Source organism: Pseudomonadota bacterium (assembly GCA_013285465.1).
GTDB lineage: Bacteria > Pseudomonadota > Alphaproteobacteria > Micavibrionales > CSBR16-224 > CSBR16-224.
On record CP053449.1, the window covers coordinates 1346088 to 1402289 of the forward strand.

At 51.9% G+C, this 56202-nt stretch carries 67 protein-coding genes, 2 tRNA genes and 1 pseudogene (2 of these 70 running past the window's edge); 13 read left to right on the forward strand and 57 right to left on the reverse strand.

Annotated features, from left to right (window positions below):
* Together secD and yajC are read right to left on the reverse strand one after the other, a co-directional pair.
* On the reverse strand, positions 1-1204 hold the 5' portion of the coding sequence (gene secD / locus HND56_06575) for a protein translocase subunit SecD (protein ID QKK05365.1). It extends 365 nt beyond the left edge of the window; the window shows 1204 of its 1569 coding nt (coding positions 1-1204); its start codon is at positions 1202-1204; its stop codon lies beyond the left edge, outside the window.
* 46 nt (positions 1205-1250) lie between these two features.
* Entirely contained in the window at positions 1251-1700 is a 450-nt protein-coding gene (gene yajC, locus HND56_06580; protein QKK05366.1) for a preprotein translocase subunit YajC, read from the reverse strand.
* Positions 1701-1796: 96 nt separating this feature from the next.
* Between yajC and HND56_06585 the strand changes: the two genes are divergently transcribed.
* From HND56_06585 to polA, 6 genes are read left to right on the forward strand one after another with little or no spacing between them, the layout of a single operon-like run.
* The gene (locus HND56_06585) at positions 1797-4463 is read left to right on the forward strand and encodes a hypothetical protein (protein ID QKK05367.1); all 2667 of its coding nucleotides are present in this window, start codon (positions 1797-1799) and stop codon (positions 4461-4463) included.
* Positions 4447-4668 carry a YnbE family lipoprotein gene (locus tag HND56_06590; GenBank protein ID QKK05368.1) on the forward strand — a complete coding sequence of 74 codons (222 nt, stop codon included), beginning with the start codon at positions 4447-4449 and terminating at the stop codon, positions 4666-4668. The genes HND56_06585 and HND56_06590 overlap by 17 nt, the downstream gene beginning before the upstream one ends.
* Before the next feature lie 18 nt (positions 4669-4686).
* Positions 4687-5019 (forward strand): YdbL family protein, encoded by a 333-nt coding sequence (locus HND56_06595; protein QKK05369.1) that lies wholly within the window; start codon positions 4687-4689, stop codon positions 5017-5019.
* 30 nt (positions 5020-5049) lie between these two features.
* On the forward strand, positions 5050-6108 hold the full coding sequence (hemB, locus tag HND56_06600) for a porphobilinogen synthase (GenBank protein QKK05370.1): 1059 nt from the start codon (positions 5050-5052) through the stop codon (positions 6106-6108).
* Between the two features lie 10 nt (positions 6109-6118).
* A complete protein-coding gene (locus HND56_06605) occupies positions 6119-6574 on the forward strand; it encodes a hypothetical protein (GenBank protein QKK05371.1) in 456 nt (151 codons plus the stop codon).
* A 14-nt stretch (positions 6575-6588) separates the two neighbouring features.
* Complete coding sequence (gene polA / locus HND56_06610) at positions 6589-9405, forward strand: DNA polymerase I (GenBank protein QKK06587.1); 2817 nt, start codon at positions 6589-6591, stop codon at positions 9403-9405.
* A 1-nt stretch (position 9406) separates the two neighbouring features.
* Here the strand turns inward: polA and HND56_06615 are convergent, their stop codons facing one another.
* Positions 9407-10159 carry a hypothetical protein gene (locus HND56_06615; protein QKK05372.1) on the reverse strand — a complete coding sequence of 251 codons (753 nt, stop codon included), beginning with the start codon at positions 10157-10159 and terminating at the stop codon, positions 9407-9409.
* Between the two features lie 17 nt (positions 10160-10176).
* Positions 10177-10941, reverse strand: a complete 765-nt coding sequence (locus tag HND56_06620; protein QKK05373.1) for a hypothetical protein — start codon at positions 10939-10941, stop codon at positions 10177-10179.
* A gap of 127 nt (positions 10942-11068) precedes the next feature.
* On the opposite strand from HND56_06620, the gene HND56_06625 reads away from it, so the two are divergent.
* Complete coding sequence (locus tag HND56_06625) at positions 11069-12043, forward strand: hypothetical protein (GenBank protein ID QKK05374.1); 975 nt, start codon at positions 11069-11071, stop codon at positions 12041-12043.
* A 77-nt stretch (positions 12044-12120) separates the two neighbouring features.
* Here the strand turns inward: HND56_06625 and rplQ are convergent, their stop codons facing one another.
* The 37 genes from rplQ to HND56_06810 all read right to left on the reverse strand — a co-directional run bounded on the left by rplQ (position 12121) and on the right by HND56_06810 (position 37953).
* The gene (gene rplQ, locus HND56_06630) at positions 12121-12576 is read right to left on the reverse strand and encodes a 50S ribosomal protein L17 (GenBank protein ID QKK05375.1); all 456 of its coding nucleotides are present in this window, start codon (positions 12574-12576) and stop codon (positions 12121-12123) included.
* A gap of 131 nt (positions 12577-12707) precedes the next feature.
* Positions 12708-13727, reverse strand: a complete 1020-nt coding sequence (locus HND56_06635) for a DNA-directed RNA polymerase subunit alpha (GenBank protein QKK06588.1) — start codon at positions 13725-13727, stop codon at positions 12708-12710.
* Positions 13728-13789: 62 nt separating this feature from the next.
* A complete protein-coding gene (gene rpsK / locus HND56_06640; GenBank protein QKK05376.1) occupies positions 13790-14185 on the reverse strand; it encodes a 30S ribosomal protein S11 in 396 nt (131 codons plus the stop codon).
* Positions 14186-14218: 33 nt separating this feature from the next.
* Positions 14219-14596 carry a 30S ribosomal protein S13 gene (gene rpsM / locus HND56_06645; protein QKK05377.1) on the reverse strand — a complete coding sequence of 126 codons (378 nt, stop codon included), beginning with the start codon at positions 14594-14596 and terminating at the stop codon, positions 14219-14221.
* A 247-nt stretch (positions 14597-14843) separates the two neighbouring features.
* The gene (locus tag HND56_06650) at positions 14844-15545 is read right to left on the reverse strand and encodes an adenylate kinase (GenBank protein QKK05378.1); all 702 of its coding nucleotides are present in this window, start codon (positions 15543-15545) and stop codon (positions 14844-14846) included.
* Positions 15542-16882, reverse strand: coding sequence for a preprotein translocase subunit SecY (gene secY, locus HND56_06655; GenBank protein QKK05379.1), 1341 nt, complete (start codon positions 16880-16882; stop codon positions 15542-15544). The genes HND56_06650 and secY overlap by 4 nt, the downstream gene beginning before the upstream one ends.
* 113 nt (positions 16883-16995) lie before the next feature.
* A complete protein-coding gene (locus HND56_06660; protein QKK05380.1) occupies positions 16996-17487 on the reverse strand; it encodes a 50S ribosomal protein L15 in 492 nt (163 codons plus the stop codon).
* A gap of 21 nt (positions 17488-17508) precedes the next feature.
* Positions 17509-17820 (reverse strand): 50S ribosomal protein L30, encoded by a 312-nt coding sequence (rpmD, locus tag HND56_06665; protein QKK05381.1) that lies wholly within the window; start codon positions 17818-17820, stop codon positions 17509-17511.
* Positions 17821-17884: 64 nt separating this feature from the next.
* Positions 17885-18427, reverse strand: coding sequence for a 30S ribosomal protein S5 (gene rpsE / locus HND56_06670; GenBank protein ID QKK05382.1), 543 nt, complete (start codon positions 18425-18427; stop codon positions 17885-17887).
* A gap of 47 nt (positions 18428-18474) precedes the next feature.
* Positions 18475-18837 carry a 50S ribosomal protein L18 gene (gene rplR, locus HND56_06675; GenBank protein ID QKK05383.1) on the reverse strand — a complete coding sequence of 121 codons (363 nt, stop codon included), beginning with the start codon at positions 18835-18837 and terminating at the stop codon, positions 18475-18477.
* Between the two features lie 30 nt (positions 18838-18867).
* Entirely contained in the window at positions 18868-19401 is a 534-nt protein-coding gene (gene rplF, locus HND56_06680) for a 50S ribosomal protein L6 (GenBank protein ID QKK05384.1), read from the reverse strand.
* A 49-nt stretch (positions 19402-19450) separates the two neighbouring features.
* Complete coding sequence (gene rpsH / locus HND56_06685; GenBank protein QKK05385.1) at positions 19451-19849, reverse strand: 30S ribosomal protein S8; 399 nt, start codon at positions 19847-19849, stop codon at positions 19451-19453.
* 122 nt (positions 19850-19971) lie between these two features.
* Entirely contained in the window at positions 19972-20277 is a 306-nt protein-coding gene (gene rpsN, locus HND56_06690; GenBank protein ID QKK05386.1) for a 30S ribosomal protein S14, read from the reverse strand.
* Between the two features lie 21 nt (positions 20278-20298).
* A complete protein-coding gene (gene rplE / locus HND56_06695; GenBank protein QKK05387.1) occupies positions 20299-20844 on the reverse strand; it encodes a 50S ribosomal protein L5 in 546 nt (181 codons plus the stop codon).
* Positions 20845-20869: 25 nt separating this feature from the next.
* On the reverse strand, positions 20870-21202 hold the full coding sequence (gene rplX / locus HND56_06700; GenBank protein ID QKK05388.1) for a 50S ribosomal protein L24: 333 nt from the start codon (positions 21200-21202) through the stop codon (positions 20870-20872).
* A 4-nt stretch (positions 21203-21206) separates the two neighbouring features.
* Positions 21207-21575, reverse strand: coding sequence for a 50S ribosomal protein L14 (rplN, locus tag HND56_06705; GenBank protein QKK05389.1), 369 nt, complete (start codon positions 21573-21575; stop codon positions 21207-21209).
* A gap of 46 nt (positions 21576-21621) precedes the next feature.
* On the reverse strand, positions 21622-21993 hold the full coding sequence (gene rpsQ, locus HND56_06710; protein QKK05390.1) for a 30S ribosomal protein S17: 372 nt from the start codon (positions 21991-21993) through the stop codon (positions 21622-21624).
* A 27-nt stretch (positions 21994-22020) separates the two neighbouring features.
* A complete protein-coding gene (gene rpmC / locus HND56_06715; GenBank protein QKK05391.1) occupies positions 22021-22383 on the reverse strand; it encodes a 50S ribosomal protein L29 in 363 nt (120 codons plus the stop codon).
* Between the two features lie 28 nt (positions 22384-22411).
* Entirely contained in the window at positions 22412-22825 is a 414-nt protein-coding gene (gene rplP, locus HND56_06720) for a 50S ribosomal protein L16 (protein ID QKK05392.1), read from the reverse strand.
* Between the two features lie 71 nt (positions 22826-22896).
* Positions 22897-23577, reverse strand: coding sequence for a 30S ribosomal protein S3 (rpsC, locus tag HND56_06725; GenBank protein QKK05393.1), 681 nt, complete (start codon positions 23575-23577; stop codon positions 22897-22899).
* The gene (gene rplV / locus HND56_06730; GenBank protein ID QKK05394.1) at positions 23577-23966 is read right to left on the reverse strand and encodes a 50S ribosomal protein L22; all 390 of its coding nucleotides are present in this window, start codon (positions 23964-23966) and stop codon (positions 23577-23579) included. The genes rpsC and rplV overlap by 1 nt, the downstream gene beginning before the upstream one ends.
* Before the next feature lie 5 nt (positions 23967-23971).
* Complete coding sequence (gene rpsS / locus HND56_06735; GenBank protein QKK05395.1) at positions 23972-24250, reverse strand: 30S ribosomal protein S19; 279 nt, start codon at positions 24248-24250, stop codon at positions 23972-23974.
* Positions 24251-24270: 20 nt separating this feature from the next.
* Positions 24271-25110, reverse strand: coding sequence for a 50S ribosomal protein L2 (gene rplB / locus HND56_06740; protein QKK05396.1), 840 nt, complete (start codon positions 25108-25110; stop codon positions 24271-24273).
* 55 nt (positions 25111-25165) lie between these two features.
* A complete protein-coding gene (locus HND56_06745) occupies positions 25166-25483 on the reverse strand; it encodes a 50S ribosomal protein L23 (GenBank protein ID QKK05397.1) in 318 nt (105 codons plus the stop codon).
* Positions 25480-26100 carry a 50S ribosomal protein L4 gene (gene rplD / locus HND56_06750; protein QKK05398.1) on the reverse strand — a complete coding sequence of 207 codons (621 nt, stop codon included), beginning with the start codon at positions 26098-26100 and terminating at the stop codon, positions 25480-25482. The genes HND56_06745 and rplD overlap by 4 nt, the downstream gene beginning before the upstream one ends.
* A 36-nt stretch (positions 26101-26136) precedes the next feature.
* On the reverse strand, positions 26137-26988 hold the full coding sequence (gene rplC / locus HND56_06755; protein ID QKK05399.1) for a 50S ribosomal protein L3: 852 nt from the start codon (positions 26986-26988) through the stop codon (positions 26137-26139).
* Between the two features lie 53 nt (positions 26989-27041).
* A complete protein-coding gene (rpsJ, locus tag HND56_06760; GenBank protein QKK05400.1) occupies positions 27042-27368 on the reverse strand; it encodes a 30S ribosomal protein S10 in 327 nt (108 codons plus the stop codon).
* Between the two features lie 74 nt (positions 27369-27442).
* Positions 27443-28633 (reverse strand): elongation factor Tu, encoded by a 1191-nt coding sequence (tuf, locus tag HND56_06765; protein QKK05401.1) that lies wholly within the window; start codon positions 28631-28633, stop codon positions 27443-27445.
* A 51-nt stretch (positions 28634-28684) separates the two neighbouring features.
* The gene (fusA, locus tag HND56_06770) at positions 28685-30763 is read right to left on the reverse strand and encodes an elongation factor G (protein ID QKK05402.1); all 2079 of its coding nucleotides are present in this window, start codon (positions 30761-30763) and stop codon (positions 28685-28687) included.
* A gap of 24 nt (positions 30764-30787) precedes the next feature.
* A complete protein-coding gene (gene rpsG / locus HND56_06775) occupies positions 30788-31258 on the reverse strand; it encodes a 30S ribosomal protein S7 (GenBank protein ID QKK05403.1) in 471 nt (156 codons plus the stop codon).
* 31 nt (positions 31259-31289) lie between these two features.
* Positions 31290-31661: a 30S ribosomal protein S12 gene (locus tag HND56_06780; GenBank protein ID QKK05404.1), complete on the reverse strand. Its 372-nt coding sequence runs from the start codon at positions 31659-31661 to the stop codon at positions 31290-31292.
* 321 nt (positions 31662-31982) lie between these two features.
* Positions 31983-33437 (reverse strand): TrkH family potassium uptake protein, encoded by a 1455-nt coding sequence (locus tag HND56_06785; protein QKK05405.1) that lies wholly within the window; start codon positions 33435-33437, stop codon positions 31983-31985.
* 112 nt (positions 33438-33549) lie between these two features.
* Positions 33550-34464, reverse strand: coding sequence for a DUF3137 domain-containing protein (locus tag HND56_06790; protein ID QKK05406.1), 915 nt, complete (start codon positions 34462-34464; stop codon positions 33550-33552).
* Positions 34465-34488: 24 nt separating this feature from the next.
* Positions 34489-35472, reverse strand: coding sequence for an agmatinase (speB, locus tag HND56_06795; protein QKK05407.1), 984 nt, complete (start codon positions 35470-35472; stop codon positions 34489-34491).
* Complete coding sequence (locus tag HND56_06800) at positions 35456-36514, reverse strand: deoxyhypusine synthase (GenBank protein ID QKK05408.1); 1059 nt, start codon at positions 36512-36514, stop codon at positions 35456-35458. The genes speB and HND56_06800 overlap by 17 nt, the downstream gene beginning before the upstream one ends.
* A gap of 23 nt (positions 36515-36537) precedes the next feature.
* Complete coding sequence (locus tag HND56_06805; GenBank protein ID QKK05409.1) at positions 36538-37776, reverse strand: type III PLP-dependent enzyme; 1239 nt, start codon at positions 37774-37776, stop codon at positions 36538-36540.
* A gap of 9 nt (positions 37777-37785) precedes the next feature.
* Positions 37786-37953: a hypothetical protein gene (locus HND56_06810; protein QKK05410.1), complete on the reverse strand. Its 168-nt coding sequence runs from the start codon at positions 37951-37953 to the stop codon at positions 37786-37788.
* A 269-nt stretch (positions 37954-38222) separates the two neighbouring features.
* Here HND56_06810 and HND56_06815 point away from each other — a divergent pair, with 269 nt between their 5' ends.
* Complete coding sequence (locus HND56_06815) at positions 38223-38582, forward strand: response regulator (GenBank protein QKK05411.1); 360 nt, start codon at positions 38223-38225, stop codon at positions 38580-38582.
* 3 nt (positions 38583-38585) lie between these two features.
* Here HND56_06815 and HND56_06820 read toward each other — a convergent pair whose 3' ends face one another.
* Positions 38586-39392, reverse strand: coding sequence for a sulfite exporter TauE/SafE family protein (locus HND56_06820; GenBank protein QKK05412.1), 807 nt, complete (start codon positions 39390-39392; stop codon positions 38586-38588).
* 127 nt (positions 39393-39519) lie between these two features.
* Between HND56_06820 and HND56_06825 the strand changes: the two are divergent.
* Together HND56_06825 and HND56_06830 are read left to right on the forward strand one after the other, a co-directional pair.
* A pseudogene (locus tag HND56_06825) lies at positions 39520-40083 on the forward strand (hypothetical protein).
* Positions 40084-40158: 75 nt separating this feature from the next.
* A complete protein-coding gene (locus HND56_06830) occupies positions 40159-41010 on the forward strand; it encodes a hypothetical protein (GenBank protein QKK05413.1) in 852 nt (283 codons plus the stop codon).
* A 50-nt stretch (positions 41011-41060) separates the two neighbouring features.
* Here HND56_06830 and HND56_06835 read toward each other — a convergent pair.
* Positions 41061-41135, reverse strand: a tRNA-Thr gene (locus HND56_06835).
* 91 nt (positions 41136-41226) lie between these two features.
* Here HND56_06835 and HND56_06840 point away from each other — a divergent pair.
* From HND56_06840 to HND56_06850, 3 genes are all read left to right on the forward strand, one after another.
* Positions 41227-41376, forward strand: coding sequence for a hypothetical protein (locus HND56_06840; protein ID QKK05414.1), 150 nt, complete (start codon positions 41227-41229; stop codon positions 41374-41376).
* A gap of 1 nt (position 41377) precedes the next feature.
* Complete coding sequence (locus tag HND56_06845; protein QKK05415.1) at positions 41378-41932, forward strand: dCTP deaminase; 555 nt, start codon at positions 41378-41380, stop codon at positions 41930-41932.
* 81 nt (positions 41933-42013) lie between these two features.
* Positions 42014-43105, forward strand: coding sequence for a hypothetical protein (locus HND56_06850; protein QKK05416.1), 1092 nt, complete (start codon positions 42014-42016; stop codon positions 43103-43105).
* On the opposite strand, the gene glmS is transcribed toward HND56_06850, so the two are convergent.
* The 14 genes from glmS to HND56_06920 all read right to left on the reverse strand — a co-directional run.
* The gene (glmS, locus tag HND56_06855; GenBank protein QKK05417.1) at positions 43106-44935 is read right to left on the reverse strand and encodes a glutamine--fructose-6-phosphate transaminase (isomerizing); all 1830 of its coding nucleotides are present in this window, start codon (positions 44933-44935) and stop codon (positions 43106-43108) included.
* Between the two features lie 3 nt (positions 44936-44938).
* Positions 44939-46285, reverse strand: a complete 1347-nt coding sequence (glmU, locus tag HND56_06860; protein QKK05418.1) for a bifunctional UDP-N-acetylglucosamine diphosphorylase/glucosamine-1-phosphate N-acetyltransferase GlmU — start codon at positions 46283-46285, stop codon at positions 44939-44941.
* A 127-nt stretch (positions 46286-46412) separates the two neighbouring features.
* Positions 46413-48272, reverse strand: coding sequence for a single-stranded-DNA-specific exonuclease RecJ (gene recJ, locus HND56_06865; GenBank protein ID QKK05419.1), 1860 nt, complete (start codon positions 48270-48272; stop codon positions 46413-46415).
* A gap of 8 nt (positions 48273-48280) precedes the next feature.
* The gene (gene glpX, locus HND56_06870; GenBank protein ID QKK06589.1) at positions 48281-49273 is read right to left on the reverse strand and encodes a class II fructose-bisphosphatase; all 993 of its coding nucleotides are present in this window, start codon (positions 49271-49273) and stop codon (positions 48281-48283) included.
* A 115-nt stretch (positions 49274-49388) separates the two neighbouring features.
* Positions 49389-50690: a homoserine dehydrogenase gene (locus HND56_06875; GenBank protein ID QKK05420.1), complete on the reverse strand. Its 1302-nt coding sequence runs from the start codon at positions 50688-50690 to the stop codon at positions 49389-49391.
* A 57-nt stretch (positions 50691-50747) separates the two neighbouring features.
* Positions 50748-51914, reverse strand: a complete 1167-nt coding sequence (locus HND56_06880; GenBank protein QKK05421.1) for an OmpA family protein — start codon at positions 51912-51914, stop codon at positions 50748-50750.
* Between the two features lie 78 nt (positions 51915-51992).
* Positions 51993-52547 carry a gamma carbonic anhydrase family protein gene (locus HND56_06885; GenBank protein ID QKK05422.1) on the reverse strand — a complete coding sequence of 185 codons (555 nt, stop codon included), beginning with the start codon at positions 52545-52547 and terminating at the stop codon, positions 51993-51995.
* A 104-nt stretch (positions 52548-52651) separates the two neighbouring features.
* Positions 52652-53191 carry a 30S ribosomal protein S9 gene (rpsI, locus tag HND56_06890; protein QKK05423.1) on the reverse strand — a complete coding sequence of 180 codons (540 nt, stop codon included), beginning with the start codon at positions 53189-53191 and terminating at the stop codon, positions 52652-52654.
* Positions 53192-53204: 13 nt separating this feature from the next.
* The gene (gene rplM, locus HND56_06895) at positions 53205-53663 is read right to left on the reverse strand and encodes a 50S ribosomal protein L13 (GenBank protein ID QKK05424.1); all 459 of its coding nucleotides are present in this window, start codon (positions 53661-53663) and stop codon (positions 53205-53207) included.
* A 164-nt stretch (positions 53664-53827) separates the two neighbouring features.
* Entirely contained in the window at positions 53828-54157 is a 330-nt protein-coding gene (locus tag HND56_06900) for a divalent-cation tolerance protein CutA (GenBank protein ID QKK05425.1), read from the reverse strand.
* Positions 54154-55320, reverse strand: a complete 1167-nt coding sequence (locus HND56_06905; protein QKK05426.1) for a hypothetical protein — start codon at positions 55318-55320, stop codon at positions 54154-54156. Before HND56_06905 ends, HND56_06900 begins: the two co-directional genes overlap by 4 nt.
* A 61-nt stretch (positions 55321-55381) precedes the next feature.
* Positions 55382-55458, reverse strand: a tRNA-Pro gene (locus tag HND56_06910).
* Positions 55459-55547: 89 nt separating this feature from the next.
* Positions 55548-56108: a MerR family transcriptional regulator gene (locus HND56_06915; GenBank protein ID QKK05427.1), complete on the reverse strand. Its 561-nt coding sequence runs from the start codon at positions 56106-56108 to the stop codon at positions 55548-55550.
* A 60-nt stretch (positions 56109-56168) separates the two neighbouring features.
* Positions 56169-56202 carry the final stretch of an integration host factor subunit alpha gene (locus HND56_06920; protein QKK05428.1) on the reverse strand. Its footprint extends 272 nt past the window's final position, so 34 of the gene's 306 nt are visible here — the last part of the coding sequence; its start codon lies off the right edge, out of view; the stop codon is at positions 56169-56171.

The window sequence follows — 56202 nt, forward strand, 5'->3', positions numbered from 1 at the left end:
AGACCGCAAAAATAAGCGCAACATTCACCAGCAAGGCAATATTGGCAAAGATACCGAACAAGCCGTAAACCGCAATCATAAAGACCAGCACAAAGCTCATCCCCATCAGGCTGGCGATTTTTCCCGCACTGACGGAATCCGCGCCCAGACTTGGCCCGACTGTGCGCTCCTCCATAAAGGTCAAAGGCGCAGGCAAGGCACCCGCACGCAGCAACAGAGACGTGTCCACAGTTTCCTGCACGGTAAAGCGGCCGCTAATTCTTCCGGCACCGCCGCAAATCGGCTCATTAATAGACGGCGCGGTTACAATTTCCTTATCCAGCACAACGGCAAAGCGCTTATGCTGATTTTCACGGGTAATGCGGCAGAATTTGTCCGTCCCGATCCGGTCAAAGCGGAATGTCACAACAGGCATGCCGTCTTCGAAGCTCGGTTGCGCATCAACAAGGCGTTCCCCCTGCAATGCCGCGCGTTTTTTAACCGCCAGCTGTATCTGCGGGTTTTCTTTCATCGGATACATAACGGCGGACGGCGAAAGTCGTGCGCCGGGTTCTGACGAGTCTTCATCCACCAGATGGAAGGTCATGCTCGCTGTTTTTACCAGTAGCTGTTTGATACGCTCGGGATCATCCACACCCGGAAGCTGTACCAGAATACGCTCATAACCCTGGCGCTGGATCGCGGGCTCCCGCGTGCCGGTTTCATCAATACGGCGGCGGACAATCTCAATCGACTGGTTCAAAGTCTGGGTTTTGATATCGGTGACCGCCATCGGGCTTAAGGTCGCCGTAACCAGCCCGTCATCGGAAATGTCAGCTTCTACGCCTTCGTAGAGTTTACGGGCAATTTTCAAAGCCTTGCTGCGGGTCTCGTCATCCTGCGCACGCAGTTGAAACAGAACACTTTCTCCCTCGATCCGAAGACCGACATAGCCGATTCTCTCTTTCAGCAAATCGCGTTTGGCTGCCTCGCTCATGTCATTCAGGCGGTTATTGACCGCGTAATCCATATCAACCTGCAGCAAAAGATGTGCGCCGCCTTGCAAATCAAGGCCGAGGCTGACGGATTTATTCGGCAGCCATGAAGAAATCTCGCCGAGTTTTCCGTTCATCGCATCGGACATCAAATTCGGTGCCGAATAGGCAATGCCCCAAATGCAGATAATCGTAATCAACCAAACTTTCCAGCGTTCAAAATACATCATCGTCTTTTATCAATCCTAACCGGAGGGAGTAGCAGTTTTATCAGTATCAGCGGGCGCCCTTACGGGGTGCTCCCTCTTCTTTTTTCTTTTTGTTTTCACGCAGGCGGGAAACGGTAATGCCTTTACCGTTTTCATCATTAGCGCCGGACGAATCACCTGCCGTCACATTGGAAACCGGCTTTTCCCGTATGGTCATAATGGTCGAGCGCACGGCATGCACGCGCACGCCGTCAGCAAGGTCGATCATCACTTCATCATCACCTGTCAGCTTATAAACCTTGCCGATCAGTCCGCCGCCCGTTACAACGCGGTCACCGCGTTTCAGGTTGTTGACCATATCGCCATGTTCACGCATCCGCTTGTTCTGCGGACGGAAAACAAAGAAATAAAACACCAGAAGGATGAGAAACATCGGCAGAAGAAAGCCGACCAGACCACCATCTTGCGGTGCGCCGCTCGCAGCAGCGTCTTGAGCCCATGCGGGAGTGACAAACATGATTGTATCTTCCTGTTAATTTGTTATTTTACCGTAGATACTATCTAACACAACAGCCGCATAGGCAACAAGGGGAAATCAAAAAGGACCCGTAGAATGCCTCAGAGCTCTGAAAAGAAAATTTCACGCGGGATTACCGCGAGCGTTAAATTCCTGACGCGCCTCATCGTCTGGGGCGGCTGTTTTGTGCTGGTCTTTGGCGGTTTGTACTGGCAGCGCGATGCTGTTGCACGTTATGCGCTGCTTAGCTATTTGCACAAAAACGGCTTTCCCGCAGCGCGGCTCCGGCATATTGATGTCGAGATTTCCTCCCTTAATGTAACAAAGCTCAAACTCTCCGATGATATCCGCATTGATGATCTGCGTGCCGATTTCCATTTTACGCCGGGCGATGATTATCCCGTTTTTATTGACCGGCTGTTACTGGACGGTGTGTCATATCAAGAGGCGCCCCTTACGGAGGATGCCGCAGAAACCGATATTGCGGCATTACTGCGCGAGGCTTTCACGCTGGCGCAGAAGCTTCCCCTGAATGCCCTTGATATCAAACAGGCGCAGATTTCCTTACAACCGCGCAGTCTCTATCTGCCGCAACAAATCACAATCGCGGAAGCCCAAACGTATGTGAAAAACATTACGGATCGCATTGATATCAAAGCCGTCATTTCCGCAAAAAACAACGACAGCATTATCAGCACCGCTCTTGAGACCGCATTATACCAAAACGGGGAAGTGGCGGCGGATATAACCCTCCGCGACGAAAGCGTTATTCGCCATCCGCTGGCCAAGCTGTCCAATATCAGCGGCGCGGCGCATATTGTGTTGAAAGACGGATTAATCACCGCAGAAAAGGCTGATATGACCATCGGTACTGCGCAGCTTGTCAATCTGCCGCTGGAAAATATCACACTCTCTTATACTGATACGAATGAAGAAAAAATACTGAAAGCCGCAGGCAAAAGCCCCGGTGATATTGCCGGTTTCAATGCAGAATTTAACTTTAACAACGCAAATGAACTATCTGGAAAAGCAGAAATAAATGCAGAGAATCTTGAAAAATTCTACGCGCTGGGGAAAGAGAGTTTTTCAAGCTTTGAGAATTTTGCCATCATTGAAAATGATTTGAAGGATATCAAAGGCAGCGCCCGCCTTACCCTGAATTTCTCCGGTAAAAAGGCACTAACAGAGATCAAAGCAGATATCGCAACATGGCAGGATTTTTCCGGCAAGTTGCAGATTGCGGCAAAAGACCTGACCCTGCCGCCATATCTGCACAAAACAGCTGCGGATATCAAACTGCATTTCTCCCATAATGCGGATGGTATCCTGCTCTTCCCCGAAAGCCTTACCGTCAAGGGACAGACCGGCGTAGACAAAACAAGCTTCACACTGAAACTTGATCCGAATCCGAACACCACCCATCTATTGCTCAAAAACGCCGGAGACAGTATTGATATCCGCTTGCCGCAGTTGCAGTTATCCTATGGCAAGGTGCTGGATTACACGGGCGGCGTGACAGGAACGGTCAACCGCACCGCTTCAACATTCACTCTGACGGAAGCCGCGGGTCGTTTAAATCTGCCCGCACAGAAAATCATCATTGATCTATACGAAGCGACGGCGAAAGGCGGTTATCACAACAAGGCTGTGACCAAAGCCAGCGTCAAAACAGCCATCACGCTGCCCGATAATCTTGCGCCGGTGCTGCGCGCCGATGCCGATCTCAACTACAAAGCGGAGAAAGGCCTGCTGCGCTTTGACAGCAAATTGCGTGATCAGGCCAATCACGCCAATGCTCATGTGACAGGCTTTATCACTCCGGCCACACAAAAAGGCGAGATCAATATCGAGATGCCGCCGGTGAATTTTGATCCGGTCGGCACACAGCCGCATCATCTATCGCCCAAGCTGGACGGTTTACTGCAAAAAACTTCCGGCAGCGCAGCATTCTCCGCCAAACTCTCTTTGCCGGATCTGCGCGGCAAAGGGCAGCTGCTGCTGAAAAACCTGTCTGCGGAAATTTCCGGAAAACCTCTCACCAACCTGAATGCCGCGCTGGACATCAAAAGCCTTATGCCCCTCACGCTGGAAAAACAGACGGTCGCTATTGAAAGCTTTAATCCCGGCATTCCGTTCTTCGGCGGACTGGTCACGCTTAGCTATGATGCGGCGCAGCCCCTGCCCCTTACTCTGCATAATGCGGAATGGCAAATGGTGGGCGGCACGGTCTCCTTTGCCGATGTAAAATTAAACCCCGCCAAACCAGACACGGCTTTCACAGTCGCCGTGCATGATCTGTCACTGCAGCAATTACTGCAATTTGCCAAAGTTGAAGGGCTGAAAGCAAACGGTATGATCGGCGGCACGCTGCCGTTGCGCCTTGCCGGAAACGAGATTTTTATCGAGAATGGTGTCATCAGCACCACAACCCCCGGCACGGTGCAATATGCGCCGCATGATTTGCCCGCTTTTCTGCAAAACGGTAACCCGAATATGGATTTCGTACGAAATGTGATCAGCAATTTCCATTATGAAAGCCTGCGTTTCCTGCTGGACGGCAAAGCCGGTGGCGCTCAGACCATCCGGCTGGAGGCGAAAGGACGCAATCCCGACATGGCGGAAACGCGACCCGTCGCCTTGAATTTGAACCTTGAGGGCGCACTTGAAAATATTTTCCAGCACCATGTACAAGCCTATACAATTCCTGATAATATACAGGAGAAAATTCGGCAATATGAGGAAAAACATGTCCCATCACCTTAACAAATATCTGTGGCACATGATGGCGGGATTCGCCATTGTGTTACTGACCGCCTGCTCCCCGACCGTAAAGGTTCAAGCGCCGGACAAACCGATTGAAATCAATATGAACATCAAAATCGAACAGGAAGTCCGTATCAAGGTCGAGCGCGATCTGGAAAACCTGTTTGAAGAATCTCCCGACCTGTTCGGGACGACAGAAAATTAAGGAAAGGATGACCATCCGATGAAACAAGCTTTTACCGTATTTTTCCTGTGTTTTGCCTTTCTCGCTGTCCTTCCGGCAACGGCTTATGCAGAGATGAGCGTCGCCGCCGCCAAAGCCCAAGGCTATGTTGGCGAACAGCCTGACGGTCTTTTAGGGATCGTACAAGCCGCACCGGGCGTTGCCGCCATGGTTGACAGCACGAATGCCGGACGATTGGCCAAATACCGCGCGGTCGCACAAAGCAACGGCTTGCCGCTGGATCAGGTGCAAAAACTGGCCGGACAAAAATTGATGACGGAAACACCTGCAGGGCAATATATTTTCCTGAACAGTCAATGGGTCAAAAAATAATAACAAATCAATCAAAGACATAGAATAACCATGACATATCCGAAAATGCAGGCCGCTGACCTGCGTGAATTTGCGGCAGAAGACGCCTCCGAAGCAGCGGCGACCTATCCGCGCCGCCGTATGCGCCGTAATCGCAAAACCCCGTGGATGCGCGATCTGGTGCAAGAAAACAGTATCACAACCAAAGATCTGGTCTGGCCGGTTTTTGTGATTGACGGTGAAAACCGCCGCGAAGCCGTACCGTCAATGCCGGGCGTAGAACGCCTGAGTATCGATTTGTTGGTAAAAGAGGCGGAAAACGCCGCCGGGCTGGATATTCCGGCTCTTGCGCTGTTCCCCTCCACGCCGGATGATTTGCGCTCTGATGACGGCGCCGAGGCATGGAACGAGGATAATCTTGTCTGCCGTGCCATGCGCCGTCTGAAAGATGCCGTGCCGGAAATCGGCCTTATCTGCGATGTCGCGCTTGACCCTTATACCAGCCACGGCCATGACGGGCTGATTGATGATACCGGCACCATCTTAAATGACGAGACGGTGGAAGTTTTGTGCAAACAGGCACTGGTGCAGGCCGGTGCGGGTGCGGATGTTATCGCCCCGTCCGACATGATGGACGGGCGTATCGGCGCGATTCGCGATGCGCTTGATATTGCGGGCTATACTGATGTGAATATTCTGTCCTATGCGGCGAAATACGCCTCGGTTTATTACGGCCCCTTCCGCGATGCCGTCAAATCCTCCGGTTTTCTGAAAGGCGACAAAAAGACCTATCAGATGGACCCCGCCAATAGCGATGAAGCCTTGCATGAAGTCGCACTGGATCTTGAAGAAGGTGCGGATATGGTCATGGTCAAGCCCGGCCTTCCTTATCTGGACATTATCCGCCGCGTCAAAGACACGTTTTCCGTGCCTGTTTTTGCCTATCATGTCAGCGGTGAATATGCGATGCTGCGTGCCGCTGCCGAAAACGGCTGGCTCGACTACGAAAAAACGCTCCATGAAACGCTTTTATGCTTTAAACGCGCGGGCTGTGACGCTATTCTGACTTATGCAGCGCGCGATATGGCGCAAATTATAAAAGGACTTTAAGGGAAGACGCATGCCCAGTGAAATTAGACGACTAATGTTCCACCATTCAGAGCTTTATGACGCGATCACACATTATGGTGACCAGCTGGGTTACCGCTTTCCCGGCGTGAAGATTATCGCAGCCAAGCTTGCCAGCAAGGCGGAATATGACTTTCACACGCAAAAACATTTCAAAACGCCGCTGTCGCAGGAATATAACATTAATGAAATGAAGAACTCCGTTGTCGTCACGTTTTTTGACGAAGGCACGTTCGAACATAAATATTATAACCTGCCTGCCCGCTTTATCAGCGAATCCCTGATCGAGTATTGTCTGGCGAATAAAATTCCCCTGCCGAAAAACAGTAAGAAGAAGCTGGATTTGACGGAATTCAATGTCTGTCTTGATATCATCATGGATGATCAAGCGGAAGTTCCCGGTTTTGAGCTGGCTGCAAAAAGAGATTCCGAACCGGAACTCGAATAGTCATGGCCCCTGTCATGCCGGAAAAAAAATCCATCCCCGCCGAGAAAAAGCCCCTCTTCCTTGTAGACGGTTCGGGCTTTATTTTTCGCGCCTATTACGCATTGCCGCCGATGACGCGCTCTGACGGCACCCCCGTCAATGCCGTGCTGGGCTTTACCAATATGCTGGTCAAACTGATCGTCGATATGGATGTCCATGACATTGCCGTTATCTTTGATGCCGCCCGCGAGAATTTTCGCAATGAAATTTATCCGGAATATAAAGCCAACCGCAGTGAAACACCGGAAGACCTTATTCCGCAATTTCCGCTGATCCGTCAGGCATCAGATGCCTTCGGTCTGCCGCCGATTGAAAAAGAAGGCTATGAGGCCGATGATCTGATTGCCACCTATGCGCGGCTGGCGCTGGAACAAGGGCGCGAGGTTGTTATCGTCTCCTCGGATAAGGATTTGATGCAGCTGGTTCGTGAAGGCGTGCGTATGTTCGATCCGATGAAATCGCGCTATATGGATGAGGCCGAAGTCTTCGAAAAATTCAATGTCTCGCCGGATAAAGTCGTTGATGTGCAGGCGCTGGCCGGCGACAGCACCGATAATGTGCCGGGCGTTGCCGGTATCGGCATTAAAACGGCGGCGCAGCTGATCAATGAATATGGCGATCTGGAAACACTGCTGGAACGCGCCGCAGAAATCAAACAGCCGAAACGGCGTGAAACACTGCTGGCCGAGGCCGAAATGGCGCGCATTTCCAAACAGCTTGTGCGTCTGGATGACAGTGTCGAGGTGCCCTTTACCGTTGCAGAGCTGACAGATCATACGCTGGATATGCCGAAATTACTGCAATTTCTGAAAACGCAGGAATTTCGCACAACATTGGCGCGGCTGGAAAAAACTTTTCACGCGCATGAAAACCGTCTCGCCACGACGGCGGAAAACAAAAATGCCGCAGAACCCGCGCCGCAAAACGGCCGTTATGAGCTCGTGCAGGATGCCGCGCGTCTGCAAGACTGGGTGATGCGCGCTTTTGAAGCGGGCGTGGTTGCGGTTGATACGGAGACAACCTCCCTCACCCCGGCGAAAGCCGATCTGGTCGGTATTTCCCTCTCCGTTTCCGAGGGCAGTGCCTGTTATATTCCTGTCGGGCATATTGATGCCGCAGCCATGAATGAAAGTTTTGATTTCGGCGGTGACGACAGCAAGGAAAAGGAAGCCGCCCCTGATCTGAAGCAAATCCCGTTGAAAGAGGCACTGGCTATCCTCAAACCGCTGCTGGAAGATCCCTCCGTCCTGAAAATCGGGCAAAATATCAAATACGACCTGCAAATGTTTCTGGCGCATGATATTCACATCACGCCCGTCGATGATACGATGCTGCTTTCCTATGTGATTGACGGTACGGAACACGGCCACGGCATGAATGAGCTGTCGGAGCTGTTCCTTGGCCACAACCCGATTAAATATTCCGAAATCTGCGGCACAGGAAAAAACCAGATCAGCTTTGCCGAAGTGACTCTGGACAAGGCGCGCGATTACGCCGCCGAAGATGCCGATATCACCTTGCGGCTTTACAACATGTTCAAACCGCGCCTGGCACAGGAAAAACGCGCCACGGTCTATGAAGTGCTGGAACGCCCGCTGATACCGATCATTGCTGAAATGGAATTTACCGGCATCCGCGTCGACCCTGCCGTGCTGAAAAATCTCAGCCGCATTTTCGCCGAAAAAATTGCGATTGTAGAGGAGGAAATCCATAAACTGGCCGGCATGCCGTTTAATGTCGGCTCTCCCAAACAGCTTGGCGAAGTGCTGTTTGACAATATGGGTTTGCAGGGCGGCAAGAAAAACAAAAGCGGTACATGGTCCACCAGTGTCGACGTATTGGAAAAGCTGGCGGCGGAGGGGTATGAAATCGCCGAAAAAACGCTGGAATGGCGGCAAGCCTCCAAGCTGAAAAGCACCTATACCGATGCGCTGGTCAATAGTATCAACCCGAAAACGGGGCGTGTGCATACGTCCTTTTCGATGGCGCAGACCAATACGGGGCGGCTATCTTCCTCCGACCCGAATTTGCAAAACATCCCGATCCGTACCGAGGATGGACGCAAAATCCGCGAAGCCTTTATCGCCGATGACGGCTTTACCCTGTTATCGGTCGATTATTCACAGGTCGAATTGCGCCTTGCCGCGGAACTGGCCGATATTAAGGCACTGAAACAGGCATTTCATGACGGGCAGGATATTCACAGCATGACTGCCAGTCAGGTCTTCGGCATCCCGATGGATGAAATGACGCCGGAAATCCGCCGCCGCGCCAAAGCCATCAATTTCGGCATTATTTACGGCATCAGCGGCTTCGGCCTTGGCAAACAGCTCAGCATCCCGACATCCGAGGCCGCAGAATATATCAAAAAATACCTCGCCCGCTTCCCCGAACTGGAAGCCTTCATGGAAAAGGCCAAGGAAGAAGCGCGTGCAAACGGCTATGTCACCACGCTTTACGGGCGTAAATGCGTCATTCACGGCATCAATGACAAAAATCCCGCGCGGCGTAACTTTGCCGAACGTCAGGCCGTCAATGCGCCGCTGCAAGGCACCGCCGCCGATATCATGAAACGTGCGATGGTGCGCATGCCCGCCGCGCTGGATGCGGCCAAGCTGGGTGCGCGCATGTTGTTACAGGTGCATGATGAATTACTGTTTGAAGTACCGGAAAAAGAACTGGAGCAAACAACCGCCGTGGTAAAAGAAGTCATGCAGGCTGCCGCACCGGGCATTTCCATTCCTTTGGAAGTCGGTATCGACCATGCCAAAAACTGGTCGGATGCGCATTAATTTAATGCCGCATGCCGTGGCTGGTTATTGTCGGTTTTTGTGGTCTGCTATTCGCCCGCCGGTAATCGCTAAACCCCATCCCCAGCCCCATCGATCCCAAGAAAGCAAGTAGGAAGGCCGGAATAAGGGTTCCTTTCAGAATAGACACCTGTTCCTCGCTATTTTGTTCCGCAATCGCAATCACCCTCTCCTGATTACCCAGCAACGGATTCTCCGCATCGACTTTTGCACGGATTTCACGAATATGAGAAAACTCGCCTACTTCTCCGTTCTTGTCTTCCAAGGCTTCGAGGCCGATATCGCCCATATTGATGATATTTTCATCAATATGGCGAATAAATGTTTCACGCTCATTTTCCGACAATTCCGAACTCAGGAAAGCATCCGTCACAAGCTGTTTGGCAAAGCTTTGAAAGTCCGAAACTTTCTCCTGCCGTAACAGTTCAATCGGCCCGGCATCACGACCTGCACGGCTGGCTTCCGTAATCGTTGCCGTCAATGTTTTCAGTTCTGCATGCTGTGTTTCCAGATTGCCACGCTGTGTTGTCAGCTCCTGCATCACTTGATCGGCATTGGCCGTGCGCAAATTATCTGCATTACCATCAATTACGCCACCGATCTGATAGCCTGCACCGCCACCGGCGATGGCCAGTGCCGCAGCAATGCCAAATATCGCGCCCACCCGTTCGTTATAATAAATATCCGCAAGCTTATGCGCCGCCAGTTTTTTATAATATGTCGTATATTGTCCCACTTCTCTCTCCTTAAAAATCAGTGGCGCATGCCGTGACTGTTTTTGGTCGGCTTTTTCGGTTTGTGATAGGCATGTTCTCTGTTTGATGCGCCAAAAGCGATAAAACTGCTAAAACCGCCGAATGAACCCAGTAATGTCATCATCAGCACCGTCAGAACCTCTCCGGCACCGCTGGAGGTGTTATCCAGATTATATTGCGCGAGCGCTTCCGCACGTTCCAAATTACTGGCAAAACCTTGTTCAACCGCCAGCTCTGCTTGCCCCTCGCGTAAATTCGCCAGTGATATGACGTCACCGCCGCGATCCAGTTCTTCAAAACCAATACTGCTCATATTCACAACATTTTGATCCAGCTCCGTCAGAAAATCCTGCCGCTGCTGTTCGGACAGCTCATCACTCAGCAGCGTGCTCGCAACAAGTTGGCGCGAAAAATTGGTGAGAGATTCCGTTTTCTCCTCGCGCGCCGTTTCCAGAGCCGTCATATCCTGCCCCTGACGTGAGGCTGCGGTAATCTGTGACAGCAGATTTTCAAATTCCTGCTTTTGTTCGACAAGGTTCTGGCGCTGCTGTGTCAATTCTTCCATGACAACAGGTGCATTGGCTGCGGCATCCATATCCGGCATATTCACCGTACCGTCAGTCAGTTGCACACCGGCAACGCCGCTAAAAATCGTGGCCAGCAACACCGTGCCGGCAAAGCTTTTTCCCATACGGTCACGAACAAATTCATCCGCGACTTTATGGCGGTAGAGCTCACCGTAATATTTCAAATGCTTGAACATGATAGCCCTCTATATTTACACACCTTAAAAAGTAACGTGTAATTTACGCCCATTTTTTGATTATGTCAAGTTGACTTATGTTAATTTAATTGTGGAATTCTTTATTGTTTTATGGTAGATTTTTGTTATGGCAAAGATAGCATATAAGAATCATGACTATGACACACGGATCCTGCTGCTGGCGGGCGCAGAAACCGTGCGTACTGCAGGCATGGCCATCATGGATATTTATGTTTCTGCCGATATCGGTGCGGAAATCAAAAGTGACAACACGCCCGTGACCAAGGCGGACAAGGCTTCCGAAGATATTCTCCTGCCCGCTTTGAAACAATTAACCCCGAACATCCCGATTCTATCGGAAGAACAGGTTGCCGCAGGCAATATCCCCGATATTTCAGACGGCACATACTGGGCTGTCGATCCACTGGACGGCACCAAGGATTTTATCGAACAAACGGGCGGTTTTGCCGTTCTGGTTTCCCTGATTCATGAAGGTGAGCCTATTTTAGGGCTTGTTTATCATCCGGCGCAGGCCACGCTCTATGCCGGAAGCGTACCGGATAAGATTGCCCTGAAACGCAACGATATCGCTGATACGGTCGAAGATCTCAACGCCCCCTCTTCCACAGCCCTGACGGAAGGAAATGTCCGCGCGGTCGTCAATAAAAGCTCGGGCGATGTCGCCGAAATCACGAAATTTCTTGAGCAACAGACCGCAGATACAAATACGGGGGATGTTGAAAACCAGTTTAAGATCAACAAGCAGGATGTCATTGCGATTAAAGACCGCGGCGCGATCTATGCCTTCTGCCCGGTTCTTGACGGCACAGCCGATATTTACGCCCATATCAGCAAGAGCAAAGGTGACGGCGCACCGTTCTGGGATGTTGCCGCCGGTCATGCACTGGTGACGGCAGCAGGCGGTAAAGTCACGGATTTTGACGGCAATAAGCTCGATTACAGCCCTAACCCGAATGAAACAGGTGCCCGCGCCTTGCGGGTCGTGCCGCATATCGCCGTATCACGCCAGCAACTGGCCCGCGACGCCAAACCCGTGGCAAAACGTAAACCACCGAAAAAACGCCCCGGCGGTCCTTCATAATAATTAAAAACATTCATATAAAAAACGCCCCGGAATATCTCGCGGGGCGCTTTTGAAATTTTTTGAAAAAAACTGCCTTATGCAGCGGCTTTTTTCTTCTTTGCCGGCGCTTCAACAGCAGCTTCCGCTTCGCCGTCAAAATCAACCGGGCCGCTGTCCTGACCTTTTGCAGTCGGATCACGGTCTACCAGTTCGATAATTGCCATCGGCGCACAGTCTCCATAGCGGAAACCGGCTTTCAACACGCGGGTGTAACCGCCGTTGCGCTCTTTATAGCGTTCGCCCAGAACATCAAACAGTTTTTTGACCATCGCATCATCACGCAGGCGTGATGCGGCAAGACGGCGATCAGACAGTTTGCCTTTCTTACCCAGAGTAATCAGGCGGTCAACGAACCGGCGTAATTCCTTCGCCTTCGGCAAAGTTGTTTTGATTTGTTCGTGCTTGATCAGAGCAGCAGCCATATTGGCAAACATCGCAAGGCGGTGTTGACTGTTTCTACCAAGTTTACGTCCTTTCATTTTATGACGCATGGTTCTTCTTCCTTTCTTATCTCCGGGCTTCACGCATGAAGCGGATCAAACAAACCGGCGGCTCTGAAGACATATGTTCAAAAACAAACCGGGCGGGGCAACAGCGCCCCTCCTGCGGATAAATCCGCTTATCAGAAGCTGGCTTCGTCCAGTTTTCTGATGAGTTCTTCGATATTTTCCGGCGGCCATCCCTCGATTTGCATACCGAGATGCAGTTCCATACCGGACAAAACTTCTTTAATTTCATTCAGCGACTTACGGCCAAAGTTCGGCGTACGCAGCATTTCAGCTTCCGTTTTCTGAACCAGATCGCCAATATAAACGATGTTGTCGTTTTTCAGGCAGTTCGCAGAACGGACAGAGAGCTCAAGCTCTTCAACCTTGCGCAACAGATGGCGGCTGAAGGGCAGTTCATCGCCTTCATCTTCCGCTTCATGCGCTTCCGGCTCCTGGAAGTTGATAAAGACTTGCAGTTGATCCTGCAGGATACGTGCGGAGAATGCCACTGCATCTTCCGGCGTAATCGTGCCGTCTGTTTCGATGATCAGAACCAGTTTATCATAGTCAGTGATCTGGCCGACGCGGGTATCTTCCACGCGGTAGGTCACTTTACGAACCGGGCTGAATACGCTGTCAACCGGGATCAGGCCGACAGGTGCGTCTTCAGGGCGGTTTTGCGCCGCCGGACGGTAGCCTTTGCCTGTCTCGACCGTCAGTTCCATATTGATCGTTGCGCCATCGCTCAGCGTGCAGATCAGAAGATCGGGATTGCAGATTTTGACATCAGCGATTTCTTCGATCATGGATGCCGTTACTTCGCACGGGCCGGTTGCCTGCAAACGCAGTTTTTTCGGTGTTTCCGAGAAAGATTGCAGCGCCAGCGCCTTGATGTTCAGAACGATATCCGTCACATCTTCGCGCACGCCGTCAATCGACGAAAACTCGTGCAGCACGTTATCAAGCTTAATGGCTGTCACAGCAGCGCCTTGCAGAGAGGAAAGCAGAACACGACGCAATGCGTTACCAAGCGTCAGGCCATAGCCGCGCTCCAGAGGCTCTACGACAACCGTACCGAAACGCAACGGATCACGTCCCTGTACAACGTCAATTGTTTCCGGTTTGATCAGTTCTTTCCAGTTCTTTTGAATCACAGTCGTCATCCCCTTGTTTACCTAAATTGAGAGTATGTTCTTAAAATTCTTCTATCTGTCGATTATACGCGGCGGCGTTTGCGCTGGCGGCAACCGTTATGCGGAATCGGCGTGATGTCGGTGATCGACGTAATGGTAAAGCCGATGGACTGCAATGCGCGCAGAACAGATTCACGTCCCGGACCCGGGCCTTTAACCAGAACTTCCAACGATGTCATGCCGTGGTCTTGCGCCTTGCGTCCGGCATCTTCCGCAGCCATCTGACCGGCGTAAGGTGTGGATTTACGCGAACCTTTAAAACCCTGTGCACCGGCTGTCGACCAGGAAATCACATTGCCCTGAACATCCGTAATGGTCACATTGGTGTTGTTAAAGCTGGCATTGACATGGGCCACGCCCGTCGCAATGTTTTTCTTTTCTTTTTTGCGGGTCTTGACCGCTGTTTTTGCTTTAGCCATCGTCTAAAAACCTTCTTTCATCACTTGCATTTATTATCTGGCAACTTTCTTCTTACCAGCGATCGGTTTTGCCGGACCTTTACGCGTGCGCGCATTCGTATGCGTGCGCTGACCGCGAACCGGCAGGCCTTTCCTGTGGCGCAGACCGCGATAGCAACCAAGATCCAGCAGACGCTTGATGCTCATCGAAACCGTACGGCGCAGATCACCTTCGACTTCATAGTCGTTGGCGATGATTTCGCGAATTTGCGATTCCTCTTGCTCGCTCATGTCCTTGACACGGCGCTCGGCAGGAATATTGGCCATTTCACAAATCTTTTTCGATGTCGTCGGACCGATACCGTAAATATAGGTCAGGGCAATTACGACCCTTTTTTCCGACGGAATGTTTACACCTGCGATACGTGCCACTGTCTTAAACTCCTTATATATTTAAAGACTGCTCAGTTGCTTGGTCTTTTTTGTTTCTTTATCTGCCTTTTCGGCCTGCCGCTTTTCTTTCACTCAGGCCGGATGATTCTTTTGATCCCTCGAAAAAACTTGCCAATAGCAAAGCTACAAGCCGCAAGGCATTCCTAGGGTCAGCGGGCGTATTATATGTGCAACGCGGAAAATGTCAACAGCTTTCTGCCCGAAAAAACTGTTTTTTTACGCGGCCTTAAATCTTCGGATTACTGCCGTTTTTCCGTTTTGGCGCATCCCCGGCGGCAATTGCGTCCAGCACGGCGGAAATATCCTCCGAAACCTTGTCCATATCCTGCATACCGTTCACCTTATCCAGCAGGTCACGGCTCTGATAATAAGCCAGAATCGGCGCTGTCTGGTCGTGATAGACATCAAGGCGTACCTTAACCTTTTCCGGCGTATCATCAGCGCGGCGTTTAAATTGCCCTTCTGCACCGCATTCATCACATGTATCTTCCACAGCCGGTTTTTTGAATTTATCGTGATAGCCCTCGTCACAGCAGGCGCAGGTAAAGCGGCCGGAAATACGCTCGACCAGCTCATCATCATTCACATCCAGCTGCACGACGGCATCAAGATTTTTGCCGGCTTCCTTCAGTGCCTTTTCAAGACCTTCAGCCTGTTCGACATTGCGCGGAAAACCGTCCAGAAGAAATCCGTTTGCACAATCCGGCTCTTTAATGCGGTCCACAATCATCTGGATCGTAATTTCGCTCGGCACCAGATTGCCGGATTCAACGATACCCTTGATTTTCTTGCCCAGTTCATCGCCGGATGCGATTTTCTCGCGGAACATGTCACCTGTCGACAATTGCGGGATGCCGTATTTATCGGCAATGCGGCGTGCCTGCGTTCCCTTGCCCGCGCCCGGCGGTCCTACGAGTACAATAATCATGTTCTGCGTCTTCCTCTGAGTTTCGTTTTGCGGAGCAGCCCTTCATATTGGTGGGCCAACAAATGCGACTGGATTTGCGCCACCGTATCAATCGTGACGGTCACCACAATCAGGAGACTCGTTCCCCCGAAATAGAACGGCAACTTGTATTTTGCCATCAGAAACTCCGGTAAAAGACATATCAGTACAAGATAGGCGGCGCCCAGCACCGTAATACGGGTCAAAATAAAATTAAGATAATCGGATGTCGGCTGGCCGGGACGAATACCCGGAATAAAGCCGCCATAGCGTTTCAGATTATCTGCCGTTTCCTGCGGATTGAAAACAATTGCCGTATAGAAAAAGCAGAAGAAGACAATCAGCAATCCGTAAAGCGCCATATAGGTCGCCGAACCATGTTGCAAATAGCGGCTAATCGCATCCAGAATCGGGCTGCCGTCACTGCCGGTGAAACCGACAAAGGTCAGCGGAAACAACAGCAGAGACGATGCGAAGATCGGCGGAATAACTCCGGAGGAGTTCAGCTTCAGCGGCATATGGCTGGAATCACCGGCATACATTTTATTGCCGACCTGACGCTTGGGATACTGTACAATCACGCGGCGCTGCGCCCGCTCCATAAAGACGATAAAGGTAATCACTGCCACAACAAGCGCAGCCACAAACAGCAGCAGGAAGGGTGAAAATACTTTTTCCAAACTCAGCTGCAATGTACTGGCCAGAGCACGCGGCAGTTCCGCGACAATCCCGGCAAAAATAATCAGCGACAAGCCGTTACCAACGCCGCGCGCGGTAATCTGCTCACCGATCCACATCAGGAAAACCGTGCCGCCAACCAGCGTAATCACCGCCGTCGCGCGGAAAAAGAAGCCGGGATCCGAAACAATCGCACCACCGCCCATACTTTCCAGCCCCATCGCCAGAGCATAAGCCTGAACAGTTGCCAGAAAGACCGTTCCGTAACGGGTATATTGGTTGATTTTCTGACGCCCCGCCTCGCCTTCTTTTTTCAGATTTTCCAATGACGGAACCATCGCCGTCATCATCTGCATAATGATCGAGGCCGTAATATAAGGCATAATCCCCATCGTGAAAATGGTCATACGCTGTAAGGCACCACCGGAAAACATGTTGAACATGTCAAAAATGCCGCCGGATTTCTGTGAGAAAATTTCTTGCCAGGCCTGCGGATCAATCCCCGGAACGGGAACATAAGTGCCAAGACGGTAGATCAGAAGCGCCAAAACGGTAAATTTCAAACGTGCTTTCAGATCATCGGCCTTTGCCAGCGCGCCAAAATTAAAGTTCGCGGCAAATTGTTCCGTCATAGACGCCATGATGAAAATCCTTCTTCCTGTTCCTTTATATTAAGAGCGGCCGAACGGGAATCCCCGGATGATCGGCCGCTCATAGAATAGTCCTGATGCCGAAAAACAGCAAGAAAAACGGGTTAGATTGCTTTTTTTCGTTCGATCTTTTTGGGTGCCGGCAGAAACTCGACTTTACCGCCTGCCTTTTCGACAGCAGCAACAGCCGTTTTTGTCGCGCCGGTGATTTTGAACGTGACTTTGCTTTTGATTTCGCCCTGCCCCAGCAAACGAACACCGGGAGCCGTGCGCTTAACCAGACCGGCATTTACCAGAGCGGCAGCATCAATAACTTTACCCGCATCCAGCAGTTTTTTATCAATAGCCGTCTGAACCGTGCTCAGATTAACCGTTGCCCAGTTTTTGCGGGTCGGATTGTGGAAACCGCGCTTCGGCAAACGGCGGTAAATCGGCATTTGACCGCCTTCAAAACCTTTAATGGCAACGCCTGTACGTGACTTCTGGCCTTTTTGACCGCGTCCGCAGGTTTTGCCTTTACCCGAACCGATACCACGGCCGACGCGCATGCGCGACTTGCTGCTTCCGGCTTTGCCTTTGAGTTCGTTGAGTTTCATTCTTCAATCCCTCTTCTTCTATTATGCAGCGTCTTCGACGATCTGCACGAGATGTTTAACTTTGTTAATCATGCCGCGCACAGCGGGCGTATCTTCCAGAACGCGCGTGCGACCGATTTTGTTCAGGCCAAGACCTGTCAGCGTTGCATGCTGTTTTTGCACACGGCCAATCGGGCTCGCAATCTGCGTAACCGTTACGGTTTTTCCCGCAGGCGTTTTCGCAGCCGCTTTTTTCGGCGCTGCTTTCTTTTTAACCGCTTCCTTTTTCACAGCGGGTTTCGCCGCTTTCTTCGGTGCGGTCTTCTTTGCGGTTGTCTTTTTTTCTTCAGCCATTGTGCCGACTCCTCAAAGTAAAACTGTATTCCTGCCGGTTTTTAAAAAATCCGGCGTTGATTGCTTATTCCGCTTTCGCGTCCTCTTCGCCTTTTTTACGTCCGAGAACGTCACTCACACGGCGACCGCGGCGGGCGGCAACCATACGCGGGCTTTCCATCGAACGCAGACCGGCCAATGCGGCGCGTACCATGTTATACGGGTTGGACGAGCCTTGCGATTTCGCAACAATGTCCTGAATGCCCAGAACTTCGAAAACAGCGCGCAACGGACCACCCGCAATAATACCCGTACCGGCAGGTGCGGAACGCATCAGAACCTGACCGGCGCCAAAGCGTCCGACGATGTCATGGTGCAGTGTGCGTCCTTCACGCAGCGGAATACGAACCATATTGCGCTTGGCTTGCTCCGTTGCTTTCTGGATACCTTCCGGAACCTCACGGGCTTTACCGGTGCCTGCGCCAACGCGTCCGCGTCCGTCACCAACGACCACGAGGGCCGCAAATCCGAAACGGCGTCCACCTTTCACGACCTTGGCGACACGGTTAATGCCGACCAGGCGCTCCATCAATTCCGATTCCTGCTGTGCTCTATCTGCTGATTTCATTTTTTTACCCTTACGTATTTTGCTCTTGCGCCATTTGCGCCAAAAAATTAAAAGACCAGTCCGCCCTCGCGTGCGCCATCGGCCAGAGCCTTGACACGACCATGATAAGCAGCATTACCGCGATCAAACATGACTTCTTTAACGCCTGCTTTGCTTGCGCGCGCCGCCAGAAGCTTTCCAACCTGTGTGGCAGCATCGACATTCGCGGTTTTTTTCAGTTTACCGCGCAACTCTTTGTCAATCGTCGATGCCGAAGCCAAAGTCAAACCTTTTTCGTCATCAATGACCTGCGCGTAGATATGCAGTCCCGTACGATGGACGGACAGACGCGGATGACCATTCTGACCTTTACGCAGTTTTGAACGCGTTCTCCAGAGACGTCTCTGTTTCGGTGTCGCTTTTTTCAACATCTTTTTAAACCCTTTTATTTCAAAAATTTATTACTTTTTCTTGCCTTCTTTTCTCAAGACGCGCTGTCCTTCATGGCGGATACCTTTTCCTTTGTAAGGCTCCGGCGGACGGAAAGCGATAATCTCTGCAGCCACCTGACCGACTTGTTTTTTGTCGATACCGCTGATTTCCAGCTCTGTCTGGTTCGGCGCATTGATTTTAATACCTGCGGGAATCGGATAGATCACGTCATGGCTGTAGCCAAGCTGCAGAACAACATTGCTGCCCTGTACGGATGCACGGTAACCGACACCTTTAATTTCCAGCTTTTTGCTGAAGCCGTTGCTGACACCTTCGACCATATTCGCAATCAGCGAACGGGACGTTCCCCAGATGCTGCGTGCAAAGCGTGACTGGCTGCGCGGCGTCAAAGACACCAGACCATCTTCCAGCTTTACGGACAATTCATCCACGAGGCGCAGTTTGAGCTCGCCGAGTTTGCCTTTGACAGTCACATCCTGACCGCTGATTTGTACATCAACACCTTCAGGAACGGTGACGGGGTTTTTGGCTATGCGTGACATTATTTTCTACCTTCTTAATTCTCTGCGTTCTAATATTCTAAACTAATCCTTAGAAGACCTGACAAAGTACTTCGCCGCCGACATTGTTTTCGCGTGCGTCATGATCTGACATCACACCGCGCGGGGTCGACAGAATGGAAATACCAAGGCCGTTATAAACCTGCGGCAGCTCCTTGACTTTGGAGTAAACGCGGCGGCCCGGTTTGGAAACGCGCGCGATTTTGCGAATAACAGGCTCGCCTTCGAAATACTTCAGCTCGACTTCCAGATCGGCCAAACCGCCGGCATGGTCAACACGCGTATAGCCTTGGATAAATCCTTCTTTTTTAAGGACTTCCAGCACATTCTCGCGCAGTTTCGACGCAGGGCTTTTCACAACGTCCAGCCCGGCATTTTGACCGTTACGGATACGTGTCAACAGATCACCTAAAGTATCACTCATTGTCATTGTTTTCTTGCTCCTTCATTTTCAGCGCCATATCTCGTCTTTAAAAACGCCCTATGGCCGATAAAATACTTTCCTCAATATGCCTTTTCTAAAAGGCGTTTATCTTTAATTCCGGCTCTCTTCTACCAGCTGGACTTCGTAACACCGGGGATCATACCCTCGGAAGCGAGTTTCCTGAAAGAAATACGGGACATACCGAATTTGCGGTAGTTTGCCCGCGGACGCCCTGTGATCTGGCAACGGTTACGCAGACGGGTTTTTGCACCGTTGCGCGGCAGTTTCGCCAGCTTGATCACAGCCTGAAAGCGCTCTTCATCGCTGACCGTACGGTCGGCAATGATTTCTTTCAGGCGCGCACGTTTGCCGGCATATTTCTTTACCAGCTTCTCGCGGCGTTGGTTTTTCTCAATTGAACTCTTCTTGGCCATCCGTTTTTTCCTCCGGTCCTATTACTTCTTCTTGAACGGCATGTTAAAGCCCGTCAACAGAGCCAATGCCTCTTCATTTGTTTTTGCACTCGTGCAAATGACGATATCCATACCGCGCACTTTATCAATCTGATCATATTCAATCTCGGGAAAGATGATCTGCTCTTTAATACCGAGAGCGTAGTTGCCGTTGCCGTCAAAGCTTGTCGACGAAATACCGCGAAAGTCGCGAATACGCGGCATAGCGATATTGATCAGGCGATCCAGAAATTCATACATACGGGCACCGCGCAATGTGACTTTGCAGCCGATAGACATACCGTCACGCAGTTTAAACTGTGCGATCGATTTGCGCGCTTTCGTTACCACGGCTTTTTGGCCGGCAATGGCCTCAAGCTCGGCAACGGCGGAGCGGATGCGTTTGCTATCCTGAACATTGTCGCCAACGCCCATATTGAGGACGATCTTTTCCAGTTTCGGAATGGCGTTATCATTACCGTAACCGAACTGCTCTTCCAGAGCCGGTTTGATCTTTTCCACATATTCTGTCTTCAAACGTGTTGTCATCGTTTTATCTCTGCTTTACTGCTTATTATTCATCAACGACTTCGCCGGATTTCTTGGCAAAGCGTACTTTACGTCCACCTTTCAGGGTTTGATATCCGACACGGGTCGCTTCCCCGGATTTCGGATCAACCACAGCGATATTGGAAATATGGATCGGTGTTTCCTGCTCCACAATACCGCCTGCTCCCGCCTGAGAGGGACGCGTGTGTTTTTTGCGAATATTGACGCCCTGTACGATGGCACGATTTTCTTCGCGCATCACTTTCAGGACTTCGCCTTTGCGGCCTTTATCGCGGCCGGTCGTAACGATGACTTCATCGCCTTTTTTAATTTTTAATTTGTTACGTTGCGCTGTCATTGTCTTATAAAACCTCCGGTGCCAGAGAAATAATCTTCATAAACTTTTTGCCGCGCAATTCGCGCGTTACGGGGCCAAAAATACGGGTGCCGATCGGCTCGCCATTGGCGCTGATCAGAACAGCCGCATTGCGGTCAAAACGGATAACCGTTCCGTCGCTGCGCTGGATGCCTTTCGACGTCCGCACGATAACGGCACGATGCACATCACCTTTTTTCACACGACCACGCGGAATGGCTTCTTTTACGGAAACCACGATAATATCACCGATATTTGCCGTACGGCGCTTGGAGCCGCCCAGTACTTTGATGCACTGTACGCGTCTTGCGCCACTGTTATCGGCCACATCAAGGTTGCTTTGCATCTGAATCATCGTCTTAACCCTTTATCTTAATCTTTGTACGTATTGTCCGTATCACTTATTTCTTGTCATCCGTTTTTTCAGCAACTGTCTCTTCGTCAGCTTTTTTCGCTTTTTTCGGCTGAATTTTTCCGGTATCCACAGCTTCAACGGCTGCGTCCTGACCCGCGCGAATGCGTTTTTCCGACGGTTTGCCGGTGCCGCCTGAAATCACGACCCAAGATTTACGCTTGGAAACGCGGGGGCATTCCTGAATCTCGACCTGATCGCCCAGTTGGCAAATATTTTGCGGATCATGCGCCGCATATTTTGCGGAACGACGAACAACTTTCTTATACAGCGGATCCGTTACGCGGCGTTCAACCAAAACCGTAACGGTTTTGTCACATGCGTTGCTGACCACTTTTCCTTCCATAATGCGTTTGGGCATCGTCTAAACTCCTTCAGTTCCGCCTTATCAGGCTTTCTTTTTGGCGGCGGTTTTCTTCTTCGCCGGCTTTTCATCTTTTGTTTTTGCATCAGCTTTGGCAGCTTTTTTCGGTGCCGCTTTTGCTTTTTCTTCCTTCTTCGGAGCCGCAGCTTTCTTCGCTTTTGCTTTTGCGGGCTTCGCATCATCATTGGCGTAAGAGATACCTTTGCGGCGCTCGCTCAGAACTGTCTGGATACGCGCAATATCGCGACGCAGCAGGCGTTTCTGTGCCGTGTTGCTCAACTGGCCATTGGCCTGTTGGAAGCGGAGATTCATCTCCTCTTTATACAATTCCGTGACCTGCTTTTTCAGCTCATCATCGGTTTTCAGTCTTACGTCAGCGATATCCATCTTCTTATAACCTGTTTATTCGTTGTTATCATTCACCGATACGGGCAATAAAGCGCGTTTTAACCGGCAGTTTCGACGTTGCAAGCTCAAATGCGGATTCCGCAAGAGCGCGCGGCACACCGTCCAATTCAAACATCACGCGGCCGGGTTTTACGCGGCAAGCCCAAAATTCGACGGAGCCTTTACCTTTACCCTGACGAACCTCAAGCGGCTTTTTCGTTACCGGCACATCCGGGAAAATGCGAATCCACAAACGTCCCTGACGTTTGATATGACGCATAATCACACGGCGTGCTGCCTCAATCTGGCGTGCCGTAATACGTTCCGGCGACAAAGCCTTCAGGCCGTAAGCGCCAAAGTTCAATGTCGTGCCCGCTTGTGCATTACCATGAATGCGGCCTTTATGCGCTTTGCGGTACTTTGTCTTTCTAGGACTCAACATCGTTTTGCTCTCTCTTTTAATATGTTATATGTGTTTCGTCAATCATTTTCCGTAACACAATCGTTTTTCTTTTAAGACCGTTTCGGTTGCCCGTCGCTCAGTCTATTCTCATGTGCCATCGGATCATGTTCCAGAATGTCACCTTTATAAATCCAAACCTTGATACCAATGATACCGTAGGTTGTCAGCGCTTCGGCTGTACCGTAATCAATATCAGCACGCAGCGTATGAAGCGGCACACGACCTTCGCGATACCATTCCGTCCGTGCAATCTCGGCACCGCCGAGACGACCGCCGCAATTAACACGAATACCTTCTGCACCCATGCGCAGAGCGGATTGTACACCGCGTTTCATGGCGCGGCGGAAAGAAACACGACGCTCCAGCTGCTGGGCAATGCCTTCGGCAACCAGTTTCGCATCGATTTCCGGCTTGCGAACCTCAACGATGTTCAGGGAAACTTCCCCACCGATGCGGTCTGCAATCTGACGGCGCAGCTTTTCAATATCCGCGCCTTTTTTGCCGATGATGACGCCCGGACGTGCCGTAAACAGCGTGACTTTCGTGTTTGACGCCGCACGCTCAATCAAAACGCGGGAGATGCCGGCAGATTTCAACTCACCCATCAGGTATTCACGCAGTTTGATGTCGTCGACCAGCTTTTCAGCATAGTCTTTATCGGCATACCAACGGCTGTCCCATGAACGGTTGATACCTAGTCTCAATCCAATCGGGTTAACCTTCTGACCCATTATTCACTCTCCTTCACGTCACTTTTTTCACTGACGACAATACGCATATTGCTGAATGGCTTTTGGATACGGCCTGCGCGTCCGCGTGCACGGGCACGGAAACGTTTCATCACAAGAGCGCGTCCAACAGTCGCTTCTTTCACATACAGCCTGTCAACATCCAGACCGTGATTGTTTTCCGCATTTGCGATGGCGGATTCAAGAAGCACCTTCACTTGCTGTGCGACGCGGCGCTTACTGAATTCCAGATCCAGCAGGGCGCGTCCCGCGTCTTTACCGCGGATCAATTCAGCAATCAAATTCAGTTTTTGCGCACTGGAACGGATCTGCTTGGCGCGAGCCACTGCCTCATTATCCGCAATACGCTTTTTATTTGCCGGTTTCCCCATCGTTCTTACTTCCTTTTCGCTTTCTTGTCAGCGCCGTGACCGTAATAGCTACGGGTCGGCGAGAACTCACCAAACTTATGCCCGATCATTTCTTCCGTTACCAGAACCGGAATGAATTTCTGGCCGTTATAGACACCAAAGGTCAGTCCGACGAATTGCGGCATGATCAATGAACGGCGTGACCAGATTTTGATCACTTCATTGCGGCCGGCTTCGCGAACAGCCTGTGCTTTTTTCAGCACATAACCTTCAACAAACGGGCCTTTCCAAACTGAACGAGACATGTTCTCTTCCTTTCCTAATCCTACTTGCTTCCGCGCTTCGATTTGCGACGGCGCAGAATGAACTTATCGGTTGCTTTATTGCTGCGCGTCCGCGCACCTTTTGTCGGTTTACCCCACGGCGTCACAGGATGACGACCGCCTGATGTCTTACCTTCACCACCACCATGCGGGTGATCAACCGGGTTCATCACAACACCGCGGACTGTCGGACGACGTCCCAACCAGCGTTTGCGACCGGCTTTACCGAGGCTGATATTCTTTTGATCCGCGTTCGAAACCGCACCGATCGTGGCCATGCACTCGCCGCGCACAACGCGGAGCTCGCCGGAAGACAGTTTAATCTGTGCGTAACCGCTGTCACGACCGACCAACTGTACATAGCTGCCCGCGGAACGTGCGATCTGACCGCCTTTGCCGGGCTTCAGCTCGACATTATGGATGATCGTACCGACCGGAATGCTTTTCAGCGGCATTGCGTTACCCGGCTTCACATCCGCTTTTTCGGATGCGATGACGCGGTCGCCCGCTGCCAGACGCTGCGGCGCCAGAATATAAGCCAGCTCACCGTCATCATATTTGATCAGCGCGATAAAAGCCGTGCGGTTCGGATCGTATTCAATCCGGTCAACCGTTGCTTCAACGTCGAATTTGCGGCGTTTAAAGTCAATCAAACGGTATTTCCGTTTGTGACCGCCACCGATATGACGTGTCGTAATCTGGCCGTGATTGTTCCGTCCGCCTGATTTCGTCAGACCAACCGTCAGGCCTTTGACGGGTTTCCCCTTCCAAAGCTCGTTGCGGTCGACCGTAATCAACTGGCGCATCGCTGGCGTTCTCGGCTTATATGTCTTCAATCCCATTGTTCTAAACCCTTTTATCTTCCTGCAAGAAACTCTTGTCTAAAATCCTGCTTTCTTAAACTCCTGCCGTCACATCGACCATTTGTCCTTCGGCCAGTGTTACGATTGCCTTTTTAATGTCGCTGCGGCGGCCTTTATAGCCACGGAAGCGTTTGGTTTTCCCTTTCAGGCGCAATGTGTTAACGGCTTTGACTTGAACACCGAAGATTGCTTCAACAGCATCTTTGATTTCCGGCTTGGTCGCATCAAGCGCCACTTTAAAAGTAACCTGCCCGTGTTCGGAGCCCATGGTTGCTTTCTCGGTAATGACCGGCGCCAGCAGAATGTCGTACATACGCGGCGTTACTTGTGTTTTTGCTGCTTTCTTACTCATTTCAAACGCTCCTCAAGTTTAGCGACGGCATCCTTCGTCAGCACCAGCGTATCGCGGCGCAGAATGTCGTAAACATTGGCGCCCTGCTGCGGCAGAACATCAACATTCGGAATGTTACGGACAGCGCGGAAGAAATTCACATCAATCTCTTCGCTACCGATAATCAAAGCCGAAGAAATGTCCATCTTTTGCAGATTTGCTGCCATTTCCTTGGTTTTGTGCGATTTCGACGCCAGATCATCCAGAATGACCAGTTTGCCGGCTGCATATTTCGATGCCAGAGCCATACGCAGACCCAGCTTGCGGAATTTTTTCGGCAAATCATGCGCATGGCTGCGAACGACCGGACCGTGAACGGTTTGACCGCCGCGCTGTTGCGTACCGCGCAACGAGCCAAGACGTGCATTACCCGTACCTTTTTGACGGAACGGTTTTTTACCGGTACCGCTGATCTCGCTGATGGTTTTCACCTTATGCGTACCGGAGCGGCGTTTTGCCAGCTGCCAATTCACCATGCGGTGCAGGATGTCAGGGCGTACCTCTAAGCCGAAGACCGCATCGCTCAGCGTCAGGTCCCCTACTTTTTTATTTTCCAGATTTTTTACGGCGACTTTCATCGCTTTTTCCTTTCCTTAGCTAAGACCTTCTAGGTCCTATTTCTTCTCTTCTTCCGTTTTCTCTTCAGCAACCGGCTCCGCTGCTTCGGCTTTCGCCTCTTCTTCTTTCACCGGTTCCTGCGGAGCGGCTTCAACAGCAGCTTCTACAGAGGTTTCGACTTCATCAGCCTTCTCGGATACATCCTCTTTCGGCTTATCCGCGGCTTTTTTCTCATTCGTGCGCAATGCTGCGGGGAACGGAGCGTCTTCAGGCAGAGCCTTCTTTACAGCATCATTAATCGTCACCCAGCCTTTTTTGCTGCCCGGAACCGCGCCCGTGACAAAAATCAGGCCTTGCTCTTCATCGACAGCCATCACTTTCAGATTTTGTGCCGTGCGGTTACGCGCACCCATGTGACCGGCCATTTTTTTGCCTTTAAAGACACGACCTGGATCCTGACACTGACCTGTTGAACCGTGCGAACGGTGTGAAACAGAGACACCATGCGTTGCACGCAGACCGCCGAAATTCCAGCGTTTCATAGCACCGGCAAAACCCTTACCGATCGTCACACCGGACACATCGACATATTGGCCCGGCACAAAATGCGCAACAGACAGTTCGGCACCGACCTCCACAAGACCGTCATTGCTCACGCGGAACTCAACCAGTTTCGCTTTCGGCTCGACTTTTGCCTTGGCATAGTGACCACGCACCGGCTTGCTGACGTTTTTCAAACGCTTTTTGCCTGCGCCGAGTTGCAGAGCGACATAACCGTCTTTCTCTTCCGTCTTGACGGAGACAACCTGACAATTATCGACCTTCAGCACCGTAACAGGTACATGGCGACCTTCATCGTCAAATATACGCGTCATGCCGATTTTCTGTGCAATCAATCCTGTACGCATTTTTCTTAATCCTTGTTTTTAACTTTTTCTCTTTTTCAAAGAGCGTCCAGCCTTTAAGCTGCTGCGCGCTCCTGCAACTTGATTTCCACATCCACACCGGCAGCCAAATCCAGCTTCATCAGCGCGTCAATTGTTTGCGGCGTCGGATCCACAATATCCAAAAGTCTCTTATGCGTACGCATTTCAAACTGCTCGCGTGACTTTTTATCAATATGCGGGCTACGCAAAACCGTGAATTTTTCGATCCGTGTCGGCAGCGGCACAGGGCCCCGTACTGAAGCACCGGTTCTTTTCGCGGTATGAACGATCTCATGTGCCGATTGATCGAGGACACGATGATCGTAAGCTTTCAAAACCACACGGATATTTTGCGTTTCCATTATCTTTCTATCCCGTTTCTTTATCTTTTCTCGAGAAGTGCCCGCCGGGACAGCCCGGCGGGCGTATCTCTTAGTTACTCAACGATCTTGGCAACAACACCGGCACCGACCGTACGACCGCCTTCGCGGATAGCGAAGCGCAGGCCTTCGTTCATTGCGATAGGTGCAATGAGTTCGATGTCCATTTCAATGTTATCACCAGGCATTACCATTTCCGTGCCTTCCGGCAGGTGTACAATACCGGTCACATCTGTCGTCCGGAAGTAGAACTGCGGACGATAGTTTGTGAAGAACGGCGTGTGGCGTCCACCTTCATCCTTCGTCAGGACGTAAGCTTCAGCTTTGAACTTCGTGTGCGGCGTGATTGAGCCGGGCTTAGCCAGAACCTGACCGCGCTCAACATCTTCACGTTTCGTACCACGGAGCAGAGCGCCAATGTTGTCGCCAGCCTCTCCGCGATCCAGAAGTTTACGGAACATTTCAACACCCGTAACGGTGGTTGTCGTGGTCGGACGCAGGCCAACGATGGCAACTTCGTCACCGACATTCACAACACCTTGCTCGATACGACCCGTAACAACGGTTCCGCGACCGGAAATTGAGAATACATCCTCAATCGGCATCAGGAACGGCATGTCAATCGGACGATCCGGGGTCGGGATGTAGCTGTCAACAGCTTCCATCAGTGCAAGGATGGATTCTTTACCCAGTTTCTCATCGCTGTCTTCAATAACTGCCAGAGCAGAACCGCGGATGATCGGAATATCGTCGCCCGGGAACTGGTATTCGTTCAGCAGTTCGCGAATTTCCATTTCAACCAGATCCAGAAGCTCGGCATCATCAACCTGATCACATTTGTTCATGTAGATAACCAGCGCCGGAACACCAACCTGACGTGCAAGCAGGATGTGCTCACGCGTTTGCGGCATCGGGCCGTCAGCAGCTGATACAACGAGGATACCACCATCCATCTGTGCCGCACCTGTGATCATGTTTTTCACATAGTCAGCGTGGCCGGGGCAGTCAACATGTGCATAGTGACGATTGGCTGTTTCGTACTCAACGTGAGCTGTCGAAATCGTGATACCGCGCTCGCGCTCTTCCGGAGCTTTATCGATATCCGCGTAATTCGTTGCTTTTGCACCGCCGGCTTCAGCCAGAACTTTTGTAATAGCTGCCGTCAGCGTCGTTTTACCATGGTCAACGTGACCAATTGTGCCAATATTGACGTGCGGTTTATTTCTTTCAAATTTTTCCTTAGACATTTCCTCTAGTCCTCTTCCTTTTCCTGTTACGTTACGAGAGCAAATAACACTTTATGCCAGCTTTGCCTTTACTTCATCAGCAACGGCCTTCGGCACTTGTTCATAATGATCGAAATGCATCGTGTACTGCGCACGGCCTTGGCTCATAGAACGCAGTGTGTTGATGTATCCGAACATATTCGCAAGCGGCACCATCGCAGATACCACTTTTGCATTGGCCCGATCGGTCATTTCCGAAATCTGGCCGCGGCGGCTGTTCAAGTCGCCGATAACGTCACCCATATAGTCTTCGGGTGTCACAACTTCGACTTTCATAACCGGCTCCAGCAGAACCGGCCCAGCCTGTGCAATACCTTCACGGAAAGCCGCCCGTGCAGCAATTTCAAATGCCAGCACCGATGAATCCACATCGTGATAAGCGCCGTCAACAAGTCTTGCTTTGAAGTCGATCATCGGGAAGCCGGCAAGAACACCTGTTTCCTGAGCCGACAGCAGACCTTTTTCCACGCCCGGAATATATTCTCGCGGAACGTTACCGCCGACGATCTTGCTTTCAAATTCGTAACCTGCGCCAGATTCTTGCGGTTCGAAATCAATGACAACGCGGGCAAACTGACCGGCACCACCACTTTGTTTCTTGTGCGTGTAATCAACCTGGAACGGCTTCGTAATCGTTTCACGGTAAGCAACCTGCGGCGCACCGATATTTGCTTCAACTTTAAATTCGCGTTTCATACGATCAACGATAATGTCGAGATGCAACTCGCCCATACCTTTAATGATCGTCTGTCCCGTTTCATGATCAACGCTGATACGGAAAGACGGATCTTCCGCTGCCAGACGCTGCAGAGCTGTGGACATTTTTTCCTGATCCGCTTTTGTTTTCGGCTCAACCGCGATTTCAATAACCGGATCCGGGAATTCCATGCGTTCCAGAACAATCGGCTTGGACGGATCACACAGCGTGTCACCCGTTGTCGTGTCTTTCAGACCCACCAACGCCACGATATCACCGGCTGTCGCCGTTTTGATATCTTCGCGGTTGTTTGAGTGCATCAACAACATACGGCCGATACGTTCTTTGTTGTCTTTGACGGAGTTCAGAACGTAACTGCCGGCATCCAGCTTACCGGAATAGATACGTGCAAATGTCAAGCTACCGACAAAGGGGTCGTTCATGATTTTGAACGCCAAAGCCGAGAACGGCGCATCCTCTGACGGCGGACGTGTGTCCTCATCATCCGAATCTACCTTTTTACCATGAACATCACCGACATCCAGCGGCGACGGCATGTAATCGACAACAGCATCAAGAAGCGGCTGTACACCTTTGTTTTTAAAGGCCGTTCCACACAGGACCGGTACGAATTTACCTTTAACCGTTCCTTTGCGGATACATTTTTTCAGCGTCTCAACATCCGGCTCTTTACCTTCAAGGTAAGATTCCATCGCCGCATCATCAAGCTCGACAGCAGCTTCAACAAGCTGCATACGGTATTCAGCCGCTTTATCCTGCAGATCAGCCGGAATGTCGCGGTCTTCAAATTCCGCACCCAGCGTTTCCTCTTTCCAGACGATTGCTTTCATGCGTACCAGATCAACAACGCCGAGGAAATCAGACTCAGCGCCAATCGGCAATTGCAGTACCAGCGGGGTTGCACCCAAACGGTCAATAATCATCTCAACGCTACGATAGAAATCGGCGCCGATACGATCCATTTTATTAATAAAGCACATACGGGGAACGCGGTATTTATCAGCCTGACGCCAAACCGTTTCGGATTGCGGCTCAACACCGGCAACCGAGTCAAATACGGCCACTGCACCATCAAGAACGCGCAGGCTACGCTCAACTTCAATCGTGAAGTCAACGTGACCGGGGGTGTCGATGATGTTAATGCGGTAATCTTTCCAGAAACATGTCGTTGCAGCGGAGGTAATCGTGATACCACGCTCCTGCTCCTGCTCCATCCAGTCCATCGTGGCGGCGCCGTCATGCACTTCACCGATTTTGTAAGACTTACCGGTGTAATACAGCACGCGCTCTGTCGTCGTCGTTTTACCGGCGTCGATATGAGCCATAATGCCGATGTTGCGGTATTTCTCAAGTGGCGTATTGGTACCAGACATTTTTCTTCACTCTCCCTATTTCGCTTACCAGCGGTAATGTGCGAACGCTTTGTTCGCTTCCGCCATTTTATGCGTGTCTTCACGCTTTTTCACCGCTGTACCGCGGTCATTTGACGCATCTTCCAGTTCACGCGCCAGACGATCAATCATCGTTGTTTCGGAACGGCCGCGTGCGGCATCAATAATCCAGCGGATCGCCATCGCCTGCTGTTTTTCGGGGCGGACTTCGGTCGGAACCTGATAAGTCGCACCACCAACGCGGCGGGAACGAACCTGAAGCGACGGTTTCACATTATTCAGAGCATCATGGAACAATTCCAGAGGCTCAACCTTTGCACGGCTTTGCAGCTGTTCCATCGCGCCGTAAAAAATGCGCTCAGCCTTGGAACGTCTTCCGTCCTTCATAAGGCCGTTGATGAATTTTGCGACAACCGTATCCAAATATTTCGGATCGGGAAGGACTTCTCGTTTTTCTGCTCTGCGACGTCGGGACATAACTCTTTATTCCTTTTTATCCAAACTATAATTACTTCGGACGTTTCGCGCCGTAGCGTGAACGTGCCTGTTTACGTTTATCAACACCCTGCGTATCCAGCGCACCACGGATAACCGTGTAGCGGACACCGGGAAGATCTTTACGACGACCGCCGCGCACCAGCACAACGGAGTGTTCCTGCAAGTTGTGACCGATACCCGGAATGTATGTCGTCACTTCGCGTTTGTTGGTCAGGCGAACACGTGCCACTTTCCGCAGAGCCGAGTTCGGCTTTTTCGGGGTTGTCGTGTAAACGCGGACGCACACACCACGCTTTTGCGGGTTGGCTTTCAGATCCGGCGTTTTTGTCTTCTTGACGACTGGCTTACGACCTTTACGTACAAGCTGGTTAATCGTTGGCATTTTGCGCCTTTCCTTTTCAGTTTTTAACCTTAGCAACAATATAGTCCTGAGACAGATAGCCTGACGCGGCGGCGAATGCAACAGAAAAAAGAGCAACAACTCCCTGTGCTCTCTGGCAACCATCTCCGTTCGGTCGCCTCTTCTGTGTTTCTTGTCTGCGGTGATGCGCAGACTGCGTCTAGGCCTAAATGTTACGGCCTACAGCCAGTCTATCCTTACGAGACTTGCGCGGAATATATCACGTTTTTGCGGAACGTCAAGCAGAAAATTGCATAAAAACGGATTTTTTATTGCGATAATGCGGAACACCGCCGTCTCACTCTAAACGTCACACCAGAAGCTGCCGGAAAACAGCACCAGCACCGTCATAATCTCTAGCCGCCCGACCAGCATACCCGCCACCAGTATCCATTTCGCCGCGTCGGGAACCGTCGTGAAATTTCCGGCCGGGCCGATCACTTCGCCAAGACCGGGGCCGACATTGGCCAGCGCGGTCGCCGCCCCGCTGAGACTGGTCGTAAAATCCAGCCCTGTCAAAAGCAGCGCCAGTGACAGCACGCAGAAAATAAAGCAGAACATCGCGATAAAAATCGCCACGGAGGACACGACCTCATAGCTGAGCGGTTTACCTCCCATATCGCGCGGAAAAACACCATGCGGTGAAATCAGCCGCCGCAGTTCCAGCATCAGAGCCTTCCCCACAATCTGAAAGCGGAAAATCTTGATGCCGCCGCTGGTCGATCCGGTACAGCCGCCCGCAATCGTCAGGAAATAAAATGCCATGACAGACAAGCCGCCCCAGAGCGTATAATCCGTTGTTGCAAACCCTGTTGTTGTGACGACGGATGTGACGTTGAAAGCGCATTGCCGCAAGGCATCCGCAAAAGACCAGCCCGTATGCGTGTACCACAGCCAGAGCGCCAGCCCTAAAGAGACAACAGTCAGACCGATCCAGAAGGCTTTTGCCTGATACAGCAGCAGGGAATTATTCTTGCGCCCGACAAAAAGCGAGATATAAAGTATCATCGGCGTACCGCCCGCTATCATAAAGAGTGTGCCGAGCCATTGCATCAAAGGCGCTTTGAAATAACCGAAAGACGCATCGTGAGTCGAAAACCCGCCGGTGGAAATCGTGGTCATGGCGTGATTGACCGCATCAAACAGCGACATCCCCGCCAGATCATAGGCAAAAACAATCAATAGCGACAAACCCGTATACACCGCCAGTGTTGCGCCGGCAATCAGATGCACATGCGGCAAAATCTTATCCGAATTATCCGATGATTCCGACCGGAACAGCTGCATGCCGCCGACTCGCAAATAAGGCAGAATCGTCATGCTGAAAACGACAATGCCAATACCGCCGATCCATTGCAGAATACTGCGCCACAGCAGAATGCCGTGCGGTGCCGCATCCAGATGCGTATAAACCGTGGAGCCCGTGGTTGTGAGGCCGGACACGGCCTCAAAGACCGCATCGGTGAAATTCAACCGATATTCTTTTGCGGCGGTGAAATAGAAAGGCAGCGCCGAAAATAGCGACAACCCTACCCAGACCGTCACCGTCAGCAAATAAGCATCCCGTATTCTCAGCGTATAATGGCCACTGCGGCTGGAAAAAACCATGAGGCCGCCAAGAAAAAAACAAAAAAATTGCGACAACGCAAAAACATTCCATTCATGCGTCGGAGAAGAAACATCCGCCAACATCGGGAAGAACATAAAGAAAGACAACCCGATCAGGCAAAGACCGTATGTGAAAAAAATCGTCCGCATTTTACCAACCGGCTATCCTTCGTTGTTCTATTGTTTTTACTTATGGATATGGATGGCAGACAGATTGCGCCCATGTACTGATATTGTCAAGAATGGTGTCGCTCAAGCCGTGCTAGATCAGCTCTAACATCTCAATAATTTCTTCCAGTTTCTCGATTTCACTTTTAAACTTACGCAAACCCAACAAAATCTCCTCAAATGCGCTGTCATCCAAAAGCAGCATCGAAAAATCCGGCACCCATATCAGGGGAATCGGTGATCTGCAGGCCAATAAAACGCGCTCACCTCGAAAACCGATTTCAATATTCTCTGTATTATTGATTTTTCCAAATTCGATAAATTTTTCAATCATCACGGGATCCATAAGATAACGCGCCGAAACTTGATCCGTTGACAATACATCGTACTTGCTTTCAAATTCAGAACTGACCAGCCCAACCGTTTTCATAAAGCCGAATTTCTCATGCAGAAATTTTGTAACCATGCTATCTGGCACAATAATTGTCTGACCATCGAATTTTCTATGTGTTTTCAGCAGGACAAAGACCCATCTATCAAGAAAAATATCCCGCACGTGATTATTTGCCGGCCTATCGGCATATTTTTTGCCAGCGAAAACCACTTCCTGCATAACAAACTCCACTCCATTGAACTTACCGCGAAAAGCATCTTCGCTTTTCGGAAAGATTGTTTTGGTAACCATATTTTGAGGGATACGGAACGGACGAATTGAAGAAAATTTAAAATAACCTGCCGAAGAAAAGTCGAAATCAGTTACTTTACACAGATACGCCACAATATCTTTTTTTAGGGCAGAACGGAAGAAATGCCCCGCGACCGGATAGAATAGCGCCAGTAAAACAATAAAGAATACGGCACCGACAGACCAGACAAGATTCCCTGAAATAAAGATGCCTGCAAACATCGGTAGCGTACAACATAGCAATCCGAACCAGACAACAAAGCACAAACGGCGTGTCCTTACGACACGCCGTTGCAAATTTTCAAGTAAAGCATGGTCTTCCAAAATTCCGTATCCTTGATCAGGTTATCAAAGTCTAATTCCTGTCCATTCCGGCGGCTGCGGCATAACGCTGCAACACAGGTTCAAGATACGATAGCATAATTTTGCAACTGTGAAATTGCAACCGTGCAAGCCGTCAATCGGTGCCAGCTCGACCACATCCGCGCCGACAAATTGCGGATTGTTTTTGCGGACAGCCAGCAGAACCTGCATCACATCATCCCAGTCCAGGCCGCCCGGTTCAGGGGTACCTGTTGCGGGCATCAACGCCGAATCAAACGCATCGACATCAAAGCTGATATAAACCGGCCCTGTTCCGACGGCTTTGGCCACATCTTCCGCTGTCCAGCCTGCGCGGCGCATGCAGGACCAGAAGATTTTGACGCGGTCATTCCGCCATTCCTCGGCACAGAACGGGATTTCCCCATCAGAGATATTGCGAATTCCGACAGAGACCAGCCGCACCTGCGGGAAATCAAGGCAGCGTCGCAAAGCCGCAGCATGCGAGTAATGCTCCCCGTCATAGCCGTCACGTAAATCGGCATGGGCATCAAAATGCAAAATCGTCAGACCTTCAGGATGACGATCCGCCACGGCTTTGACCGCGCCGGGGCTGATGCCATGCTCCCCGCCCAGAATCAGCGGGAATTTTCCGGCATCCATCATTGCGCCGACCTGCGCCTCCAGCGCGGCAAGCGCTGACGGCATATCCTGATAGACGGACAGATCCGCAGGCGCAATTGTTGCCACGCCGTAACCATGCACAGGCTCGTTCCACCACCATTCATCGAACAGCTCGACTTGATGTGAGGCATCAATGATGGCCTGCGGCCCCTCGCCCGCACCACCGCCGTAGCTGACGGTGCGTTCAAGACCAAAAGGCAAAATCCACGCAGCCGCCACAGCCGGATCGGGGGCTTGCGCCCCTTCCAAGCCGAGGAAACCGTCCGCCTGCGGCAGAAAATCAAAATCAGCCGCAGGGGTTTCTTGTGTTTTAATCTTTAAAGACATCAGCCAATCTCCTTGCCTGACGGTTTTTCCAAAAGCCGCGGTGATAGGCATCACTGGCCAGCAACGGCAGTACCGAACCTGCCTCGGCAAAAACCATCTGCTCCAACGCGACATCGACCTTACCCCATGAGCAGGCTTCCTTCAATGTGGAAGAGCTGCAAGCGCCGTCACGCACATCCGCCACCGTAATCTGGATGGCATATTTATGCATCGGTACGTCATGGCCGAGAATCTCGGCACAGACAACCGTGTCCTGTGCGAAGTTTTTCGGTACGCCGCCGCCGATCATCAACAGGCCGGAAGTGCCGGTTTTGATTTTCAGCTCCGTCAATTCACGGAAATCGGCAATCGAGTCGAGTACCATATGGTTGCCCGGATTATTAACCTGATGTTTCACAAGCCCGAAACCGGCGCTGGAATCGGTAAAGGCCGGGCAGAAAATCGGCACGCCTTTTTCAAAGGCCAGCTTTACCAATGAGTTTTCCTTTTTACCATGCTGCGTCAGGTAACGCCCCATTTCGGCGATAAAAGCGCGGCTGGAATAAGCCTTCGGCTCCAGACCGTCAGCGATGAGCTGAATGGTATGGTCGCAGGCTTGCAAGTCTTCCTCATCGATATAGGTGTCATAGATACGGTCGATATACATATCGCGCAATACGCGGTCATCCACACTGTCGGATGCCTGATAATGCTTGAACCCCATGCCTTCGAAAAAGTCCATATCAACAATCGACGCACCTGTAGAGACAATCGCATCAACCATATTATGTTTCACCAGATCAGCATAAAGGTCCATACAGCCGCCTGCAGATGTCGAACCGGCCAGCGTCAGGATAACCATACAGTCCGGATCGGCCAGCATCGCGTTATAAATCTCCGTCGCCCGCGCCAGATCACGCGACGTGAAAGACATATGACGCATCTGGTCAACAATCGGACGCGCGTCAAAGCTTTTGATGTCGATATGTTTTACTTCTTTGCTGAGCAGCGCCTGTTTTTCAGGATGCATCATGTCTTCATTTAAAATAGCAGTTTGTGCCATTGGTCTTTCCTCCTTGGTTGATATTATTGTTTTGTTTGTTTTCGTTGTTTTACAGGTTTGACGGGGCTTTCTCCGGGCATATCGAGCACCAGAAACCCGGCATCTCCAAATCCGTTAAAATCCGTCCGCAGGCATTGCGAATACGCGCCTGCCTGTTTGATTTCGATCCAGTCGCCCGCTTTGATCTCATCGGGCAACATAAAAGGACCGTCCATCATATCGATGGAATCGCAGGTCGGTCCTGCGAAACGGAATGCCGTTGTCACACCTGTCTCCGCATCCTTGTCACGGGAAATGCGGCGTACAGGGTAACGCCAGCGCAAAGACGGGCCGGCATCGAACAAGCCGCCGTAAACACCGTCATTGATATAAAGAAGATCGCCGCGGCGCTGTTCCACGCGCACGATCAGGCTCATACAATCGGCAACCAGCGCCCGCCCCGGTTCCGCCATCAACTCCATATGATGCAAGCCGTGTGTCAGAACAGCCGCACGAATTTCACGGAAAATAGCGTTCAAGGACGGTGTGCGTTCCAGATAACATGCGGGAAAACCGCCGCCCAGATCCAGAACATCAACGGTCACATTTGCGCTGCGGATAACATCAGCGGCAACACCGACAGCCCTTGCATAGGCGCCGATATCCGTATTTTGCGTTCCGACATGGAAGGCCAGACCCAATTTACGGCAGACCGGACGGCAAGCCTCCAGCAAAACGGCGGCCTCTTCCGGCTGCGCACCGAATTTTGATGAAAAATCCAGCGCCGCCTTGCCGTTCTTCGGCAGAGCCAAACGCACAAATAATTCCAGATCCTGCGCCAATTCCGTTGCGCGCAAAATTTTATACAGCTCATCGACGTGATCCAGCACAAAGGCGCGCACACCATAATCATGGTAGGCTGCGGCGATGTCTTCAGGGGCTTTCACAGGATGCATGAAAAACAGTTTGGCTTGCGGCGCAGCAGCACGGGCGGCGCGAATTTCAGCAAGGGATGCCACATCAAAGGCGGCAATCCCTTCTTCCGCCAATAGTTGCAATACGGCAGGATGCGGGTTGCATTTAACGGCATAGGCGATCTCGCCGCCAAAGCTTGTGGCAAAACGGCGATAACTTTGCGCCAACCGTACCGGATCAAAAACATAGAGCGGCTTTTGCGGTGCCAGCGCTTTGATTTGCGCATCTCTCCGCGTCACGGGCGTGCGCGCCGCAGGGCGGGTCGTCAGGATATGAGGATTGCGGAGGATGTCGTTTGCTTTTGCCATACTGCCCCCTTATGCCGCCAGACAGGCATAAAAAAGGCCGCCCCGAACAATACGGGCCGACGTCACAAAAGTGCGAAGATTTTGTTTACCGCCGACGCCCGCTTTACAGCAGCGTCGGCCATTGACAATTTCCGGATTCGGAGGAGCACGCTCCCCGCCAACAGCAAGTTCGGTCATCAACGAGACCCTTTCAAATAAGAGGGGCTTAACCCCGGTTACCAAAGGTACGTCGTAGCATAACCTGCAAAGGGCCATCGGCACGTGCGTATACAGTTTCATTATATCATTTTTTCACCCGAGAAAAGTAAAAAATCATATCCGGAAAAAATATTTTTTTATCACTTGCACGCCTCGCGTTAATAAAGTAGAAAAGTATATAGGATAATATATTTAAGGTTGTTAAAAAATATACAGGATATCCATTTGATAAAGACAAGGTATCTGTTTTGAAAGTTCTTATTGTTGATGATGATAATATGATCCTTGAGATCATGGCAAAGACTCTGACCGCCGCCGGATATAACGTCATAAAAAGCGGTGACGGCAATGATGCTTTGGTACAATTACAGTCTCAAAACTTTGACATTGTCGTGACCGATAACGTCATGCCGCACGGTGGGTCAGCCCCCATTGCCGCCTATATCCGTACGGAGGATCCGCGACTGCCCCTGCTGGTTGTCAGCAGCGGTATGCCGGATACCGCGCTGGAAACGGATAATATCCTCTACAAACCTTTCAAAAGGCGGGAGCTTCTCGAAGCCGTCAGGCAAACGCTGGAACAGGCCGGGCGCATTCTGCCGCCGTAAAACTCAGGCACCGTGGAATGTCTTCCAGATTTCCATGCCGACAATCACCGCCGCAATCAGCAAAGTAAAAACAGCAAAAAAGCGCTGCATCTTCTTCCCGTCAAATTTTCCCGCTATTTTTGTCGCGACCCAGATACCGCTAAATGTCGCCGCAAAAAAGATTGCCAACATTGGAAATTGCAGATCAATCCCCGCCTGCAAATCACCGACAAAGCCGAGCAGTGATTTCAGGGCAATGATCATCAGGGATGCCCCGACAGCCTCTTTCATCGGCATACCGATAAACAGCACCAGCGCAGGAATAATCAGAAAACCGCCCCCTGCTCCCAGAATCCCCGTCACCATGCCGACAATTGCCCCTTCCGCAACAAGGAGTGTGACAGGATGTGTCGCCTCTTTCGGCGGGGTCATCTTGCGGCTGTTGCGCAGCATCATCACAGCGGCAACAATCATCAAAATCGCAAACAGCACCATAATCGCCATATCCTTGCCCAATACGACAGGCGCGGAGATCAACGGATCGGGAATGGCGGGCATCAAAAACGCGCGCGTCAAATAAACCGCCACGACAGACGGTATCGCAAAGGTCACCGCGGCGCGCACATTCACAAGACCTTGCCGATAATAACGCAACGCGCCAAAAGCCGCCGCCGCACCGACAATCAGCAACGAATAGCCTGTGGCCGTCACCGGCGGCACACCCATCAGGTAAACCAGAATCGGCACGGTCAGGATTGATCCGCCGCCGCCCAGACTCCCCAGCGTCAGCCCCATAATAAAGGCCGCCATATATCCGAAAATTTCTGCCATTCTTTTCCTTTTCGCCGTCTTTCTTTATGAGGCGGCTATCATATGACGGCATTTTCCCTCTATACTGCCCCTATGGACCGCCATGGAAGTGACCTTAAACAAGACAGCAGAAACGAGCAAGACACAGATGCCAAGCCTTTTTGAAAAAATGCAGACCAAAGCCGCCGCGTTCAAGCAAGAACTGGAAGATGAAATCGAAGAGGGCAAAGAAAAATTTCTTTATACCGTCGAGGAGAAAAAAGTGCGCTTTCAACAGGCCGCACTGGAACAGCAAAAAGAGTGGCGCACCGGTATCCTGCATTATCTGCGGCAGGCCAAGATCATCTATATCATTACCGCTCCTTTTATCTATGCCGTCGCCGTGCCGCTTATCTTGCTGGACGTGCTGGCAACGCTGTATCAGCTGGTCTGCTTTACCGCCTACGGCATTCCAAAAGTAAAACGGGCGGATTATGTAGTGATTGACCGCCAATATCTGGCCTATCTGAATCTGATTGAAAAACTGAACTGCATCTATTGCGGTTACGGCAACGGCGTGCTGGCCTATGTGGGCGAGATTGCCGCCCGTACCGAGCAATTCTGGTGCCCGATCAAACATTCCCGCCTGCCGAAAAACCCGCATAACCGCTATGCCGCATTCCTGAATTACGGCGACGCCGAAAATTACGCCGAAAAGCTGGAAAACATGCGCGACAAATGCCGCGCCTGTCAAGAAACAGGTGACGGCTGCCCAACGATACCAACGAAGAAGAAAGAGTAGCCCATCATGTCTTTTGTTCCCCTTATTGTCGGCAGCATTTTTTTTGCCCTCGGCCTGAATATGGCGCTGCATTTTTACAGATTTCGCAAAAGCGCAACGCGTATCTATGGCCGCGTCATGGCGATTGAAAAATACGTCTCCGAAACCCGTATGGACGGACGCAGAACGTCACAGGTTTTCTTTCGCCCCATCGTGGAATATGTGCTGGATGGCGAAACACGCAAAACCACAGGATCTTCAGTTAATGAAATCCGTCACAAACTCGAACAGACCGTTCCCGTGCTGATCCGCCGCTCCGAGGATGGACAGCAGGTGCAAGCCATACTGGATGACGGATTATCCGCACTCATCGGTTATCTGATTGCCTTTGCAGGGCTGGGCGCGCTGGGCGTTTATGTTTTTCATGCCGATGGCTCTATCATCGCCGCGGCTGTTCTGCCTGCGGCTCTTGCCGCTATCGGTTTCGGCATTTCCAGCGCCTTTCTTAAATTCAAGGGCTTTCTTGGTGCGATACAAAAAGACAGCACACCGCATAAAAATGCCGAGATCATCGACACCGCAGAGGCATATCGCAAGGAAGTCAGCTCTCACGGCTTCTGGGGCGCGATTATCGCCTTCAGTTTTATGGCACTAAGCCTTGTCATTGTCTTTTTCGGCTATAGCGGTCTGCCCGCCGATGCGCGGGAGATGATGAATAATGATTTCGGCGCGTTCTGGACGCAGCTGACAAGCGGCAAAATGCCCAGCAGCTGGACAGACAAGTTACTGCTACTTGGCATCGGCCTGTTCTTTTTCCTCGCCTCCCTGCGCTCCGTCTATTACGTCCGCAAAAAATACGGTGCCTTGCTGACGCGTTAGCATCGCAATGTTTTTCATCTATAATGATGGAATAAAGTGCTTGATTTTAATGGTGCTGCTGGGGAGGATTGAACTCCCGACCTCACCCTTACCAAGGGTGCGCTCTACCACTGAGCTACAGCAGCGCTGTGGTCTTTCTATATAGACGCGCTTTTGCGGCGATGCAAGTCAAATCTTGTCTTGACCTTACGGCGCGGCAATTCTAATCTTTTTTTCATGTCCGACAAAAAGGAAAAACAGCGAGAACGCGCCGAAAAACGCGAAGCCGCCCTGCGCGCCAATTTGCAACGCCGCAAACAACAGGCGCGTGCGCGAAGCAGCGAAGAAACAACACCGCCGAAGCAAAAACCGCAAGGAGACGACTAAGATGCCGATTATGCCCGATAGCTGGATTCGCGAACAATCCCTGAATAACGGAATGATTACGCCCTTTTCGGAAAAACTGAGCAAAGACGGCGTCATTTCCTACGGTCTGTCGTCATACGGCTATGACTGCCGCCTGTCCGATGAATTTATGATCTTTACCAATGTCGATAACGCCATTGTTGACCCCAAGGAATTCAACCCCAACAGCTTTGTCGAGCGCAAGACCGATGTCTGCGTTATCCCGCCGAACAGCTTTGTGCTGTGCCGCACCGTCGAAACCTTTAAAGTTCCGCGCGATGTGCTGGTTGTCTGCCTTGGCAAAAGCACCTATGCCCGCTGCGGCTTGATCGTCAACGTCACCCCGCTGGAGCCGGAATGGGAAGGTCAGGTCACACTGGAAATCTCCAACACCACCCCCCTGCCCGCAAAGGTCTACGCAAATGAAGGCATCGCGCAATTTTTGTTCTTCAAGGGTGAAACACCCTGCGAAATCTCCTATGCCGACCGTCAGGGCAAATATATGGGGCAAAGCGGCGTCACATTGCCGCGCATGTAATCCCTGATTTGCGGTTAAGACGGCATTAACCCGCCCCATGCTACAATTATGTCAATGTAGCATAAGGGTGGGAGTATCACTATGTCCGCAAGCAAAGACCCGAAACCGCTGGTCATCGTTTATCATGCCGATTGCATTGACGGCGCGGCCTGTGCCTGGGGGGTCTCCAAAGCATGGGGCGTGGATACCAAAACCGATCATAACGTTACCTATATCCCCTATGGCCATCACGACACCGAAGAAGCGGAGCGCAAAATACACGCCGCGCTGAAACCTGATTCCGAACTGTATTTCGTAGATGTCGCGCCCAATCCCGGCCTGCTGGATGACTTGATGACACCCGGCCCGGACGGAAAGGCCAAAACCGAGGCCATACATATCATGGATCATCATAAAAGCGCCGTTGCCATGCTGAAAGATTACGCGCCGCCGGAAACAACGGGCAACGCACCCAAGCTGGAAATGCTGATTGACGAAAGCAAAACCTCCGCCGCACGTATGGTCTGGGAACATGTGATGCCCGATGAGCCCGTGCCGCCCGTGCTGGACGTCATCAATTTGATGGATGGCGATGCCGCAGGATTAACGACTCCGATGGATTTTGCCGCCGCCGCATTGATTGACACCCGCGATATCAGCAATATTGACCGCGCCCTGATTGCCTTGCGCGGATTGGCAAAACTGACCTTCAACGATATGGCGAAAAAGGGCAAATTCATTGCCGCCGACCAGAACACGAAAATCAACAAACTGCTGGCCAATGCGCAATTCGTCACCATGCAAATCCTGCCCGATACTGATCCGATTGCCGTCCCCGTCGTGAATGGCGATGTCAAACAATTCGGCCGTCAGGTATCGGAACGCTTGGTATCGCTAGGAAAACAGACGGGATCAGGCGTGGCCTTTGCATGGTTTATGCAGAAAAACGGCAGCATCAGTATGAGTATTCGTACCGACGGCTCCCCCGATGCACAATTAATCGCCGACCATCTGAAACAGACCATGGGCGTCACCGGAGGCGGTCATGCCGGCGCAGGCGCGGTACATTTTTCATCCTTGTTTGAATTTTCGCGGCAAATGCCGTTCCATATGCCGCAGCAGACAACGCAAGAAGCCGCCATCAACAGAAAGCCGTTGCCGCCTGCAATCGATCCCGGCAAATATCTGCACTGATTACTCGACAGTCACACTTTTCGCCAGATTACGCGGCTGGTCAACATCCGTGCCTTTTTCAACAGCGGTATGATAAGCCAATAGCTGTACGGGAATTGTATAAAGGATCGGCGCAACAAATTCATCCGCCTCCGGCAGTGTAATCGTCCATGTCGCAATATCCTTCATTGCCGCACAACCACGCGCATCAGACAGCAGCAGCACTTTACCGCCGCGCGCCACGACTTCCTCGGCATTGGAGGCGGTTTTTTCAAACAGCGCATCATAAGGGGCAACGACAATCACCGGCACATCTTCATCAATCAAGGCGATGGGTCCGTGTTTCATTTCCCCTGCCGCATAGCCTTCGGCATGGATATAGGAAATTTCTTTCAGTTTCAGCGCACCTTCCAGCGCAATCGGGTAAGATGCACCGCGTCCCAGATACAGCACATCACGCGCCTTGGCAATTTCACGGCTCAGGCTTTTAATGGCCTTATCATGGTTCAAAACCTCGGCAACAGCCGCAGGCAGATGGCGCAACGCATCAGCCAGACGCATTTCCTCTTCCTGCGTAATGGTTTTCCGCTCCTGCGCCAGTGCCAGCGTAATACAGGCCAGTGTTGTCAGCTGCGTTGTAAATGCCTTGGTCGAGGCCACACCGATTTCCGGCCCGGCCAGCGTTCGCATCACATGATGGGATTCCCGCTCGATCGTGCTTTCCACCGTGTTCAGGATGGAAATCACGCTTTGCTTTTGCGATTTGCAGTAACGCAATGCCTCCAGCGTATCCAGCGTTTCCCCTGACTGGGAGATAAACAGCGCCGCGCCGCCTTCGGGCATCGGCGGGGTACGGTAACGGAATTCCGAGGCCACATCCACTTCCACCGGCAGCCGTGCCAATTGTTCCAGCCAGTATTTCGCGACCAATCCCGCATAATAGGCCGTACCGCAAGCGCTGACCGTCAAACGCGGCGTATCCTTCAACACATCCATGATATCGGCGGGAATAGTGATATGCCCCGTTGCGGGATGCATAAAGGTCGTCAGCGTCTCACCGATCACTGCGGGCTGCTCGTAAATTTCCTTCAGCATGAAATGCTTGTATTTTCCCTTGCCCGTCAACGCACCTGACAAGGTGGTTTCCCGCACTTCACGGTTAATTTCTTTGCCGTCGCAGGTTTTGATGACAGCCCCTGCCCCTGTCATTTCGACGCGGTCGCCGTCTTCCAGAAAACAGATTTTATTCGTCATCGGCGCCAATGCATAAGCATCAGATGCCAGATACATTTCACCGTCACCGTAGCCAACCACCAGCGGCGTGCCCTGACGCGCCCCGAACATAAAATCGTTCTCACCTGTAAAAAGCATCGCGACGGAGAACGCCCCTTCCAGCCTGTCCATACAATCATTGGCGGCTTGTAAAACCGTACGCCCCTGCTTGATGTAATGTGTTACCAGATGCGCAATCACTTCCGTATCGGTTTCTGTCGTAAAACGGCATTGGCTTTGCTCCAGCTCTGCTTTCAGCTCCTTATAATTCTCGATAATGCCGTTATGCACCACGGCAACCAGATCCGTTGCATGCGGATGCGCGTTATTTTCCGTCGGCATGCCATGCGTCGCCCAGCGCGTATGGCCGATGCCGATTGACCCCGGCAGCGGATCATTGGCGATTTTATCGGATAAATTCACCAATTTGCCTTCCGCACGGCGGCGGGTAATCTGCCCGTCAATCAGCGTAGCAACACCCGCGCTGTCATAGCCGCGATATTCCAGACGCTTCAAACCTTCCACAAGGCGTTCCGCCGCATTTTGCTCTTTTCCGACAATGCCGACAATTCCACACATGGCTTAGACTCCCTGTTCTTTCTCTTTACGTTTCTTGTCTCTGAATTTTTTCGCCCATTCCGCACGGATCAGTGTTTTCGCACGCGTCACCGCCAAGCCGTCAGCCGGAACCGTGCCGGAAACCGCACTGCCTGCCCCGACATAAGCGCCAGCACCAACCGTCACGGGCGCAATCAGCGAGGAATTCGAGCCGATAAAGGCGCCTGCGCCAATCACGGTTTTATATTTCAGGAAACCGTCATAATTGCAGGTAATCGTCCCCGCGCCGATATTCGCCTCCGCACCGATTTCCACATCGCCCAGATAAGACAGATGCGAGGCTTTCGCGCCCTTGCCGATCACGGCTTTTTTGGTTTCAACGAAATTACCGATTTTGGCATTCTCGCCAATATCGCTGCCGGGGCGAATACGGGCAAAGGGCCCGATTTTCGCGCCGCTGCGAATAATACAATCCTCCAGATGGCTAAAGGGTAAAATCTCCGCACCGCTTTCAATCGTCACGCCGCGTCCGAAGACAACATTCGCACCGATCGTGACGTCATGGCCTATTTCGGTATCAAAACAGAACATCACCGTGTCAGGGTCTTGTAATGTGACGCCGTTTTCCATCGCCTTTTTCCGCAGGCGGTTCTGCAGCAGTTTTTCCACCCGCGCCAGATCTTCACGGGAATTAATCCCTGCCATGTCCTCTTCCGGAATTTCAATGAAGCGCGTTGCCAGATTATCCGCACGGGCAATTTCCGGCAGATGGGTGACGTAATATTCCCCCTGCACATTGTCATTGCTAAGCTTTTCCAGCCAGCCAAACAGATGCCGTCCATCCGCGCACATAATGCCGCCGTTACACAGCGTGATCTTGCGCTGCTCCTCCGTACAATCCTTATATTCGACGATGCGGTCGAGGATATCGTCCTTTTCAACCACCATACGGCCATACATGCCCGGATCATCCGGCAGCATGGCGGAAAAGACCAGCCCCGTATCGGGATGGGCGCGGCGCGCCTTGACCAGTTTTTCGATGCTTTCCGGCGTAATCAACGGCGAGTCTCCGAACAGGATGACAACATCTCCGTCAAAACCGTCCAGATATTGGCGCGTCGGCTTGACCGCACCGCCCGTACCGTTCGGCACGTCCTGTACGGCAACATCATGCGGCTGTACCGCCTGTGCCAGCGCGTCCATATCCTTGCCGACAACCACAACCAGTTTTTCAGGGTTCAAGGCATTTGCCGCATCAATCACGTGCTGCACCATCGGCTGACCTGCAACCGCATGGAGAGGTTTGGGCAAATCGGATTTCATCCGCGAGCCTTTTCCGGCCGCCAGAATAATACATGCGAGTTTTTGCATTGGCTAAATCAGTCTTTCTTCTTTGTCCTGCAATAAGGGATTGTGCGTCCCTTGCCTTTCACCATGCCAACCCAGCGCAAAAAGCGCAAATCACAGTTTGTTGCAAAACATTACAAGGGAGGGCGTTTTACCACGCCGGAGCAGCATCGGCAATCTGGAAGTTGATATAATCATTGCCGTTCCAATGATTAATAGAGAGTGTTCCGGCAAGATGCACAGGCTTGCCGCCGCTTTTCAGCAGAATATCGCCCAGTTCGGTATCCAGCGCGCGGAAAGCAATGGCCTTGAAGGCCGTATGACCACGGGTGCTGTCACGGACAAGACACTGGATATGATTTTCACCAACGACTTTCGGGCGCATGATCTGTGCCTCGGCCAGCACAAAGCGCGGCTCGGGATTTGCCGTACCGAAGGGTGCCAGCATCTCGATTTTGCGCAGCAAATCCATCGTCACCCCTGCCGCCGAGAGCACGGCATCAACTTTCAGTGACGGCACAATCGCGTTGCCGCCGCATTGTTTTTCAATATGGGTGCTGATATAGGTGCGAAAGTCATCCAGACGGTCACGCATCACGGTAAAGCCCGCCGCCATTTTATGACCGCCACCTGCGACCAGAATGTCTTTTTGCCTTGCCGCGATAATGCCGCCACCAAGATCAATGCCGCTAACGCTGCGGCCCGATGCCTTGCCCGCGCCGTTTTCATCAAAACCGATGACACAGGCAGGGCGATTAAACCGTTCTTTCAATCTAGAGGCCACAATCCCGATCACACCGGGATGCCAGCCCTCGCCATGAGCGATAACACACCATTCATGCAGCTCGATCGTTGCTTCGACCTGTTCGATGGCTTGCTCCAGAATTTCCGCCTCAATATCGCGGCGCTCCTGATTCAGATGGTTCAAACGGTGTGACAGTTTCAATGCTTCATTGTCATCCTCGGTCGACATCAGACGTGTGCCGGTATCGGACTCCCCGACGCGCCCACCCGCATTAATACGCGGCCCCAGCAAAAAACCGAGATGATAAGCTTTGGGGAAACTGTCCAGCCCGGCAACATCCGCCAAGGCTTTCATACCCGTATTCTGGCGTAGTGCCATGACTTTCAAGCCTTGCGCAACAAAGGCGCGGTTGACGGTTTTCAGCGGCACAACATCACAGACCGTGCCCAGCGCGACAATATCCAGCCAGCGCAGCAGCTTCGGCTCGTCCATTTTTTGTGCAGCATAATAGCCGCGATCGCGCAACACGCGGTTCACGGCAATCAATGTCAAAAAGGCCACGCCGACAGCCGCCAGATGCCCCAGACTGCCGTCTTCATCAAAGCGGTTCGGGTTTACAATGGCATAGGCAGGCGGCATTTGCGGTTCACCCGTATGGTGATCCAGCACAATCACATCCAGCCCGGCTTCTGCCGCCGCTTCCAGCGGCGCAAAAGCGGAAATCCCGCAATCCACCGTCAGCAGCAGATCAATATTTTTATCATTTTTCAGATGCAGCAAGGCTTTCGCATTCGGGCCGTAGCCTTCTTTCATACGATCAGGGATATAAACCAGAATATCGTGGCCGACGGCTTTAAAAAACCGTTTCAGCAAGGCGGTCGAGGTCGCGCCATCAACATCATAGTCACCAAACACGGCAACTGCCTCACCGTTCATGATCGCATCAGCAATCCGTTCGGCAGATTTCTGCATATCCTTCAGCACATAAGGATCGGGCAATTGCGTTTTTAAAGATGGGTCAAGGAAGGCGGGTACCTCGTCAAAAGACACGCCGCGCGCAATCAGCAGCCGCGCCAGAAACTCAGGCAAACCATGCCCCTGCGCCACAGCCAGCACGGCGCGTTCATCTGTTTCGGGGAAGATCCATTTTTTGCCAAGAACGGAACGCTCAACATCCAGTACCCGCGTTTCTGTTTCCGCCTGTACTGCCTGTCCGTTTGTCTGTCCTTGGTCTTCCGCTTCGCTTCGTCGAAGTTGGTCTGTCATTTTTTTCCTTAAAAGGAATACCAGGTCTTACGGTCAAAATTATGTGTTGCTTCAATATGGCGCACCGTACCGGTTTTGGAGCGCATGACAATGGAATACGTCTTCGCCCCTTGCGGATATTTCCGCACACCTTTCAGCATCGCGCCATCCGTTACGCCGGTTGCGGCAAACATGACATCGCCCGAGGCCATATCAATCACGCTGTATTTTTTATCCAGATCGGTAATGCCCCATTTTGCGGCGCGGGCTTTTTCATCATCATTGCGGAACAAAAGCCGCCCTTGCATAAAACCGCCGGTACTGCGCAAAGCCGCTGCCGCCAATACGCCTTCCGGCGCGCCGCCTGTACCCATATAAATATCAACACCCGCATCCGGGTCAGCTGTCGCAATCACCGCACTCACATCGCCATCGGGGATCAGCATAATACGTGCGCCCGCTGCGCGGACATCGGCAATCAGTTTCTCATGGCGCGGGCGGTTCAAGATGCAGACAACAATTTCATCCGTATCCACGCCTTTGATTTTTGCCAGCGCTTTCAGATTTTCAGCAACGGAATTATCCAGATCAATCATGCCCTCCGGAACTGAAAAGCCAACGGCAATTTTATCCATATACACATCGGGCGCATTCAAAAAGCCGCCCTTTTCCGCCAGCGCAATCACCGCCAGTGCATTCGGACCGCCTTGCGCGGTAATGGTTGTGCCTTCCAGCGGATCAAGCGCGATGTCAACTTCCGGCGCTTTACTGCCGCCGCCGACTTTCTCGCCGATATACAGCATCGGCGCTTCATCGCGTTCGCCTTCGCCAATCACGACGGTGCCGTTGATGTAAAGACTGTTCAGCGCCTTGCGCATAGCATCAACTGCGGCCTGATCGGCGGCTTTTTCATCGCCCCGCCCCATCAGGCGGGAGGCTGCAAGCGCCGCCGCTTCCGTCACGCGCACGACCTCCAGCGCTAGATTGCGATCCTGAAACGGTTTAATTTCCGTATCATCCATTTGGTTATCCATCATCTCGGTGGCCATTGCGGGTTGTGCTGTCATCGGAACAGGTCCTTTCTGTCTGCAAAGCTGTAAATCCTTTTATATCGAGGGCGCGGTTTACGCGTCATGCTTACGCATCCTCTTGGCCCATCATCTCAACTCTTAGAAAGCAGGGCTTCTCCAAAACGCTGTCAAGGCCGTGCAGAGCGGCAAGCACATCGCGCACGGCGCTCTCTTTCGCCTCGTGAGTTATCATAATCAAAGGTACACTTTCTGCACCGCCCTGTCCATACTGTAATATCGATTTCATCGAAACCGCATGGTCACGCAGCATTGCCGTCACATCAGCCATCACGCCGGGTTCATCCTTCACCGTCAGGCGCAGATAGAATCGGCCCGTCCGGGTTTCAAACGGCGCTTCCGTCTCTGTTTCCACAAAGGGGAGCCGTGGCGGTGCGCTACCGCGCGCAATATCCAGAATATCAGCCATGACCGCCGAAGCCGTCGGCATGCCGCCTGCCCCTGCACCGACATACAAAGTCGGGCCGACGCGGTCACCTTCAACAAAGACGGCATTGGTCGCCCCTTCAACCGTTGCAAGATTGGAGGATACCGGAATCATGCAGGGCGCAACGGTTTGCACCACGCCGTTTTCCGTCAGCCGCGCAATCCCCAGCAATTTGATGCGGTAACCCAGCTCTGCCGCGTAATCGATATCAATGGCGGAAATATTGCGCAACCCTTCGATTTCAACACCGTCAAAATCAGGCTTGCCGGTAAAGGCCAGCGCCGACAACACTGCCAGCTTATGCCCCGCATCTATACCGTCAATATCAAAGGACGGATCAGCCTCTGCGTAACCGGCCTCCTGCGCATCTTTCAGCGCGGTTTCAAATTCCAGCCCGTTCTGCCACATTTCCGTCAGGATATAATTGCAGGTACCGTTCAGAATACCGTAAACGGCGGAGATATGATTGGCGGCAAGCCCTTCACGCAGGGCTTTGATAATCGGGATACCGCCCGCAACCGCCGCTTCAAAGGCAAGGGTTTTGCCGTTTTCCGCCGCCAGCGCAAACAGCCCGGCGCCATGATGCGCCAACAGCGCCTTATTCGCCGTCACAACATGTTTACCATTGGCCAGACTGCTTTCCACCAGAACTTTCGCCGCGCCGCTGTCACCGCCGATCAGCTCGACCACGATATCCAGCTCCGGCATATCCGCCATTGCCTCAGGCGTTTCAACCCATTCCACGCCCGACAGATCAAGGCCGCGGTCTTTTTTGCTGTCGCGCGCCGTCACAGCCGCGATTTCAATCTTGCGGCCTGAGCGTGCCGTCAGCATCCCGGATTCTGATTGAATGATTTTTACAAGCGATGCACCGACGGTGCCAAGGCCGGCAATACCGATTTTCAATGTCTGATCTTCTGCCATACACACCCCACAGCAGCAGATATTTCACTTAAAGAAAACCCGCCAAGCTATTTGTTTTTAATTTGTTTCCAGATCAACGCGACGGTCTTTCGGGTTATCACCCTCACCGCTGCTATAGATTTCGCCATGCGCGACGGTACGGATTTTTTCAGCAGGGATGCCTTCATTCTGCAAGACTTCCGCAACCGCTTCGGCACGTTTCGCACTCATTTGCAAATTGATTGCACGGCGCTCACCCGGATCATTGGTCGAGAATACGGCGCGGCTGGCATGACCGGAGACATGAACCGTGCGCCCTGCCGCAGCACGGGCAAATTCGCGGATCAAACGGCGGTCATTGGCATCAATGCGGGACGAGCCGTAATTAAAATACAGCGCATTATCAACATGTGTCGCCATCAGTTTCGGCGTGTTATAAGGCGCTGTTCCCGCAGTGCCATAGGCAGCAACGGGAGCGAAAGCATCATCATCGCCGAAAATGTCGGGATAGCGGTTCACCGTGACGGAGGAACCGGCATATTGTGCCGTTTCATAACCGCCGCCGACATGGTAGGTTCCGCTGCGCGTATCATTCACCGGGCGCATCCCGCCGGATACAGGCATATCATCCAGCGAGAACACCGTCACACTGCCGCCGCTATAGTTTTCCACGCCGCCGCCATATTGTTCCGGCGGGCGCTGGCGCGCCGGCACCAAAGGCGGGTAATAATCGGGATCAGGTTGCCGTTGCGCCTCGGTAATAACCAGCGACGGGCGCGACGCCTGCTGCGGTTCCTGCCACGGGTTTAAACCCGGCGCAGGCTCAAGAACAACCGCCTGCACAGATTCCGGCGCAGGCGCGGTGACGACCTCTTCCTCGCGGGCGGGCGGGCGGGCGGGCATTGCCATGACGGTCTCCGGTTCCGGAGACATCCCTTCCGCCGGCGGTGTCCATAAATCCTGATATTCCGTTTCAACAGGCGTTGGCGCTTCCGCCATTTGCGGTGCCGACATACCGGAATTCATCGCCGTTCCGGGCAATGTCTGCAATTCAGGAGATTGCTGCGGCGGTGCGGGCGGCGGCTTCAAAACGAAAGCGTCACGTGTTGCGACCTCATAGCCGCCGTCATTGGTGACTTTATCGCCGAACCATTTGCCGAAATTCTGTACTTCGTAAACAGGATGACCACATCCTGCCGTCAGCATGGTGGCCCCAAGACTGAGAACCAGCGCTATCTTCTTCATTTTTTTCTCCAACGGTGAATCGCCCGTATCTTCTATGCGGCAAATCTTAGCATGTTCTTTTTATTAACAAAACAGTAACTATCCGCTGCCGGTGTTTTTCTCACGGTAAAGACGCGCAATGCGAACATAGTGAGCGGCGGAGGATGTTAACCCCTGCTTTTCCTCTTCCGTCAAGTCGCGCATATGCCGCGCGGGGCTGCCGCCCCACAACGTGCCCGATGGCACAATTTTCCCCGGTGTCACCAGCGCTCCTGCCGCAACCATCGCCCCCTTTTCGACTTTCGCGCCATCCATGATGCAAGCCTGCATACCGATAAAAGCGCCATCCTCAATCGTGCAGGCATGGATCAAGGCCATATGGCCGATGGTCACATCATCGCCGATATAAGTACCCTGTAAGGTGGAGGATACATGCACAACCGTGCCGTCCTGAATATTTGTGCGCGCGCCTACCGTGATATTATTCACATCCCCGCGCAGCACGCAGCCGTACCAGATGCTGCTTTCACTGCCGATCTCCACCTCGCCCGTCACCACGGCGTTTTCCGCCACAAACGCATCCGCCGCGATCTGCGGCTGCATTTCCTGTACCCGTCGCCGTACCGTTTCATAGAATTCTTCGTTTGTATCCATTCTTATGCTCCTTTTGCGGCATAGAATAACACAGAGCCGCAGAAAGAAAAAAGGCGCTGTGTTGCCACAGCGCCTTTTCCTGTATTCGTATGCGATAGATGCAATTAGCGTTTTGCCCACTGCATACCGCGGCGTGCCTTGCGGCGGCCGTATTTCTTACGCTCGACAACACGGCTATCGCGTGTCAGCATACCGGCGCGTTTCAGAGCCGGACGGAATTCCGGGTCAAAATTGATCAGCGCACGGGAAATACCGTGGCGTACCGCACCGGCCTGGCCGGATAATCCGCCACCTTTGACCGTGCAGACAACGTCAAATTTGCCGTCGCCGCTGATAATACCGAAAGGCTGGTTCAAAATCAGGCGCTGCGTCGCACGTGCGAAGTAGATATCCTGATCGCGACCGTTGACCGTGACTTTACCTGTTCCGGGCTTGACCCATACGCGGGCAACAGCGTCTTTACGACGACCTGTGCCATAAGCGCGGCCTTGCGCATCCAGAACCGGCTCCAGTTTCACGACTTCGGTTTTGGCAACCTCTTTCGTTTCGGCTACGGTTTCTGCTTTATCATCTTTTGCGACAGCTTTGTCTTTTTCAGCCATAGCGTCTTTCAGATCTGCAAGTGTCTTTTTATCTTCCGTCATCTTTCAAATCCCCTTAGCGTTTGTTTTTCGGGTTCAGAGACGCGATGTCCCACAGTTCCGGCTTTTGCGCTTCATGCTCATGCGTCGGACCGGCGAAAACACGCAGATTTGTCATCTGTGTGCGTCCCAGTGACCCGCGCGGCATCATGCGGCGTACAGCCTCGAAAATGACGCGATCAGGATGATCGCCGTCAAGAATCTGGCCTTTGGTGCGGCTTTTAATACCACCCGGATAGCCCGTATGCCAGTATTCTGTATCGAATTGGCGTTTACGGCCCGTCAGGCGGACTTTATCGGCATTGATAACAATGACGTTATCGCCGCAATCAATATGGGGGGTAAAGCCGGGCTTGTCTTTGCCGCGCAGACGCAGGGCAATCAGGCTCGCCAGACGACCGAGAACAACGCCCTCGGCATCCACAACCCACCACTTCTTTTCAACCTCGGAAGGTTTCATTGAATAGGTTTTCATTATTTATGACTCCGTTTAAAGTTTGGTCAAATTGTCGAATTCATAGCTTCGCGGGTGTTATGCCCGTTTTTACGAAAGCTGTCAAGCATAAAAACTGTGTAAAAAGAGAAAGTTAAAAACAAGGTATTATAATACCGCTTTTCTAACCCGCCGTTATCAAAGGCTTATTTCACACTTTCCGTTTCCGCAAAAATCCAGCCCAGATACGGCCTGTGTCCATCGGCGATATCCCATGCCGTGATACAGGGACAGTCATAGCTGTGCAGCGCCGCCGCGCGTGTTTTTAATGCCTCAAATAAGGATTTGCGTGTTTTCAAAATCAGCGCGACCTCTGTGCTGTTTTGCACAGCACCATCCCACCAATAGACCGAATTGATCGCACCGAGAATATTGGCACAGGCCGCAAGACGTTCGCGCACAAGGGTTTCAGCGATTCTTTGCGCCTCGTCTTCATCCGCTGCCGTGATATAAACACTCACATATTCCGCAGTCATGCCGCGTTACGCCCTTTATCCTGCTGTTGCAGATAGGCGGCCAGCGAACCGTCATCAAGGCGCTTTTTCAGCGGACGGCTGTCAAAACCGTCTTTGATCAAGCCGTAATGCGCAAACATTTCCAGCAATCGCGCCTCGGACATCATATACAAATTATAAAGATCATGCGCCCCGATATATTGCAGCCCGGAATCACGCAGCATCTGCTGCGCACGCGTCAAATCATCCTTGGAGACGGCAAAAAGCTGCACACCCGGCTGCGCATCGCGCAAAATCTGTGCCGCACTGCTGCCGCGCAGGAAAATTTCGGTAAAGCGGATATCCTGCCCCTTATCATCCGTCCAGCCCGATGAGCCGCGCGTCAGCGCCAGAATGCCCTCGCCCTGACTGAAACCGGCAGAGCCGATCACGGCATTGGCAACACTGTCACCGACCCCGATCACCATATTGGTTCCGACCTCATGGAAAGACAGCAGCGTTTCATGCACAAGATTCAGCTTAATATTACCGAAATTATCGATATACCAAACCGTGCCTTTCGGCAGACCCGTGACAGCATCCGTATCTACGGCGGCACCTAACAGATCAAATCCGTCCAGCAGTGATGCGGCGTCGCCTTTTGCCACGCGTTGAGAAACCTCCTCCGCACCGATTTCAGCAACACGGTCACGCAGGAACGCCGCCAAATGCGCCGCAGCCGCGGGGAAATAATCACGGGAACGGAACTGCGAGCCTTCATCCGGAATTTTACTTTCGAAAAAGCGGATATGCCCGCTTTGAATCATATCGGCAAAAGGCGCCAGAGCATAACCGGAGGCCACAGTCAGAACCGCCACACCATTGGGCAGCATGCCGATCCAGACCCCTTCACCCTTACTGCGGGCACTGATAATGTTTTTACGCGGTGCACAATTGGTCAGGAAAACATGACCGACACCCATTTGCGAATTCAGCGCCAGCTGTGCGGTTTTAAAACCTGCAACAATCGTGTTCATGCCGGGGATTGCGGCCACGTCCATCGAAAAACAATCCAGTTTTTCAACAGCGCAGGCGGTGATAAGTGCCTGCCGTACTTCGTCGCTGGCCAGATCATCGCGCGGATAATCGGTCAGAACCGTAATCACAGGTTTCAGATTGTCGTCTTGAAAAAGAGGCAAAGTCATGGATAAACACCCTATAATAAAACACCTCAGGGTAAATCCCTTCGGGGAAAATGCGGAAAAATGGTCGGACCGGCGGGACTTGAACCCGCGACCTTTCGCCCCCCAGACGAACGCGCTACCAGACTGCGCTACGGTCCGTTAAATTTACCGTCACTTGTACAGGATGAATGAATGAAAATCAAACGATTATTGCCGCATCTTGCCGCAATTTCCGCCCGTTCCGGCTTTTATGCCTCAATCAGCTGACGCATAGCTTTCAGATCGTCCAGCATAGCACGCAGAATTTCGCGGCGCTGGGTTTTGAGCTTTGCAATCGCCGGAGCAGCTGTCTGCGTTTCCACATCCATGGGCGCATCATCGGCCTCGGCAACGGCGGCAACTGTTTCCTTCAGATCTTCCACTTCGCTTGTCAGCACTTCTTCGACCTTTTTATCGAGCACTGCGACACTGCCGCGTGTGGATTTCAGAAGTTTCTGAACGCCGCGAATAGTATAGCCTTTTTCGTAGAGCAGGTGGTGGATGCGCTGCAGCAGCTCAACATCCTCAGGGCGGTAGTAACGACGTCCGCCGCCGCGTTTCAGCGGTTTAACCTGTGTGAATTTGCTTTCCCAAAAACGCAGAACATGCTGCTGAACCCCCAGCATGGAGGCAACTTCACTAATTGTGCGAAAAGCACCGGAAGCTTTTTTACCGCGGCGTGATTTCCGCGAAACCTGCGTTTCGCCCGAATCTTCCTGCTGCGTTTTTTGCTGTTTGTCCCATTCGTCCTGCCGTGTCTTCCCTTGCATCAAATTCCTCATCTGTCTTCTAAATAAAATATCCCAAATACCTGTAATATATTATACACCTTAGACGTCGTGATTATCAACACGCTCTTTCAAT

What these genes read in the sequence shown, in the direction of transcription:
- yajC (QKK05366.1), bottom strand. Translation starts at nt 1,700, where the DNA reads ATGTTTGTCACTCCCGCATGGGCTCAAGACGCTGCTGCGAGCGGCGCA.
- HND56_06585 (QKK05367.1), top strand. Translation starts at nt 1,797, where the DNA reads ATGCCTCAGAGCTCTGAAAAGAAAATTTCACGCGGGATTACCGCGAGC.
- HND56_06590 (QKK05368.1), top strand. Translation starts at nt 4,447, where the DNA reads ATGTCCCATCACCTTAACAAATATCTGTGGCACATGATGGCGGGATTC.
- HND56_06595 (QKK05369.1), top strand. Translation starts at nt 4,687, where the DNA reads ATGAAACAAGCTTTTACCGTATTTTTCCTGTGTTTTGCCTTTCTCGCT.
- hemB (QKK05370.1), top strand. Translation starts at nt 5,050, where the DNA reads ATGACATATCCGAAAATGCAGGCCGCTGACCTGCGTGAATTTGCGGCA.
- HND56_06605 (QKK05371.1), top strand. Translation starts at nt 6,119, where the DNA reads ATGCCCAGTGAAATTAGACGACTAATGTTCCACCATTCAGAGCTTTAT.
- polA (QKK06587.1), top strand. Translation starts at nt 6,589, where the DNA reads ATGCCGGAAAAAAAATCCATCCCCGCCGAGAAAAAGCCCCTCTTCCTT.
- HND56_06620 (QKK05373.1), bottom strand. Translation starts at nt 10,941, where the DNA reads ATGTTCAAGCATTTGAAATATTACGGTGAGCTCTACCGCCATAAAGTC.
- HND56_06625 (QKK05374.1), top strand. Translation starts at nt 11,069, where the DNA reads ATGGCAAAGATAGCATATAAGAATCATGACTATGACACACGGATCCTG.
- rplQ (QKK05375.1), bottom strand. Translation starts at nt 12,576, where the DNA reads ATGCGTCATAAAATGAAAGGACGTAAACTTGGTAGAAACAGTCAACAC.
- rpsK (QKK05376.1), bottom strand. Translation starts at nt 14,185, where the DNA reads ATGGCTAAAGCAAAAACAGCGGTCAAGACCCGCAAAAAAGAAAAGAAA.
- HND56_06650 (QKK05378.1), bottom strand. Translation starts at nt 15,545, where the DNA reads ATGATTATTGTACTCGTAGGACCGCCGGGCGCGGGCAAGGGAACGCAG.
- secY (QKK05379.1), bottom strand. Translation starts at nt 16,882, where the DNA reads ATGGCGTCTATGACGGAACAATTTGCCGCGAACTTTAATTTTGGCGCG.
- HND56_06660 (QKK05380.1), bottom strand. Translation starts at nt 17,487, where the DNA reads ATGAAACTCAACGAACTCAAAGGCAAAGCCGGAAGCAGCAAGTCGCGC.
- rpmD (QKK05381.1), bottom strand. Translation starts at nt 17,820, where the DNA reads ATGGCTGAAGAAAAAAAGACAACCGCAAAGAAGACCGCACCGAAGAAA.
- rpsE (QKK05382.1), bottom strand. Translation starts at nt 18,427, where the DNA reads ATGAAATCAGCAGATAGAGCACAGCAGGAATCGGAATTGATGGAGCGC.
- rplR (QKK05383.1), bottom strand. Translation starts at nt 18,837, where the DNA reads ATGTTGAAAAAAGCGACACCGAAACAGAGACGTCTCTGGAGAACGCGT.
- rplF (QKK05384.1), bottom strand. Translation starts at nt 19,401, where the DNA reads ATGTCACGCATAGCCAAAAACCCCGTCACCGTTCCTGAAGGTGTTGAT.
- rpsH (QKK05385.1), bottom strand. Translation starts at nt 19,849, where the DNA reads ATGACAATGAGTGATACTTTAGGTGATCTGTTGACACGTATCCGTAAC.
- rpsN (QKK05386.1), bottom strand. Translation starts at nt 20,277, where the DNA reads ATGGCCAAGAAGAGTTCAATTGAGAAAAACCAACGCCGCGAGAAGCTG.
- rplE (QKK05387.1), bottom strand. Translation starts at nt 20,844, where the DNA reads ATGACAACACGTTTGAAGACAGAATATGTGGAAAAGATCAAACCGGCT.
- rplX (QKK05388.1), bottom strand. Translation starts at nt 21,202, where the DNA reads ATGACAGCGCAACGTAACAAATTAAAAATTAAAAAAGGCGATGAAGTC.
- rplN (QKK05389.1), bottom strand. Translation starts at nt 21,575, where the DNA reads ATGATTCAGATGCAAAGCAACCTTGATGTGGCCGATAACAGTGGCGCA.
- rpsQ (QKK05390.1), bottom strand. Translation starts at nt 21,993, where the DNA reads ATGCCCAAACGCATTATGGAAGGAAAAGTGGTCAGCAACGCATGTGAC.
- rpmC (QKK05391.1), bottom strand. Translation starts at nt 22,383, where the DNA reads ATGGATATCGCTGACGTAAGACTGAAAACCGATGATGAGCTGAAAAAG.
- rplP (QKK05392.1), bottom strand. Translation starts at nt 22,825, where the DNA reads ATGTTGAGTCCTAGAAAGACAAAGTACCGCAAAGCGCATAAAGGCCGC.
- rpsC (QKK05393.1), bottom strand. Translation starts at nt 23,577, where the DNA reads ATGGGTCAGAAGGTTAACCCGATTGGATTGAGACTAGGTATCAACCGT.
- rplV (QKK05394.1), bottom strand. Translation starts at nt 23,966, where the DNA reads ATGGGGAAACCGGCAAATAAAAAGCGTATTGCGGATAATGAGGCAGTG.
- rpsS (QKK05395.1), bottom strand. Translation starts at nt 24,250, where the DNA reads ATGTCTCGTTCAGTTTGGAAAGGCCCGTTTGTTGAAGGTTATGTGCTG.
- rplB (QKK05396.1), bottom strand. Translation starts at nt 25,110, where the DNA reads ATGGGATTGAAGACATATAAGCCGAGAACGCCAGCGATGCGCCAGTTG.
- HND56_06745 (QKK05397.1), bottom strand. Translation starts at nt 25,483, where the DNA reads ATGAGTAAGAAAGCAGCAAAAACACAAGTAACGCCGCGTATGTACGAC.
- rplD (QKK05398.1), bottom strand. Translation starts at nt 26,100, where the DNA reads ATGAAAGTCGCCGTAAAAAATCTGGAAAATAAAAAAGTAGGGGACCTG.
- rplC (QKK05399.1), bottom strand. Translation starts at nt 26,988, where the DNA reads ATGCGTACAGGATTGATTGCACAGAAAATCGGCATGACGCGTATATTT.
- rpsJ (QKK05400.1), bottom strand. Translation starts at nt 27,368, where the DNA reads ATGGAAACGCAAAATATCCGTGTGGTTTTGAAAGCTTACGATCATCGT.
- tuf (QKK05401.1), bottom strand. Translation starts at nt 28,633, where the DNA reads ATGTCTAAGGAAAAATTTGAAAGAAATAAACCGCACGTCAATATTGGC.
- fusA (QKK05402.1), bottom strand. Translation starts at nt 30,763, where the DNA reads ATGTCTGGTACCAATACGCCACTTGAGAAATACCGCAACATCGGCATT.
- rpsG (QKK05403.1), bottom strand. Translation starts at nt 31,258, where the DNA reads ATGTCCCGACGTCGCAGAGCAGAAAAACGAGAAGTCCTTCCCGATCCG.
- HND56_06780 (QKK05404.1), bottom strand. Translation starts at nt 31,661, where the DNA reads ATGCCAACGATTAACCAGCTTGTACGTAAAGGTCGTAAGCCAGTCGTC.
- HND56_06785 (QKK05405.1), bottom strand. Translation starts at nt 33,437, where the DNA reads ATGCGGACGATTTTTTTCACATACGGTCTTTGCCTGATCGGGTTGTCT.
- speB (QKK05407.1), bottom strand. Translation starts at nt 35,472, where the DNA reads ATGTCTTTAAAGATTAAAACACAAGAAACCCCTGCGGCTGATTTTGAT.
- HND56_06800 (QKK05408.1), bottom strand. Translation starts at nt 36,514, where the DNA reads ATGGCACAAACTGCTATTTTAAATGAAGACATGATGCATCCTGAAAAA.
- HND56_06805 (QKK05409.1), bottom strand. Translation starts at nt 37,776, where the DNA reads ATGGCAAAAGCAAACGACATCCTCCGCAATCCTCATATCCTGACGACC.
- HND56_06810 (QKK05410.1), bottom strand. Translation starts at nt 37,953, where the DNA reads ATGACCGAACTTGCTGTTGGCGGGGAGCGTGCTCCTCCGAATCCGGAA.
- HND56_06820 (QKK05412.1), bottom strand. Translation starts at nt 39,392, where the DNA reads ATGGCAGAAATTTTCGGATATATGGCGGCCTTTATTATGGGGCTGACG.
- HND56_06830 (QKK05413.1), top strand. Translation starts at nt 40,159, where the DNA reads ATGTCTTTTGTTCCCCTTATTGTCGGCAGCATTTTTTTTGCCCTCGGC.
- HND56_06840 (QKK05414.1), top strand. Translation starts at nt 41,227, where the DNA reads ATGTCCGACAAAAAGGAAAAACAGCGAGAACGCGCCGAAAAACGCGAA.
- HND56_06845 (QKK05415.1), top strand. Translation starts at nt 41,378, where the DNA reads ATGCCGATTATGCCCGATAGCTGGATTCGCGAACAATCCCTGAATAAC.
- HND56_06850 (QKK05416.1), top strand. Translation starts at nt 42,014, where the DNA reads ATGTCCGCAAGCAAAGACCCGAAACCGCTGGTCATCGTTTATCATGCC.
- glmS (QKK05417.1), bottom strand. Translation starts at nt 44,935, where the DNA reads ATGTGTGGAATTGTCGGCATTGTCGGAAAAGAGCAAAATGCGGCGGAA.
- glmU (QKK05418.1), bottom strand. Translation starts at nt 46,285, where the DNA reads ATGCAAAAACTCGCATGTATTATTCTGGCGGCCGGAAAAGGCTCGCGG.
- recJ (QKK05419.1), bottom strand. Translation starts at nt 48,272, where the DNA reads ATGACAGACCAACTTCGACGAAGCGAAGCGGAAGACCAAGGACAGACA.
- glpX (QKK06589.1), bottom strand. Translation starts at nt 49,273, where the DNA reads ATGGATGATACGGAAATTAAACCGTTTCAGGATCGCAATCTAGCGCTG.
- HND56_06875 (QKK05420.1), bottom strand. Translation starts at nt 50,690, where the DNA reads ATGGCAGAAGATCAGACATTGAAAATCGGTATTGCCGGCCTTGGCACC.
- HND56_06880 (QKK05421.1), bottom strand. Translation starts at nt 51,914, where the DNA reads ATGAAGAAGATAGCGCTGGTTCTCAGTCTTGGGGCCACCATGCTGACG.
- HND56_06885 (QKK05422.1), bottom strand. Translation starts at nt 52,547, where the DNA reads ATGGATACAAACGAAGAATTCTATGAAACGGTACGGCGACGGGTACAG.
- rpsI (QKK05423.1), bottom strand. Translation starts at nt 53,191, where the DNA reads ATGACGGAAGATAAAAAGACACTTGCAGATCTGAAAGACGCTATGGCT.
- rplM (QKK05424.1), bottom strand. Translation starts at nt 53,663, where the DNA reads ATGAAAACCTATTCAATGAAACCTTCCGAGGTTGAAAAGAAGTGGTGG.
- HND56_06900 (QKK05425.1), bottom strand. Translation starts at nt 54,157, where the DNA reads ATGACTGCGGAATATGTGAGTGTTTATATCACGGCAGCGGATGAAGAC.
- HND56_06905 (QKK05426.1), bottom strand. Translation starts at nt 55,320, where the DNA reads ATGACTTTGCCTCTTTTTCAAGACGACAATCTGAAACCTGTGATTACG.
- HND56_06915 (QKK05427.1), bottom strand. Translation starts at nt 56,108, where the DNA reads ATGCAAGGGAAGACACGGCAGGACGAATGGGACAAACAGCAAAAAACG.